General features: G+C 65.8%; 45 protein-coding genes and 1 tRNA gene (1 of these 46 running past the window's edge). 19 read left to right on the top strand and 27 right to left on the bottom strand.

Annotated features, from left to right (window positions below; translation table 11 throughout):
• Together DLM85_RS10650 and DLM85_RS10645 are read left to right on the top strand one after the other, a co-directional pair.
• Positions 1–782, top strand: partial view of a TonB family protein gene (locus DLM85_RS10650; protein WP_111478106.1) — the 3' portion only. It extends 373 nt beyond the left edge of the window; 782 of the gene's 1155 nt are visible here — the last part of the coding sequence; its start codon lies beyond the left edge, outside the window; its stop codon occupies positions 780–782.
• A gap of 32 nt (positions 783–814) precedes the next feature.
• Positions 815–1564: an energy transducer TonB gene (locus DLM85_RS10645; RefSeq protein WP_111478105.1), complete on the top strand. Its 750-nt coding sequence runs from the start codon at positions 815–817 to the stop codon at positions 1562–1564.
• Positions 1565–1590: 26 nt separating this feature from the next.
• Here the strand turns inward: DLM85_RS10645 and DLM85_RS10640 are convergent, their stop codons facing one another.
• Complete coding sequence (locus DLM85_RS10640; RefSeq protein WP_111478104.1) at positions 1591–2355, bottom strand: alpha/beta fold hydrolase; 765 nt, start codon at positions 2353–2355, stop codon at positions 1591–1593.
• A 394-nt stretch (positions 2356–2749) separates the two neighbouring features.
• Here DLM85_RS10640 and DLM85_RS25750 point away from each other — a divergent pair, with 394 nt between their 5' ends.
• The 7 genes from DLM85_RS25750 to DLM85_RS10605 all read left to right on the top strand — a co-directional run bounded on the left by DLM85_RS25750 (position 2750) and on the right by DLM85_RS10605 (position 10743).
• On the top strand, positions 2750–4582 hold the full coding sequence (locus DLM85_RS25750) for a hypothetical protein (protein WP_111478103.1): 1833 nt from the start codon (positions 2750–2752) through the stop codon (positions 4580–4582).
• Between the two features lie 118 nt (positions 4583–4700).
• Complete coding sequence (locus DLM85_RS10630) at positions 4701–5078, top strand: ADP-ribosylation/crystallin J1 (protein ID WP_111478102.1); 378 nt, start codon at positions 4701–4703, stop codon at positions 5076–5078.
• Between the two features lie 141 nt (positions 5079–5219).
• Positions 5220–7070, top strand: a complete 1851-nt coding sequence (locus DLM85_RS10625; RefSeq protein ID WP_111478101.1) for an ABC transporter ATP-binding protein — start codon at positions 5220–5222, stop codon at positions 7068–7070.
• A 192-nt stretch (positions 7071–7262) separates the two neighbouring features.
• Positions 7263–7712, top strand: coding sequence for a hypothetical protein (locus tag DLM85_RS10620; RefSeq protein WP_133257010.1), 450 nt, complete (start codon positions 7263–7265; stop codon positions 7710–7712).
• A 9-nt stretch (positions 7713–7721) separates the two neighbouring features.
• On the top strand, positions 7722–8312 hold the full coding sequence (gene lpcA / locus DLM85_RS10615) for a D-sedoheptulose 7-phosphate isomerase (protein WP_111478099.1): 591 nt from the start codon (positions 7722–7724) through the stop codon (positions 8310–8312).
• 231 nt (positions 8313–8543) lie between these two features.
• A complete protein-coding gene (locus DLM85_RS10610) occupies positions 8544–10082 on the top strand; it encodes a YifB family Mg chelatase-like AAA ATPase (protein WP_111478098.1) in 1539 nt (512 codons plus the stop codon).
• Positions 10083–10122: 40 nt separating this feature from the next.
• Entirely contained in the window at positions 10123–10743 is a 621-nt protein-coding gene (locus DLM85_RS10605; RefSeq protein WP_133257009.1) for a hypothetical protein, read from the top strand.
• A gap of 4 nt (positions 10744–10747) precedes the next feature.
• Here DLM85_RS10605 and DLM85_RS10600 read toward each other — a convergent pair whose 3' ends face one another.
• A complete protein-coding gene (locus tag DLM85_RS10600; RefSeq protein WP_111478096.1) occupies positions 10748–13063 on the bottom strand; it encodes a mechanosensitive ion channel family protein in 2316 nt (771 codons plus the stop codon).
• Positions 13064–13314: 251 nt separating this feature from the next.
• Complete coding sequence (locus tag DLM85_RS10595; RefSeq protein ID WP_207891011.1) at positions 13315–13599, bottom strand: acyl carrier protein; 285 nt, start codon at positions 13597–13599, stop codon at positions 13315–13317.
• 169 nt (positions 13600–13768) lie between these two features.
• Between DLM85_RS10595 and DLM85_RS10590 the strand changes: the two genes are divergently transcribed.
• Positions 13769–14083 carry a hypothetical protein gene (locus tag DLM85_RS10590; RefSeq protein WP_111478094.1) on the top strand — a complete coding sequence of 105 codons (315 nt, stop codon included), beginning with the start codon at positions 13769–13771 and terminating at the stop codon, positions 14081–14083.
• Between the two features lie 73 nt (positions 14084–14156).
• Here DLM85_RS10590 and DLM85_RS10585 read toward each other — a convergent pair whose 3' ends face one another.
• The 3 genes from DLM85_RS10585 to DLM85_RS10575 form a co-directional block, all read right to left on the bottom strand.
• Positions 14157–14906: a LytR/AlgR family response regulator transcription factor gene (locus DLM85_RS10585; protein ID WP_111478093.1), complete on the bottom strand. Its 750-nt coding sequence runs from the start codon at positions 14904–14906 to the stop codon at positions 14157–14159.
• Positions 14884–15942 (bottom strand): sensor histidine kinase, encoded by a 1059-nt coding sequence (locus DLM85_RS10580; protein ID WP_165822104.1) that lies wholly within the window; start codon positions 15940–15942, stop codon positions 14884–14886. Before DLM85_RS10580 ends, DLM85_RS10585 begins: the two co-directional genes overlap by 23 nt.
• Positions 15943–16121: 179 nt before the next feature.
• Positions 16122–16607: a hypothetical protein gene (locus tag DLM85_RS10575; protein WP_111478091.1), complete on the bottom strand. Its 486-nt coding sequence runs from the start codon at positions 16605–16607 to the stop codon at positions 16122–16124.
• A gap of 418 nt (positions 16608–17025) precedes the next feature.
• Here DLM85_RS10575 and DLM85_RS10570 point away from each other — a divergent pair, with 418 nt between their 5' ends.
• Positions 17026–18837, top strand: a complete 1812-nt coding sequence (locus tag DLM85_RS10570; protein ID WP_207891010.1) for a tetratricopeptide repeat protein — start codon at positions 17026–17028, stop codon at positions 18835–18837.
• A 155-nt stretch (positions 18838–18992) separates the two neighbouring features.
• On the opposite strand, the gene DLM85_RS10565 is transcribed toward DLM85_RS10570, so the two are convergent.
• From DLM85_RS10565 to DLM85_RS10550, 4 genes are all read right to left on the bottom strand, one after another.
• Positions 18993–21440 (bottom strand): hypothetical protein, encoded by a 2448-nt coding sequence (locus DLM85_RS10565; RefSeq protein ID WP_111478089.1) that lies wholly within the window; start codon positions 21438–21440, stop codon positions 18993–18995.
• Positions 21441–21504: 64 nt separating this feature from the next.
• A complete protein-coding gene (locus tag DLM85_RS10560; protein WP_243635925.1) occupies positions 21505–24324 on the bottom strand; it encodes a TonB-dependent receptor in 2820 nt (939 codons plus the stop codon).
• Complete coding sequence (locus tag DLM85_RS10555; protein WP_111478088.1) at positions 24321–25085, bottom strand: hypothetical protein; 765 nt, start codon at positions 25083–25085, stop codon at positions 24321–24323. Before DLM85_RS10555 ends, DLM85_RS10560 begins: the two co-directional genes overlap by 4 nt.
• A gap of 419 nt (positions 25086–25504) precedes the next feature.
• Positions 25505–25577, bottom strand: a tRNA-Lys gene (locus DLM85_RS10550).
• A 247-nt stretch (positions 25578–25824) separates the two neighbouring features.
• On the opposite strand from DLM85_RS10550, the gene DLM85_RS10545 reads away from it, so the two are divergent.
• Positions 25825–26880, top strand: coding sequence for a quinone-dependent dihydroorotate dehydrogenase (locus tag DLM85_RS10545; RefSeq protein WP_111478087.1), 1056 nt, complete (start codon positions 25825–25827; stop codon positions 26878–26880).
• A 57-nt stretch (positions 26881–26937) separates the two neighbouring features.
• The gene (locus DLM85_RS10540; protein ID WP_111478086.1) at positions 26938–27057 is read left to right on the top strand and encodes a 30S ribosomal protein THX; all 120 of its coding nucleotides are present in this window, start codon (positions 26938–26940) and stop codon (positions 27055–27057) included.
• Positions 27058–27155: 98 nt separating this feature from the next.
• Here the strand turns inward: DLM85_RS10540 and DLM85_RS10535 are convergent, their stop codons facing one another.
• Positions 27156–27842 (bottom strand): DUF2306 domain-containing protein, encoded by a 687-nt coding sequence (locus DLM85_RS10535; protein ID WP_111478085.1) that lies wholly within the window; start codon positions 27840–27842, stop codon positions 27156–27158.
• Positions 27843–28016: 174 nt separating this feature from the next.
• Positions 28017–29138 carry an acyloxyacyl hydrolase gene (locus tag DLM85_RS10530; RefSeq protein WP_111478084.1) on the bottom strand — a complete coding sequence of 374 codons (1122 nt, stop codon included), beginning with the start codon at positions 29136–29138 and terminating at the stop codon, positions 28017–28019.
• 237 nt (positions 29139–29375) lie between these two features.
• Here DLM85_RS10530 and DLM85_RS10520 point away from each other — a divergent pair, with 237 nt between their 5' ends.
• The 3 genes from DLM85_RS10520 (at position 29376) to DLM85_RS10510 (ending at position 31810) form a co-directional block, all read left to right on the top strand.
• Positions 29376–30140 carry a porin family protein gene (locus DLM85_RS10520; protein ID WP_111478082.1) on the top strand — a complete coding sequence of 255 codons (765 nt, stop codon included), beginning with the start codon at positions 29376–29378 and terminating at the stop codon, positions 30138–30140.
• A 368-nt stretch (positions 30141–30508) separates the two neighbouring features.
• A complete protein-coding gene (locus DLM85_RS10515; RefSeq protein WP_111478081.1) occupies positions 30509–31186 on the top strand; it encodes a porin family protein in 678 nt (225 codons plus the stop codon).
• A 48-nt stretch (positions 31187–31234) separates the two neighbouring features.
• The gene (locus DLM85_RS10510) at positions 31235–31810 is read left to right on the top strand and encodes a porin family protein (protein WP_111478080.1); all 576 of its coding nucleotides are present in this window, start codon (positions 31235–31237) and stop codon (positions 31808–31810) included.
• Between the two features lie 83 nt (positions 31811–31893).
• Here the strand turns inward: DLM85_RS10510 and DLM85_RS10505 are convergent, their stop codons facing one another.
• The 7 genes from DLM85_RS10505 to DLM85_RS10475 all read right to left on the bottom strand — a co-directional run bounded on the left by DLM85_RS10505 (position 31894) and on the right by DLM85_RS10475 (position 43921).
• Positions 31894–33264, bottom strand: a complete 1371-nt coding sequence (locus tag DLM85_RS10505) for a dipeptidase (protein WP_111478079.1) — start codon at positions 33262–33264, stop codon at positions 31894–31896.
• 147 nt (positions 33265–33411) lie between these two features.
• Positions 33412–34278 (bottom strand): energy transducer TonB, encoded by an 867-nt coding sequence (locus DLM85_RS10500; protein ID WP_165822102.1) that lies wholly within the window; start codon positions 34276–34278, stop codon positions 33412–33414.
• Positions 34279–34362: 84 nt separating this feature from the next.
• Complete coding sequence (locus tag DLM85_RS10495; protein ID WP_111478077.1) at positions 34363–36243, bottom strand: PAS domain-containing sensor histidine kinase; 1881 nt, start codon at positions 36241–36243, stop codon at positions 34363–34365.
• A gap of 185 nt (positions 36244–36428) precedes the next feature.
• The gene (locus DLM85_RS10490; RefSeq protein WP_111478076.1) at positions 36429–36878 is read right to left on the bottom strand and encodes a BLUF domain-containing protein; all 450 of its coding nucleotides are present in this window, start codon (positions 36876–36878) and stop codon (positions 36429–36431) included.
• A 93-nt stretch (positions 36879–36971) separates the two neighbouring features.
• A complete protein-coding gene (locus DLM85_RS10485; protein WP_111478075.1) occupies positions 36972–37514 on the bottom strand; it encodes a hypothetical protein in 543 nt (180 codons plus the stop codon).
• Positions 37515–37549: 35 nt separating this feature from the next.
• Entirely contained in the window at positions 37550–38191 is a 642-nt protein-coding gene (plsY, locus tag DLM85_RS10480; RefSeq protein ID WP_111478074.1) for a glycerol-3-phosphate 1-O-acyltransferase PlsY, read from the bottom strand.
• A 132-nt stretch (positions 38192–38323) separates the two neighbouring features.
• Positions 38324–43921: a hypothetical protein gene (locus DLM85_RS10475; RefSeq protein ID WP_133257008.1), complete on the bottom strand. Its 5598-nt coding sequence runs from the start codon at positions 43919–43921 to the stop codon at positions 38324–38326.
• 336 nt (positions 43922–44257) lie between these two features.
• Between DLM85_RS10475 and DLM85_RS10470 the strand changes: the two genes are divergently transcribed.
• Positions 44258–45253: a Kelch repeat-containing protein gene (locus DLM85_RS10470; RefSeq protein ID WP_111478072.1), complete on the top strand. Its 996-nt coding sequence runs from the start codon at positions 44258–44260 to the stop codon at positions 45251–45253.
• Positions 45237–46577, top strand: coding sequence for a DUF4270 family protein (locus DLM85_RS10465; RefSeq protein WP_165822101.1), 1341 nt, complete (start codon positions 45237–45239; stop codon positions 46575–46577). Before DLM85_RS10470 ends, DLM85_RS10465 begins: the two co-directional genes overlap by 17 nt.
• A 119-nt stretch (positions 46578–46696) precedes the next feature.
• Here DLM85_RS10465 and DLM85_RS10460 read toward each other — a convergent pair whose 3' ends face one another.
• The 8 genes from DLM85_RS10460 to uvrA all read right to left on the bottom strand — a co-directional run bounded on the left by DLM85_RS10460 (position 46697) and on the right by uvrA (position 55893).
• Entirely contained in the window at positions 46697–48292 is a 1596-nt protein-coding gene (locus DLM85_RS10460; protein ID WP_165822100.1) for a T9SS type A sorting domain-containing protein, read from the bottom strand.
• A 279-nt stretch (positions 48293–48571) separates the two neighbouring features.
• The gene (gene prmA, locus DLM85_RS10455; protein WP_111478069.1) at positions 48572–49414 is read right to left on the bottom strand and encodes a 50S ribosomal protein L11 methyltransferase; all 843 of its coding nucleotides are present in this window, start codon (positions 49412–49414) and stop codon (positions 48572–48574) included.
• 158 nt (positions 49415–49572) lie between these two features.
• On the bottom strand, positions 49573–49950 hold the full coding sequence (locus DLM85_RS10450) for a 7(1) septoil knot domain-containing protein (RefSeq protein WP_243635924.1): 378 nt from the start codon (positions 49948–49950) through the stop codon (positions 49573–49575).
• 239 nt (positions 49951–50189) lie between these two features.
• Positions 50190–50954, bottom strand: coding sequence for a triose-phosphate isomerase (tpiA, locus tag DLM85_RS10445; RefSeq protein WP_111478068.1), 765 nt, complete (start codon positions 50952–50954; stop codon positions 50190–50192).
• A gap of 65 nt (positions 50955–51019) precedes the next feature.
• On the bottom strand, positions 51020–51820 hold the full coding sequence (locus DLM85_RS10440) for a hypothetical protein (RefSeq protein WP_111478067.1): 801 nt from the start codon (positions 51818–51820) through the stop codon (positions 51020–51022).
• 68 nt (positions 51821–51888) lie between these two features.
• Complete coding sequence (locus DLM85_RS10435) at positions 51889–52302, bottom strand: DUF2251 domain-containing protein (protein ID WP_111478066.1); 414 nt, start codon at positions 52300–52302, stop codon at positions 51889–51891.
• Positions 52303–52390: 88 nt separating this feature from the next.
• The gene (locus DLM85_RS10430) at positions 52391–52876 is read right to left on the bottom strand and encodes a hypothetical protein (RefSeq protein ID WP_111478065.1); all 486 of its coding nucleotides are present in this window, start codon (positions 52874–52876) and stop codon (positions 52391–52393) included.
• A gap of 119 nt (positions 52877–52995) precedes the next feature.
• Complete coding sequence (gene uvrA / locus DLM85_RS10425; RefSeq protein ID WP_111478064.1) at positions 52996–55893, bottom strand: excinuclease ABC subunit UvrA; 2898 nt, start codon at positions 55891–55893, stop codon at positions 52996–52998.
• A gap of 415 nt (positions 55894–56308) precedes the next feature.
• Here uvrA and DLM85_RS25060 point away from each other — a divergent pair, with 415 nt between their 5' ends.
• Complete coding sequence (locus tag DLM85_RS25060) at positions 56309–57430, top strand: hypothetical protein (RefSeq protein ID WP_207891009.1); 1122 nt, start codon at positions 56309–56311, stop codon at positions 57428–57430.
• Positions 57431–57671: the final 241 nt, after the last annotated feature.

Genomic DNA, 57671 nt, shown 5'->3' with positions numbered 1-57671 from the left:
TCGTGTTCAGCCTGCCGCCGGTGCAGCCGGCCCTGAGCGGCTCGCGTCCGGCCGCCGAAGGCCAGCCGGCCCGGCCGGTGGGCGGGCAGGCGGCCCTGGAAGCCTACCTGAAAAGCCACCTGACTTACCCGGAGGCCGCCCGCCAGGCGCAGGCCTCCGCGCTGGTTTTCGTGAAGATGGAAATCGACTCGCTGGGCCGGGTGGGCAAAACCTACGTGCTCACCGACATGCACCAGACGCCCCCGCGCGGCGGCGACAAGAAGGCCCTGCGCCTGGCCCACGAGCAGATGACGGCCGCCGCCCTGGCCACGCTGAGCCAGAGCCCGGCCCAGGGCCTGGCCTGGCAGCCGGCCCGCCGGCGCGAGCGGGCCATCAAGAGCAGCGCGGTGATACCGGTGCTGTTTCAGGGCCAGACGGGCACCGTGGGCGTCACGCCGGGCCTGCGCCTGTTTCCCACGGCCATGCCGGCCGTGGAGGGCGGGGTGGCGTCGCTGAGCCGGTTTCTGGGGCAGAACATTCGCTACCCGGTGGCCGCCCTGCAGGGGCGCACGGAGGGCAAGCTGATGGTGCTCTTCGAAGTGAGCGAGGCCGGGCGGGTGGAAAATCCGGTCGTTATTCAGTCTGTGTCGCCCGAAATCGATGCGGAGGCGCTGCGGGTGGTGGCCAAGCTGCCGCCCATGTACCCGGCGCTGGAAGAAGGCCAGCCCGTGCGCAGCTACCTGATTGTGCCGGTCTCGTTCAAAATCAAGACCACTACGACTATCAACCGCGTGGGGCGCTAGTCCCGGGCGCCTCTTCCTTCTTCAGATACGCCATGCATTTACGCATGCTAGTGGCCGCGCTGGCCCTGGGCGCCGGCACGGCGCAGGCCCAGACCGCCCCGGCCGGCGACACCGTGCGCGTGGGCGGCAAGGTGTATACCTACGCGGAGCAGCAGCCCCAGCCGCCCGGCGGCATGCAGGGGCTGATGAAGTTTCTGGGCAGCCACCTGCAGTACCCGCCCGAAGCCCTGCAGCAGCGCATCGAGGGCCGGGTGTTCGTCACGTTTGTCGTCAACCCGGAGGGGCGCATCGAGCAGGCCCGGGTGAGCAAGGGCGCCCACCCGCTGCTGGATGCGGAAGCGCTGCGCGTGCTGCCGCTGATGCCCGCCTGGACGCCCGGCCGGCAGCTGGGACGGCCGGTCAACGTGGCCTACACCGTGCCGGTCACGTTTCGGCTGCCGCCGGCCGCGCCGGCAGCAGCCGAGCCCGTCAAGTACCCCTACGACGTGATGGCCGAGCCGCCGGGCGGCATGGAGGGGCTGATGCGCCGCCTGGCCGGCACGCTGCGCTACCCGCCCAAGGCCCGGTCGAGCGGTATTCAGGGGCGGGTGTTCGTGCAGTTCCTGATTGATTCCGCGGGGCAGGTGCAGGAGCCGGTGGTCGTGAAGGGGGTGCATCCGCTGCTGGACGAAGAAGCGGTGCGGGTTATCCGAACCATGCCCCGCTGGACGCCGGCCCGCTACCAGGGCCGGGCCGTTCCGCTATCCTTCACGCTGCCCGTCACGTTTGGGCTGCCCCGGTAAGCGGGCGCCATCCGGCCAGAGGCCGCTTATTCCTCGCGGCCGAACACGCGGCCGGCAAAGTCGAGCACGGCGCGGCGCGTCACCTCGGGCTGCTCGAAGAAGCCGACGTGGCCCACGTTGTCGAGGATGAGCACGTGGCTTTCGGTGGGCAGGGTGAGCTGGGGCAGCAGGCTTTCGACGGTGACGGCCACGTCGTCTTTGCCGATGATGAACTGCACCGGGAAGCGGGCTTTGCGCAGCACCTCGGTGCGGTCGGGGCGCTGCTTCATGGCCTTGAGGGCGCCGATGATGCTGTCCTGGGGAGTGGCTTTGCCGATTTCTTCGAGGAAGCAGCGCTCATCGACCAGCTTTTCGCGGTTGGCGGGGGCGAAGAGCGGGCGCACGAAGGAGTCCATGAACTTCTCCACGCCGTGGCGCTCGATGAAGTCGATGTTTTTGTCGCGGTTGGCTTTGCGCTCCTCGGTGTCGGGCAGGGCGGTGCTGTGAAACAGGCTCAGGCCGGCCACCATGCTGGGGTAGCGTTCGGCAAAGGCCAGGGCCACGTAGCCGCCCATGCTGTGGCACACGAACGCGGCCCGCTCGACGCCGCGCTGGCGCAGGTACTCGGCCAGGTAGCGGGCCTGGGCCTCCATCGAGAAGTCGCGGATGTCGTGCACGTTGGTGCCGAAGCCGAGCAGGTTGGGCGTGACGAGGCGGTAGTCGTCGGGGAAGTCGCGGGTGAAAGTGGTCCAGACTTCGCGGCTTTCGGCGAAACCGTGCAGCAGTACGATGGTCGGTTGGGCGGTGCTCATGGCAGCGGGCGTGAGGGTGCGGGGTGAAGGCAAATCTACGCGGCGGACGCGGCTTGGTGGCAGCCGGGCGCGTTTGGATGCGGGTCGGGCACGCGGGGGAGCGTGTTGAAGGCGCTGGGTGGCGTGTCGGTGGTGCTGGAAACGTGTCGGGCGTGCTGGGTGGCGTGTCGGTGATGCTGGGAAGCGTTTCGGGGACGCTGGAAACGTTTCGGGCATGGTGGGAAGCGCTTCGGGCATGCTGGAAACGTTTCGGGGACGCTGGGTGGCGTTTCGGGCGTGCTGGAAACGTGTCGGGCATGGGCGGAAGCGTTTCGGGCACGGTTGGGGGCGTTTCGGGCGGGAAGTGTAGCTTCGCCGGGGCGGCTTGCGTATGCAGGCCGCTTACCCTTCCCCTATGAACCGACTTATTCCCCGGCTGGGCTTCGGCCTGTTGCTGACCGCTGCCGCCTCGCCCCTGCTGGCGCAGGTGACGGATACCACCCGCACGACTACCATTCAGCCCGCTACGCCGCCGGTGGCCGCGCCCACTCCGGTCCCAGCGCCGGCGCCCGTCGTTACGGTGCCCCCGGCGCCGGTTTCGGCCCCGGCGCGCATCGACGTGACGGATGCGAAAGCGCCGCTGCAGGCGCCGGTGTACGTGCCGCTGGACCCGGACGTGTACCGGCTGATTGACCGCTACGCCATCAAGTACGGGCCGGACTCGGTGGGCGACATTCACACCTCCACGCGGCCCTACAACCGGGCGGCGGTGGGGCGGCTGGCCGCGCGCATGGCAGCCGCGGGTAAGGTGGAGGCATTCAACCAGACGTATCTGCAGCAGGATAACTGGACGCATTCGGCGGCAGGACCAGCCGAAAGTCAGCGGCCAATCCTGAAGCACTTCTACCGCATGCCCACCGACCTCTACAGCGTCAACACGCCCGACTTTCAGCTGCGCGTCAACCCGGTGCTGAACCTGCAGGTGGGCTCGGGCTCGGATGGCTTCCTCTACACCAACACCCGCGGGGTGCAGGTGGAGGGCACCATCGACCAGCGCCTGGGCTTCTACACTTACTTCACCGACACGCAGATGCGGGTGCCGGAGTACGTGAGCAACCGCATCCGGCGCGACAACGCGGTGCCGCACGAGGGCTATTGGAAGTACTTCAAGAACCAGCAGAATCAATTTGACTTCCTCACGGCCCGGGGCTACGTCACTTACGCCGCCACCAAGCACATCAACGTGCAGCTGGGCCACGACCGGAACGTCATCGGCAACGGCTACCGCTCGCTGATTCTGTCGGACTACGCGGCGCCGTACTTCTTCCTGAAGCTGAATACGCGGGTGTGGAAGCTCAACTACCAGAACATTTTCGCGGAGCTGACGGCGGAGCGGCGCAACGTCGACACGGTGTTTCAGAAGAAGTACATGGCCCTGCACCACCTCAGCTACGACATCACGCCGGGGCTGAACGTGGGCCTGTTCGAGTCGACCATGTTCGGGCGCGGCAAGGGGCGCTTTGAGCTACAGTACCTGAACCCCATCATCTTCTACCGCAGTGTGGAGCAGGCCGTGGGCTCGAACGACAACGCCATCCTCGGGGCCGACTTCCGCTGGAACATCAAGCGCCGCGCCCAGCTCTACGGGCAGGTGGTGCTCGATGAGCTGGTGGTGAGCCAGGTGCGCTCGGGCCGGGGCTGGTGGGCCAACAAGCAGGCCTTTCAGGTGGGCGGCAAGTACCTGGACGTGTTCGGGCTGTCGAACCTGGATTTGCAGGTGGAATACAACTTCATCCGCCCCTACACCTACCAGCACCTCGACCTGTACCGCGCCTACGAGCACTACGGGCAGCCGCTGGCCCACCCCATCGGGGCCAACCTGTGGGAGCTGTTTGGGCAGCTCAGCTACCAGCCGCTGCCCCGCCTGACGCTGGTGGGCAAGGGCTTCTACTCGGTGTACGGCCTGGACGGCATCGACGCCACCACCCGGGAGCTGCTCAACTACGGCGGCAACGTGCTGCGCCCCTACACCCCGCGCCCCAACGACTACGGCAACACGGTGGCCCAGGGCCGGCGCGTAGAGCAGCTCTTCGCCGACTTCACCGCCACTTGGATGGCGCGGCCCAACCTCTGGCTCGACGCCAAGCTGGTGGCCCGCAGCGCCCTGGTCAACGGCACCCGCACGACGGGTGTGTACCCCTCGCTGGCCCTGCGCTGGAACGCGGCCCAGCGGGTGCATGAGTTCTAGACCACGGATTACTGCGGATTTTTCGGATTTCACGAATTTTGAGGACGATTGTCGTCCGGGTGGAGCCACGGCTGCAAGCCGTGGCCCCATTACTTTTACGCCTCCTTACCCGCTGATTATGCAGCATACCATCGATACCGTCACGCTGTACCGGCCCGTCAATCAGGCCGAGCTGGACTTGATTGCGCAGAGCGGGTGGCGGGCGTTTCCGCCGCGCCTGCCCGAGCAGCCGATTTTCTACCCCGTCACCAACGAGGCCTACGCGGCCCAGATAGCCCGCGACTGGAACGTGCCCTACTACGGCGTGGGCTACGTGCTGCGCTTCGCGGTGGAGGCCGCCTACGCCGCCCGCTTCCCGGTGCAGAACGTGGGCGGCCCCGCGCACGACGAGCTGTGGGTGCCGGCCGAGGAGCTGGCCGAGTTCAACCGGCACCTCGTCGGCCCGATTGAGCTGACGCAGACGTTCCGGCGGGCCGACGGAACTGTCGGCGGGTAGAAATGCGCGGCACCAATCAAGTAAACGCAGCGGGGCCACGACTGTAGCGTCGTGGCCCCGCTGCGTTGGAGGGCCGGCCACGAAATCCGCGGCATCCGCAAAATAATCCGCGAGAATCCGTGGTCTACCTTTGCCCTTTCGATGAAGACATACCTGCGCATCCTCAGCTTTGCCCGGCCCTACGCCGATTTTGTGCCCCTGTACTTCGTGTACACCATCCTGGGCATCTTTTTCGGCATTGCCAATTTCAGCCTGGTCATTCCGCTGCTCAACGTACTCTTCGGGGTGGAGGGCAACGAGCCCCTGCCGACGGTGGCCCCGGCCTTCGAGCTGAGCCTGGACTACGTGACGGGCACGTTCAACTACTATTTCGGGCAGGTGGTGGCTTCCAAGGGCCGCATGGGCGCACTGGGCTTCGTGTGCGGGGTCATCGTGGTGTCGGTGTTTTTCAGCAACCTGTTCCGCTACCTCAGCCTGCGCCTGGTGGCGCGGGTGCGGGCCCGGGTGATTCGGCAGCTGCGGGCGGCGCTCTACCAGAACGTGACGCGCCTGCCGCTGGGCTACTTCTCCTCCACCCGCAAGGGCGACATGATGTCGCGCTTCACCAGCGACGTGCAGGAAGTGGAAACCTCGGTCATCAACACCCTGCAATCGGTGGTGCGCGAGCCGCTGACCATCTTCTTCATGTTCGCCGTGCTCTTCAGCATGTCGGTCAGGCTCACGCTGTTCACCCTGATCCTGCTGCCGATTTCGGGCGGGCTGATTGCGGGCGTCTCGAAGCGCCTGCGCCAGCACGCCAAAACCAGCCAGTCGACGCTGGGCACCATGCTTTCGGTCATCGACGAGACGCTGGGCGGCATGCGCGTCATCAAGGCCTTCAACGCCGAGCCCTACATCACCGGCAAGTTTCACGAGCAGAACGACCAGTACACCAAAACCCAGCGCCGCATCGACAACACGCGGGACTTGGCCTCGCCCTTCTCCGAGTTTGCGGGCGTGATGGTGGTGGCCGGGCTGCTCTACTACGGCGGCTCGCTGGTGCTCAGTGGCACGGCCGGCCTGAGCCCGGCGTCCTTTATCACCTACATCATCCTGTTTTCGCAGATTCTGGTGCCGGCCAAGGCCCTCTCGTCCTCGTTCAGCAACATCCAGCGCGGCCTGGTGGCCGGCGAGCGGGTGCTGAGCATCGTCGATACCGAGCCCAGCATCCAAGACAAGCCCGGCGCCGAAACGCTGCCGAATTTCCGCCACGAAATCGAGTTTCGCGACGTGGCCTTCAGCTACGGTGGCGACGATGCCCGCAACGTGCTGGAAGGCATCAACCTGACCGTGACCAAGGGCAAAACCGTGGCGCTGGTGGGCCCCTCGGGCGGCGGCAAGAGCACCCTGGCCGACCTGGTGCCGCGCTTCTACGACGTGACCGAGGGCCAGATCCGCATCGACGGCCACGACCTGCGCGACTGCACGGTGCACTCGGTGCGCGAGCAGATGGGCATCGTCACGCAGGAGAGCATCCTCTTCAACGACACGATTTTCAACAACATCCGCTTCAACAAGCTCGACGCGACCGAGGCCGAGGTCATCGAAGCGGCCAAAATTGCCAACGCCCACGAGTTCATCGTGGCCGCGCCCGAGGGCTACCAGACGATGATTGGCGACCGGGGCGCGCGCCTTTCGGGCGGGCAGCGGCAGCGCCTGAGCATTGCCCGCGCCATCCTGCGCAACCCGCCCATTCTCATCCTCGACGAAGCCACCTCGGCCCTCGACACCGAAAGCGAAAAGCTGGTGCAGGAAGCCCTCACGCGCCTGATGGCCAACCGCACCTCCCTGGTCATTGCCCACCGCCTGAGCACCGTGCAGCACGCCGACGAAATCGTGGTGCTGCAGCACGGCCGCATCGTGGAGCGCGGCACCCACGACGAGCTGCTACTGCGCCCCGACGGCCTCTACGCCCGCCTGAGTCGGATGCAGAACAACCCGGCGCTGGCGTAGCCGCCTGGCGCACCGTTGCTGAGGGGTGAGCGGCTGACGGCCTGCGGGCTTGTGCCACGCAACGCGCAGCGGCGCTTCGCGCAACGACGCCTACCGGGTGCCACATCCGAACCCCAGCATGCGTAAAAGGGTATATTTCGCCGCCGCCGCGCGTTGACGGCGGCGTCCACACCCTCACTCCTCCCCTTCCCCATGCTAGCTCTCCGCCGTATTGCCACCGTCGCCGTGATGGTGTACCTGCTGCTCACCCTGCTGTTCGTCGTCACCGCCGGCGCCCGCGACGCCATGATGGCCCTGACCGGCAACCAGGACCCGGCCTCGTTCTGGTACGTGATGACGCTCATCGGGGCGGCGCTGCTGCTGCTGCTGCTGCTCACCGAAAACGCCTACAACGTGGCCATGCGCCGCGACATCAGCCGCCACGAGATGAAAGTCAACGAGCTGAAGGCCAAACTCTACGACCACCAGCTGGAGCAGCGCGACCGGGACGTGCGCACCGCCACCACCGCCGTGCCCCGGCCCGAGCCGGCTCCCGGCGCCATTCCGCGCGGCGGCATCACGCCGCCCGCCCCCACGCCCTACTCCGGCGACGACCACCCCACTGACACGACCGTGCGCCCCTCAGACCGCCCGCTGATGTAACTTTGCCGCGTGGCAGACAACACCCTTTCCGACCTTATCCGGGCCGAGCTGACCGAAGCCCGCAGCGTGCTGGAGCGGTTCCTGACGGAGCCCCGGCACATTCAGTCCATCGAACGGGCCGCGCGCCTGGTGGCCGACAGCCTTAAGCAGGGCGGCAAAGTGCTGACCTGCGGCAACGGCGGCTCGCTCTGCGACGCGCAGCACTTCGCCGAGGAGCTGAGCGGCCGCTACCGCCAGGACCGCCCCGCCCTCGCCGCCATTGCCCTGACGGAAGCCTCGCACATGAGCTGCGTGGCCAACGACTACGGCTTCGAGTTCGTGTTCAGCCGCTTCGTGCAAGCCCTGGGCCGCCCCGGCGACGTGCTGCTGGCCATCAGCACCAGCGGCAACTCGCCCAACATCCTGCGCGCCGCCGAAGCCGCCAAGCAGGGCGGCATGCAGGTCATTGCCCTCACCGGCAAAGACGGCGGGCAGCTGGCCGCCCTGGCCGACGTGGAAATCCGGGCGCCGCACCACGGCTACGCCGACCGGATTCAGGAAATCCACATCAAGGCTATTCACATCATGATCATGCTCATCGAGCAGCTGATGGCGGCGTAGCGCGCACTTGCAGTTCGCGTATCCAGCACGTTTGTCGCAGAACGGGTTCAATGATGCCGTTCAACGTGTCTCGTCTGACGAGTCGTTCAGGATACGCGAACTACAAGTACGCGCTACGCCGCACGCGGCGCGGACAACACGAACAACGCGGCCCCACAACTTGCGGAAAGTTGTGGGGCCGCGCCGTTCATTCTCCTATCTTCGCCGCCCCTACTCTTGCACTTTACCTCTATGGTTACCAAAACCTACGGCTCGGCCGTGCAGGGCGTCAATGCCTATACCATTACTATTGAAGTCGTTGTATCCCAGGGTATGAACTTCTACGTGGTCGGGCTGCCCGACAACGCCATCAAGGAAAGCCAGCAGCGCATCGAGGCGGCCATGCGGGTGCGGGGCTACAACATGCCGCGCACCAAGGTGGTGGTGAACATGGCCCCGGCCGACATCCGCAAGGAAGGCTCGGCCTACGACCTGCCCATCGCGCTGGGCATTCTGCACGCTTCCCAGCAAATCAGTACCGAGCGGCTGGGCGAGTACATCATCATGGGCGAATTGGCCCTCGACGGCGAGCTGCGGCCCATCAAAGGCGTGCTGCCCATTGCCATTCAGGCCCGCAAGGAAGGCTTCAAGGGCTTCATCCTGCCCCGGCAAAACGCCCAGGAAGCGGCCATTGTCAACAACCTCGACGTGATTCCCGTGGGCACCATGCAGGAGGCCATCGACTTCGTGGAGGGCCGCCTGGAGATTCAGCCGCTGACGGTGGACACCCGCGACGTGTTTATGCACACGGCCAACCAGTACGCCGCCGACTTTGCCGACGTGCAGGGCCAGGAAAACATCAAGCGGGCCCTGGAAATAGCCGCGGCCGGCGGCCACAACGTCATCATGATCGGGCCGCCCGGCGCGGGCAAGACCATGCTGGCCAAGCGTCTGCCGAGCATCTTGCCGGCCCTGACCATGCTGGAAGCGCTGGAAGCCACCAAGATTCACTCGGTGGCGGGCAAGCTCGGCACCAATGCCTCCTTGCTGAACACGCGGCCCTTCCGCGCCCCGCACCACACCATTTCCGATGTGGCCCTGGTGGGCGGCGGCGGCAACCCGCAGCCCGGTGAAATCTCACTGGCCCACAACGGCGTGCTGTTTCTCGACGAGCTGCCCGAGTTCAAGCGCACTGTGCTGGAGGTGATGCGCCAGCCGCTGGAGGAGCGCCGCGTGACTATTTCGCGGGCCAAGGTCAGCATCGACTTTCCGGCCAACTTCATGCTCATTGCCAGCATGAACCCCTGCCCCTGCGGCTACTACAACCACCCCGACAAGGAGTGCGTGTGCGGCCCCGGCGTGGTGCAGAAGTACCTCAACAAAGTCTCGGGCCCGCTGCTGGACCGCATCGACCTGCACGTGGAAGTGACGCCGGTGACCTTCGACCAGATGACCGAAACGCGCCGCTCGGAGAGCAGCGGCACCATTCAGGAGCGGGTGGAGCGGGCCCGGCAGCGGCAGGCCGAGCGGTTCCGGGACTTCCCCGACATCCACTCCAACGCCATGATGCCCTCGCAGATGGTCAAGGACATCTGCCAGATCAATCCGGCGGGCCGCACCCTGCTCAAGACGGCCATGGAGCGCCTGGGCCTCTCGGCCCGCGCCTACGACCGGATTCTGAAAGTGGCCCGCACCATTGCCGACCTGGCCGGCACCGAGGAAATCCGCATCGAGCACCTGGCCGAAGCCATTCAGTACCGCTCCCTGGACCGGGAAGGCTGGGCGGGGTAAGCCCCCGAACCGGCACCTTTTACCCTTTCTGACTTATCACATGCCGAATCGTATCCTTGGCGGCGGGAGCTTGTGGCTGCTTATGGGCGGCCCGGCCCTTAGCAGTGCGCAGAGCCTGCCTGCTCCGGCCGCGCCGCCCGTGGTGGAGGTAGAGCGGGGTCTTACAGCCGTTTCCATCAACTACTTGGGTGGCAGTATTAGTCAGGAACGGCGCCTGGGCAGCAGCATCACGCTTACGTACGGGGCCGGGGCGCACTACTCCTTTTACTCCACGTCGCTACCGATTGGCGGCACGCGGTTTATCAACGTGGTGGACCCGTATTTCGGCCGTGACTACCGCACCAGTGGCCTGACGCCTTACGTGTTCGGGGAGCTGCGGCTCTACCACACGCTGTTTCGCCGCGCCCAGGCCGGCCGCAATACGGCCCACAACGCCGCCAACTATGTAGCCCTGTTTGGCGAAGCGCCGCTTGCCAAACGGCCGCTCATCAACGTGCCCAACCTGGCGCTGGCCTCGCCGGTCGGGCTGAAATACGGGCTGCGGCGCAACCTCGCCCGGCACCTGTACGCCGAAGGCAGCGTGGGGCTAGCCGCCAAAATCAGCCACCGCCAACGCACCCTGCTGCCCCGGCTGGATGGCGGCCTGAGCTGGAGCTGGTAACCGGCTAATTCAGCTTGATGCCTTCCTGGTTGAAGCGGCGGTTGATGCCGGCCAGGATTTCGCTTTTCAGCGCCTGCTCCTGGCGGATGTTGTTGATCCAGAACAGCACCTTCAGCTCGTAGACCTGGCCGGTGACGCCGCTGAGCAGGATTTCGGGGGCCACTTTGTGCAGGGTGCTGGCGTTGCTCAGGATTTCGTCGGTGATGAGCTGCTTGGCCCGCTCCAGGTCGGTGCCGGGGGCCAGCTTCAGGTTCAGCTCGGTGCGGATGTGGTTGTTGCTCAGCGTCCAGTTGATGACGTGGCCGGAGAGCAGGTCGCCGTTGGGCACGATGATTTCGGAGCCGGATTGCGAAATGAGCTTGCTGGCGCGAATGCCGATGTCCTTCACGCGGCCGGTTTTGCCCGTCACCTCGATGTAGTCGCCCACCTGGAAGGGCCGCTCGAAGATGAGGATGATGCCCGAGACGAGGTTGTTGATGATGTTCTGCAGGCCCAGGCCCACGCCCACACCCAGGGCTCCGACGACGATGGTAATCTTATCGAGCGGCAGGCCCGAGGCCATGACGGCCAGCAAGAAGCCCACGGCCAGCAGCACCAGCCGGATGGCCACCAGCCAGGAGCCGCGCCGGTCTTCGGGGCCGGCGGTGAAGTCCTCATCGGTTTCGCCGAAAAAGTAGCCCACGTAGCGCTGCAGCAGCACCGAGAGGTAGATGATGAGGAAAAACAGCACGAAGTTGGCCCAGCTGAACGTGATGCTGCCCAGGTGGTGCGGCTGGGTCAGCAGCTCGTCGAGGAAGCGGTAGATGGGCCGAAACACGTTCAGGTTGGTGAGGAAGTTCATCAGCCACAGCCCGCACACCAGCACCGACAGCACCGTGCGCAGCCCCTGCTCGATTTTCTGGAAGTGAAAGCGCACGGCCAGCCCGCCGGCCAGGCGGCTGCGCTGCATTTGCAGGCGGAAGGCCTCGGTGAGCAGGCGCACGAAGGCCGAGAGGGAAATAATCTGCGTGACGCCCAGGATGCCGGCGCTGCTGCACACTTTGGCCAAACTCAGGCGCCCGGTGAGGTTGCAAAGCGCGGCCAGCACGTTCAGGGCCACGAACAGCCAGAGCACCGGCGGCACGAAGGCGGCCAGGCGCGGCCCACGCTTCAGTTCGCGCAGCAGCCCCAGCCCCACCAGCACGGCCGCCAGGTTCAGCCCCAGCATCACCCAGCGCAGGCCGGGGCCCGGCGCGCTGCTGGCGTACACGAAGGTCAGCCCGAAAAACAGGGCCACGATGGCCAGCCAGTAGCCAAACTGCCGGCGGGGCCACGAGCGGCCGAACAGCACGCTGAGCGACACCACCAGCAGCAGCTCCAGCAGGTCGGTGTAGGCGGCGGGCGGGTTCAGGTCGAAGAACGGGGCCACGCTGAATACCACCACCAGCGTGGCGGCCACCGGCACCGGGCGCAGGTAGCGGAAGGGCCTCTCGTCGGGCGCCGCCGCGGCGGGGCCGACGGCCCGGAAGTTGCGGAACACCCAGGTGAAGAAGGTGGCGCCGATGAGCACCATCCAGACGGCGAAGGGCCAGTTCTGGCCGAAGTAGTAGCGCAGCAGGCGCCGCTGGCTGGCGTAGGACTCGCGCACGAGCTGCCCGGCCTGGGCCTGCTGCACCTCGTCGGTGGTGGTGGCGCGCCAGAGGGCGGGCGTTTCGGGGGCCAGGGTGCGGCGGTTGAAGCGCCGCGACTGTTCGCGCACTTCGTCCTGCAGCTCCAGGGCCTGGATGTAACTATCGGACACGCGCGTCTGCAGCTGCGTCACGCGCTGCTGGTTGCGGGCCAGCAGCCCGGCGGCGCGCTGCTGCTTGCGCTGCAGGCGGGCGGTGCTCCGGCCCAGGGCCGTGGTGGTATCGGCCTGCACCGGGATGCCGTGCCGGTTCAGCGAATCGAGCTGGGTTTGCATCCGCTTGAGCCGCTGACCTTGGGTGCTCAGCTCGGTACGCCAGGCGCCCAGCTCGGCCTGCATTTCGGTGAGCAGCACCTGAAACATGCGTACCTGCTTGAGGTTGATGACGCTGCTGTACTGGGTCAGGTTCTGCCGAATGGTCTTGAGGTTGGCCTCCACGTCGGGCAGGTCCTCGGCTAGGTCCTCGGTATCGGCCCCGCGGCGGGCCCCGCCGCTGATGCGCCCGAGCACGATGTAGGCCTGCTCCACGCGCTGGGCTTCGTCCTGCTCGGTGGCGGTGGTAGCAGCGGCGGCCGGGGTGGTTTTGGTGGAATCCTGCGCCTCAGCGGGGGTGGCGAGTAGCAGCGGAAGCAGCCAGGCCAGAAGCCGCCACAAACCGGAGAAGCCGGGCCGCCCATGAGGGCGGAAGAGCAAAATATTCGAAGCGCGGGTCTGGGGCATCGGCGGGCCAGCCGGCGCCCCCGCAGTCGGAGACGAGGCAGCGCGCGGCGCGTGGGTTTATTCGGAAGAAAAGGCGGCAACAGCCCGGCAATATCGGGCGGCGGCCCTGCGCCGGCAAGCCGGAGCCTGGGGTTTAGCAGTCCGGCAGCGTAATCCGCTAGCTACCGTTGACCACCCCGGGGTGCTTAGCCGAAGAAGCCGAGGCTGAGGTTCCACCACGCGGCGGCGGTGCTCACCACGTGGCGCTCCAGGGTTTGGTACACGTCGCCGAGGGTGCGCCAGCCGCCGATTTCAGCGTCGGGCAGCTCCACTTCAAAGCGCTGCTCCAGGCGAATGACCAGCTCCACCACGTCGAGCGAGTCGAGGCCTAGGTCATCCTGCAGGTGCAGGGCGGGCGAGGCGTCGGCGGAAAGCTGGGGCAGCATGGCTTGCAGCTGCTGGTACACGGTCAGGTGCAGGGTGTCGTTCATAGAGCAGAATTGGGGCCCCGGCGACCGGGGCGGTGGCAGGTAAGGCGGCCCGCACATCGGCAGGCACCATCGAAAGTAGATCAGACGGTCAGCGGCCCGAAATACTTTCTACCAACGCCCCAGAAAACCGGGCGAAGCCTTGGTTTCCCCTCTTCATTCTGCCTGAGCCATGCCCGCTACTCCGCCTGCCCTGCCCTATCTGGAAGTCATCAACAGCTTCGCCATTCGTCGCACGCAGCAGTTTTTTATGATCGGCCGGCTGCCCGGCACGGCCGAGCCGGGCATGTTTGCCCCTATCCAGCTGAACCGCAGCCTTGATCTGACGGTGCGCATCACGGCCATCGAGGAAGTGGAGTTTCCCACGGAGAATCAGCCCTACACGCTGCTCGAAACGCGCGGCGACAACCCCGACTACCTGAACCTCATGCTCGGGCTCAACCTCGGGCTGGAAACTGTCCAGATCAGCGTTGAGGGCGAAGACTGAGCGGCCCACCAACAAAGCCGCCCGCCGTTCCGGGCGGAACAACGGGCGGGCAGAAAGTAGTGGCGCGGCTAACTCAGTGCATGTTGCGCTGCTCGATGAGCTGGTGGAAGGCCTCGGCGTAGGCGTCGCCGATGGGAATGACCACTTCGCCCATGTAGATGCGGTTTTTGCGGATGGAGTCAATCCAGCTCAGCGCCACGATGTAGGAGCGGTGTACGCGCACAAACTCGGTGGCCGGCAGCCGCTCCTCGAAAGCGCGCAGGGAGTTGAGCGTCAGCAGCGGCTTGCCCGCGCCGGTGTGGATTTTGACGTAGTCCTTGAGCCCCTCCAGGTAGCGAATGTCGCGCAGCGTCACGCGCTGGGTGTGGTAGTCGGCCTTCACGAAGATGTATTCCTCGGCCGGCGCGGCGGGGGCCGGCGTCGGCGGCACCGGAGTCGGCAGAGCCGCTGCAGCCGCTGCAGCCGCTGGCTGCAGGCGCTCCTGCACCTTGGTGGCGGCTTTCAGAAACCGGTCGAAGGGAATGGGCTTGATCAGGTAGTCCACCGCGTCGAGGTCGAAGCCTTCGACGGCGTACTGCTTGTAGGCGGTGGTGAAGACCACGGCGGCGTTGGGCCGCAGCGTGCGCACGAACTCCACGCCGGTCAGGTCGGGCATCTGCACGTCGAGGAAGAGTACGTCGACCGGCTCGCGCTGCAGCACCTGCATGGCCTCGATGGCGCTGCGGCAGGTGCCCACCAGCTCCAGAAACGGGATACGCTCGACGTAGCCGGCCAGCAGGCGCAGGGCCAGCGGCTCGTCATCAACTAACAGGCAACGAAGCATGCTGCAGGGCAAGGGTTAGGGTTACGATGTATTGGTCGCCGCTCTGGTCGATGTCCAGGTGGTGGCGGTGCGGGTAGAGCAGCCGCAGGCGCTGGGTCACGTTCTGCACGCCGATGCCCGAGTCGCGGGCGGCGGTGAGCGGGGCGGCCACCGGGAAGCGGCGGTTCTGCACCCGGAACAGCAGCTCGTCGCCCACCACGCGCAGCGCGATGCTGATGGCGGAGGGGTGCTGGTAGCTCACGCCGTGCTTGAAGGCGTTTTCGACGAAGGGAATCAGCAGCATGGGCTCGATGAGCTTGCCGCCGAGCTGGCCCTCCTGGCTGAACTCGATTTCCACGTCGTCGGCCAGGCGCAAGCGCTGCAGGTCCACGTAGTTGCGCAGGTACTCCACTTCCTGCTCCAGCGGCACGCGCGGGTCGTTGGCCTCGTAGAGCATGTAGCGCATCAGCTGGCTGAGCTTGAGAATGGCTTCGGGCGTATCGGCGGAGCCGAGCTGGGCCAGGGAGTAGATGTTGTTCAGGGTGTTGAACAGAAAGTGCGGGCTGACCTGCGACTTCAAGAAGGCCAGCTCAGCCGTGAGCTTGTCGCTGTGCATCTGCCGGCGCACCTGCTCGTTGGCAAACCACTCGCTGGTGATGCGCAGCCCGCTGCTCACCATCCACACCAGCACCGTCACCAGCACGATGATGGCCTGAAACTGCTGGCGGTCGGCCAGGGTGGTGCCGGGCCGCGGCGGGGGCATGGTGCCGATGCCCAGCCAGTGCAGGCTCATCGGAATGTGCAGCACCAGCATCAGCACCAGCACGGTGAGCAGATAGAGCAGCACCCGGCGCCGGGCCAGCAGCTGCGGAATCAGCACCCAGTAGTTCAGGTAGAAGAGCACAGCCATGCGGGCAATGGGCGTGGCCGTGCGCCAGAAGCTGAAGTGCGGAGGCTGCTGCTGCAGAATTGCCCAGGGCAAAAACGGCAGCGACACCCAGAACACGAGGTGAACGAGAATGTGCAGCAGGCGCTGCCGGGTGAAGAATCGGGCCATAGCAAGCAAAAACCGGCGGCCCCGTAGCGCCGCCGGTTCTGGGTAACAGGCAATACGCGGCTTCGCGTCCGCGGTGGACAAAAAAAAGCTGTTGAGAGAGCGAAGCCGCGCCCGATCATCCCGTCCGGCCAGGAGCATTCACTCTCCCTCACCTGCCCCCGGCCAGACGGGTGTCGGGGTTAGTTGGCGGCGCCGGTAGCGTCTTTGGGCGGCCGGCTGCCTTTGTCGCCTTTCCCGTCCCGGGGCCCGCCGTGCTGGGGCTTCTGGGCCTGGTACTGCTTGTACTGGGCGGGCGTGAGTACCGTTTTCAGCTTGGCGTCGGTGTCGGCATCGAGGCGGCGCAGCTGCCCCATGCCTTTTTCCCGGTCGGCGTCGGTGCCGGGGCCCTCGCCGCGCTGGGCCTGCATCTGCTCGTGCTGGCTTTTGAAGATGGCGGCCACTTCGCCCTGCTGCCTGGCGTTGAGCTTGAGCTTTTTGGCCAGGTCGTCAGCCTGCTGCTCGGGGCTGTGGCCCTGGCCTTTTCCCTGGCCCCGGCCGGGCGGCGGGCCCTGCGGGCGGGTGGCGGGCTCCTGGGCCCGGGCGGGCAGCGCCTTGCCGATAGCAGTAAAGTGAAGAACTCCGACGAGGGCCGCGCCAAGGGCGCCGCGTAACCAGCTGGTTTGCATGCTCAGAAAAGGGTTTCGATAAAGGTCCGCGACCAGTCTGGCCGCCTTGACGAAAGCAAAGGTGAGCCGCGCACCTGGCCTTCGAAATTCGTTTCGCTCACCCCAAGGCTTTTCTCGACCAACGCCCGCATTCTATCTATTGCGCTGCCGGGCCTGCCGCCCTGCCGTGGCTCGACCAAAGAATAAGGGCCCACCGCTTGCCCCAAGCAGCCCGATTGGTTTGCTTGCACTGATTTTGACGACTTCCGGGCTGATCCTATCATTATTCCAGCTATAGGCTAGAATTTTTCCGAGTCAACCCGTCGATTTTCAGTAAATTGCGCAAATGTTGTCGAGCCAGGTTCCCCGCCGTGCCCTCTTCCAACAGGTTGGTTTTCGCCACCGCAGGGTGGTTGGCAGACTGGCCTGCGGGGCGGTGTTGCCCCTGCTGTTGAGCTTCGGCAGCCCCTTGCACGCCCAAAGCGCCAGCACCCGCGCCGACAGCCTGCTGCACCTGCTGGCCCAAAGCCGCCCCGACACCAACCGCGTGGAGCTGCTGATTCAGCTGGCCTGGGACCGGACCGACGACAACCCCGTGGAGGCCATTCGCTACGGCCGGCGCAGCCTGCGCCTGGCCCGGCAGCTCAACTTCCCCCGCGGCGAGTGCCGCAGCCTGCTGATGCTGGGCTGGGCCTTTTTGCGCGCCGGCGACTACCCCACCGCCGTGCACACCCAGCTGCAGGCGCGGCAGGTGGCCGAGCGCGCGGGCTTCGTGGGCGGCCTCATCCACGCCGACAACGCCACCGGCTACGCCTACGCCGAGCAGGGCAATTACCAGGTGGCCCTGCGCTACTACCTGCGGGCCAAGAAGCTGGCCGAGCAAAAGCGGGATTACGTGCTGCTGACGCCGGTGCTCGGCAACATCGGACAGGCCTACCAGTTCCTGGGCCAGATCGACTCGGCCCTTTACCACACCCGCCGGGGCTACGACTTCGACCGCCGCTTCCACGACTGGCACAGCGAAATCGGCGACCTGGCCCTGCTCGGCAGCATGGAGGCCCAGCGCGGCGACTCCGCCGCCGCCCGTCGCTACTACCAGCTGTGCATCCGGCGCGCCGAGGGCATGCCCGTATCGTACGCGCTGTGCCGGGCCTACCTGGGCCTGGCCCGGCTGGCCGAAGCCGCCCACCAGCCCGACCGTGCCCTGGCCTACGCCCGGCAGGCGCTGCGGGCCGGCCAGCGCGGCTACTACCCCAAGGGCGTCTTCGAGGCCAGCAACTACCTGGCGCAGGTGTATGCCGCCCGCGGCGACGCCGCTTCCGCCTACCGCTACCTGGCCAACGCCGTGGTGACGCGCGACAGTCTGTTCAGCCAGCGCAAGCTGGCGCAGGTGCAGGCCCTGTCCTTCAGCGAGCAGCTGCGCCAGCAGGAACGCACCGAGCAGCGCCTCAAGACCGATGCCAGCCGGCGCCAGAACCTGCTGCTGGGCGCCCTGGGCCTCACCGCGTTGGCCGGCGGCCTGCTGTACCTGCTGCTGAACCGCCGCCGGCTGCAGCGCGAAGTGGAGTTTGCGCGGGAGCGGGAGCGGCTGGAGCGCCAGCGCCACGCGGCCGTGCTCAAAGCCGAGGAAAACGAGCGGCGCCGCATCGGCTCCGACCTGCACGACGGGCTGGGCCAGTTGCTCACCGCCGCCAAGCTCAACCTGCACGCCCTCAACCAGCAGCTGCACCGCGAGCTGGACGGCCAGCTCAACGGCCACCAGGCCTTTATCGACAACGCGGTGGAAGTGGTGGACGAGTCGTTCCGGGAGGTGCGCAGCATCTCGCACAACCTGCTGCCCAACGCCCTCATCAAGCGCGGGCTGCCCCAGGCCGTGCGCGGATTCTTGAACCGGCTGCCCGCCGATGGCCTGCAGGTGGAGGTGGAAACCCACGGCCTGGAGGAGCGCCTCGACCCCACCGTGGAGAGCATGCTGTTCCGCATGATTCAGGAGCTGGTGCAGAACGTGGTCAAGCACGCCCGCGCCACCCACCTGACGCTGCAGCTGGTGCGCGACGAGCAGCAGCTGACCATCGTGGTGGCCGACGACGGCCGGGGCTTCGACGCGCAGGCGCTGGGGCAGGACGCGGGCATCGGGCTGCGCAACGTGCAGACGCGCCTGGTGTACCTCGGCGGCCGCGCCCACTTCGATTCCGCCCCCGGCCGCGGCACCACCATCAGCCTCGAAATTCCGCTGACGCCCCCGGCGTAAGCAGGTCAGCCCCCCTCAAAGCTGAACCAACAGCTTGCTCAGGCCGACGCCCGGCGTCCTGGCGCTGCGCAGCCGGGGCACCGGGCGTCGGTGTAAATGACGATGTGCGGGGGAAACCGTTGTGATGAAAAGCAGGCGCTACGGCCCTTAGCGGGCTATTTCCCCTGCGCCAGGCCCTGCGGCCGCACGTCGAAGGTGACGCTGCTGCTGCCGGCCAGGCCCGTGCCCGACAGGCCCTGCACCACCACCTGGTACTGCCCGGGCTCGTCGGAGGTGAAGAACTCCAGCTTCCGGCCCGCGGCCGTGGTCGTCACGGCGGGGTTCCAGTACAGCAGGTTGCGCAGGTCGAGCAGGCGGCTGGCTTTCTGCTCGGGCAGGGTGTAGTTGGGCGAGTAAAACTCCCGCTCCCACTGCAGTCCTTCGTAGTCCTCCACCAGGGCTCCGGCGCCCACGGCCACGCCGCCCAAGTCGCCCTTGTAGCTGGTGTAGCTTACCACGCCGCTGTAGGTCAGCGGGCCGTGGATGTAGAGGTTGGTCATCACCTCCAGCCGGCGCACTTTCAGCGGGTCGATTTTCAGCACCCGGTCGATATTGAACATGGGCACGCCGTCGAAAATGACCAGCGGGTTTTCGGTGAACAGGCGCCGGTTGGGCTTGTCCGACACCAGGAAGCTGTGCTCCTGCTTGTGCAGGCGCACCTGCACGCCCGGCACGTACTCGCGCATGACCTCCTCCATCACCCCGAAGCGGGTGTAGTCGTCGAGGTAATAGTTTTCGTCGGCTTTGCCGTAGAACGAGACGCTGTCGGTGAGGGGCAGGGCGAAGGGGCGCAGCTTGCGGCCGAAGTAGGCGGCCTGGCTTTGCACTTCCACGTGGCGCTGCGTTAGGGCCTCGCGGTACTGCTCGGGCAGCAGGGGCACGGCCGGCACCGGCCGCTCGGCAAACTGGGCCGCAAACGGGCTCAGGAGCTGCAGGCGGGCGGTGCTGTCCTGGCGCGCGTCGGCCTGCAGCACCAGCTTCTGCGGCCCGTACACCTCGCGCAGCTCGAAGCGCACCCGGCCGTCGGGGCGGCTCATGGCGTTGTAGAGGCGCACGCGCGTGCCCGGCACCGTGGCAAAGGCCGCCACGCCGCCCAGCGGCTGGCCCGTGGTCTTGTGCACCACCCGGGCTTCCACGAAGGGCCCGTTCAGCTCGGGCAGGTACTGCGCGGGCGCGCCGGTGCCGGCCAGCACCTTGTCCCAGGCGAAGCGCCGCCAGCCCTGGGTCAGCATCAGGTTGTCGGTGGCTTCCTCGGTCTGGCTGTCGGGCAGGCGCAGGTAGTAGGCGGGGTCTTCCACCACGCCGCGCAGCTCCGAGGTCAGCCACAGGCTGCTGGCAATGTCGGCGGCAGGCGCGGCGGGCAGCTTGTCGAGGCGGTACACGGCCACCGACACGTCGGCCGGGGCGGGGCGGCCGGCCCCATCGGCGGTGCTCAGCGTCAGGGTGACTTTTTCGCGGGGGCCGTAGCGGTTGTTGTCGAGCTGGGGCTGCACGGCCAGCTGGGCGGCGGGGCGGCGGAAGACCAGCCGCTCGCACACGGGCTGCTGCCGGGCATTGAACACGGTGAAGTGCAGCACGCCCTCGGGCAGGCTGGCCCGCTCCAGCACAAACTGCGTGCGGCCACCGCTCAGCGTAGCCGTTTTGGCGGCGAAGATGCGCTGGCGGGCGTGGCCGAGCAGCTGCACCTCCTCGGGCGCGTCACCGGGGGTCGTCACCGTCACCAGCAGCTTATCGGCGCCGGGCGCCTCCACCCGCATCACGTAGCCCTGCTCGCGCACCACCGGGGCCTGGCGCGTGGCCGTCTGCTCGCCGGGCAGGCGCGTGACAGCGGTGTAGGGCGCCCCGGCGGCGCTGGGCTGCACGTCGAAGTGGCCCATGCCGTACTTGAGGGTGCTGAAGCGCGCCGCCACCTGCCCCTGCCGGTCCAGCCACACGCCTTCGGCGGCCACGCCGCGGCCGGTCTTGTCGGTCACTTTCACCGCCACCCGGCTGGTGAGGCCGGCCACCAAGTTGCCGCCTTCGGGGAAGAACTGCACGTCGTAGCCCGCCGCCGAATCGGCCGCCGGCCGGGCCGCCGCGGCGAAGGTGTTGATGATGGTAATTGGGGCGTGGAAGTAGCCGTCCGGCCCGAAGTTCTTCATCAGGCTGGTGTAGGCGCGCACCGTGTAGCTGCCGGTGGGCAAGGAGGCCGGCAGCTGCAGCGAGCCGTGCCCGGCGGCGTCCTTCAGCCCGATTTTGCCCTGCAGCACGGGCTTCTGCGCGGCATCGAGCACTTCCACGTAGGCCACCTTGCTCAGCGGCAAGGGCCGCTGCCGGGTGCCTTCCACGGCGTACGCCTTGAACCACAGCACGTCGCCGCCCACGTAGAGGCTGCGGTCGAGGTGCAGAAACAGCTTTTCGTAGGGGTCGTTCTGGTTATAGGCCTGCAGGGCTTCGCGCGGCGAAGCAGGCTTGCTTTGCGCCAGCACCGCGGGCGCGCCGGGGCGTAGCAGCAGCAGGCCGTGCAGCCCCAAGGTCAGGAGCGCGGCGCGGCGGAAAAAGCTAGTACCGAATTCGTTGCTCATCAGTAGGAATAGTTAGGGCCGTGTACTGCCGCAACGCGGGGCGCGGCGGTACACGGCCGCGGCATCAGAGCTTGAAGTTGTAGGTAACCGTGGGAATGGGCTGGCCGAAGATGGAGAGCTTGTAGCCCCGGATCTGCCCGTTTTCCGTCTTGAAGTAGATGGAATAGGGGTTCTTGCGGCCGGTCAGGTTGTACACGCCCACCGTCCAGTAGCCGTGGGCCAGTTTCTTGATCTTGTGGTTGCCCTCGATGTTCAGGGCCAGGTCGGCGCGGAAGTAGTCGGGCACGCGGTAGGCGTTGCGGTCGGAGTAGAGCACGCGGTAGGCGTTGCCCACGTAGTACTTGGCCAGCGGCAGCGTGATGGGGCGCCCGGTGCTGTAGGTCAGGTTCAGCGAGGAGCTCAGGCGGCGGTTGAAGCGGTAGTTGCCGATCAGCGTCACGTCGTGGGGCTTGTCGAAGTTGCTGGGGTAGAACTTCCCGCCGTTGATCATTTCCGAGGTCGTGCCGCCGTTTACCTGCACCAGGGAGCGGGAGTAGGTGTAGCTCACCCAGCCGTTGAGCTTGCCGGTGGTCTTGCGCAGCATCACCTCCACCCCGTAGGCCTTGCCCTCGGCATTCACCACGTCGGTTTCGATGTGGTGGTTCAGAATCAGCGTGGCCCCGCTCTTGTAGTCCACGAAGTCGTGCATCTTCTTGTAGTAGGTTTCCACCGACGCTTCAATGGTGTTGTTCTTGAAGTTGTGGTAGAACCCCAGGGCCACCTGGTCGCCCACCTGCGGGCGGATGTGGTAGTCGCTGAGCTTCCACACGTCGGTGGGCGACATCGAGGCCGTGTTCGAGAGCATGTGGATGTACTGCCGCATGCGGTTGTAGCTCACCTTCACCGACGAAGTGGCCGACAGCGCGTAGCGCGCCGAGAGGCGCCACTCCGGGCCGTGGTAGGTGGCAATGTTCTTGCCCGCCGCGTAGCGCACGGTGTCGGTCACGGTACCTTCGTTGCGCGGGCCGCCGGGCACGTAGCGGCGCACGTCGCCGGGCCCGAGGGCGTTGTAGAGCGAGTAGCGCAGCCCCAACGACACGGAGAGGCGGTGGTTCACGTCGATGCGGTCGGAGGCGTAAAGGGCGCTTTCCTGGGCCTGCTCGCGGTGCAGCACGTCGGGCACTACCAGCGACTTATCCCCGCGCGGCTGCAGGCTGCCCGGCGCCACGTTGTAGCGCAGGGTGCTCAGGCCGAACTCGACGGTGTGCTTGGGATTCAGGAAGTAGCTGAAGTCCAGCTGCCCGTTGGCCTGGTTCAGGCTGTAGGCCAGCTGCGAGGCGCTGACGGGGTTGCGCTGGCTCGTCACCTCGTACTCGTAGTGGCTGAAGGCGCCGGTTACCACGCTGTAGAGCTTCGGGCCGTACACGTGCTTCCACTTCAGGCTCGCGTTCTGGTTCAGGTACTGGTAGGTCGTGTCGGAGCCCAGGCGGAACTTGTCGCGGCTGAGGTAGCCGGTGGCGTACACCGAGTTCTTGCCGTTGATTTCGTAGCTCAGGTTGGCGTTCAGGTCGTAGAACGAGGCCGAGCTTTCGCGGAAGCCGCGGTCGGGCAGCCGGTGCAGAATCCAGTCGGAGTACGAGGAGCGCCCGCCGATGATAAACGAGGCCTTGTCCTTCAAAATGGGGCCTTCCACCGTCAGGCGGCTGGTGAGCGGCCCGATGCCGCCGGCCACGCCGAACTTCTTCTTGTTGCCCTCGCGGGTAGTAATGTCGAGCACCGAGGAAAGGCGCCCGCCGAACTTGGCCGGCACGGCGCTCTTGTACAGCTCCACGCCCTGCAGCACGTCGGGGTTGAAGGCGGAGAAGAAGCCGAACAGGTGCGAGGGGTTGTACACCGTCGCGTCGTTGAGCAGGATCAGGTTCTGGTCGGATGCCCCGCCGCGCACGTTCAGGCCGGTGCTGCCCTCCCCCACCGACTTCACGCCCGGCAACGTCAGCACCACGCGCAGAATGTCGGCCTCGCCGAAGGCCGTGGGCACCTGCCGGATGGTCTTGATGTCGAGCTTTTCCAGCCCCATCTGCATGCCCGACACGTTCTTGTCCTTCTCGGCTTCGATGATGACCTCGCGCAGCGGCGTAATGTCCTCTTCCACCTCGATTTCCAGCTTTCCGTCGCCATACAGCGCAATCTGCCGGCGCGTGTTCTTGATGCCGATGCTGCGCACCAGCAGCGAGTGGCGGCCCACCGGCAGCGTCAGCGAGAAGTAGCCGAACTGGTCGGTGGCCGTGCCCACGCCGGCCGCCTCGGCCGCCACCGTGGCCCCGGCCACCGGCGCGCCCGTGCCGATATCGCGCACGTAGCCGCCCACCGTGGCCTTGCCCTCTCCCCGGGCCGCGCTGCCGCGCCCGATGTCGTAGAGGCGCGTGGCCGACTGCTTGCGGACGCGCGGCGCGTTCAGGCCTTCCAGCGGGTCGTCGGCGGCCTGCTGGGCCACGCGGGCGCTGCTGTCGGCGGCGGCGAAGTAGCGCTCCGGCAGCGCCAGCTCAATGGGCTTGCCGGTGGTGATGTACACGCGGTTGCTGGCGTCGATGGCGAAGTACAGCCCGCCGCGCCGAAACACCTGCCGGAGCACCACGGGCACCGTCTGCCGCTCCACGCGCAGGTTCACGCAGATGCTGTCGACGGTAACCGGCTCGAAGTAGAAGCGGTAGCTGCTCTGGGTTTCCAGGGCCCGCACCAGCGTCTCGAAGGGGGCGTTGACGAAGGTGCCGCTCACCCGCGTCGAGTCGGGCTGGGGTTGCTGGGCCTGGGCCGGGCGCACGAGGCCCAGCAGCAGCGCGGGGCCGGCCAGCAGCCAGGGCGCCACCCGCGGGCGGCGCGTCATCAGTACACGGTCGGGCTTCATGGGCGGGTGGCTTTTACCAGGCTGTCGTAATAGGCCACGAGCGTCGTGAGCGAGGCCGCGCGCTGTTCCTTGTTGAATTTCAGGTGCTGGCTGCGCACAAAGTCCTTCAGCTCTTTTTTGCGCTCGGGCAGGGTTGCCACCACCGCCGCGGCGCTGCCGACGGGCACATAGCCCTGGGGCGTCTGCAGAAAAAACGCCGCGCCCTCGTGAAACTCGTAGCGCAGCTCGGCCCCGCCCTTGCGCTCCAGCTTCTTGGTGTAGCGCCCCAGCAGCCGCACCGGCGTGGCGGCGTCGGCGAAGAGCACCTCGTAGAAGCCGGCGCTCATGTCGCGGTGCCCGCGGCCGGGCAGCCACACGAAGCGGCGGGTGCCCAGCCGGAAATTATCCACATGTTCGCTGATGAGCTTGATGCGCAGCGGCCCGCCCAGGTTGGCCAGCACCAGCGCGTCCTGCTCCAGGTCGTAGAGCAGCGAGAGGTCCTGAAAGTCGTAGCCGTCGTAGAGCACGCTGCCCGTCTGCGGCTCCGTCGAGCCCAGAAACGGGTGCCCGATGGCGCGCGGCGGCGTGTTCGGCACGTAGGCGACGCCGTTGTAGAGAAACGACTCCTGCTTGCGAGCATCAAGGTAGCGGGCGTGCAGGTGGCTGACGGTGGCGGCCAGCGTAACGGAATCGGCCTCGGTCTGCGCCAAGCCCGGGCAGGCGGGCAGCAGCGCGATGCCGCCCAGCAGCAAGCCCCGGCCCCACGAGTAATCAGTAAGCATCAGGTAGAAATTGTGAGCGAAAGGCTCGGTACTGGATTTCGCGGCCGAAACAGGCTAACGCGCGGACACGGTGGGGATGAAGTCGAGCAGGAGAGCGAACAGGTGGGTTGTGGGCAAGGCGTAGCGGCAACGAGCGGCGAGAACTGCCGCCATTACCGGGGCATAACTAGGGCGTACAGCAAGTGAATTATTGGCAATGTAGCGACAGTTGCCAGTATTTGCCGCTCACATCTATATGTAAGGCGGCTGAGCCGCGGCGCCGCCGGCCGCGGGCGGCACCTACTGCTCGTCGCGGGTGGGCCTGCCCCGGCCGCCATCGTTCCTGTTCCGCCGCTCGGGCTGCGCGGGCCCGGTGCGGCACCTGCCCCCCCCGGCCGCAACAAAAAACCCCACCTGCGCAGTGCAGGCGGGGTTTTCAGTGATTCCGCTGGGATTCGAACCCAGGACCCGTACATTAAAAGTGTACTGCTCTACCAGCTGAGCTACAGAATCAGGCTCCTTGCGGGAAAGCGCGGCTTTCATCGAAAGGGACGGCAAAAGTAACAGTCGAGACGGCATATTCAAACTCCGGGTTACTCATTGACAAGTACCGGGCGGCCTCGGAGCAGCTACCGCCTTTATTTACAGCGAAATAAATTCACACAAAAAATACCCGCGCAAACGCCCACGGGGCGCGGGCGGCTGCGGTACTCCCGGATTTAGTCAGGAGCTTTGCGGCCCGGACCAGCCACGGCCTGCCATGTACCAAGCCCTCCTTCGCCCACTGCTGTTTCAGCTCAGCGCCGAGCAAGCCCACCGCTTCACGTTCGGCGCTCTGGCCGCCGCCGGCCGGCTGCCGGGCCTGCCGGCGCTGCTGCGGCAGCAGTTCAGCTACCGGCATCCGGCGCTGGAGCGGGAGGTGTTCGGACTGCGCTTCCGCAACCCCATCGGCCTGGCCGCCGGCTTCGACAAGGACGCGCGACTGGTGGACGAGCTGGCCGCGCTGGGCTTCGGGCACATCGAAATCGGGACGGTGACGCCGCGGGCGCAGCCGGGCAACCCCGCCCCGCGCCTGTTTCGCCTGCCCGCCGACCGGGCGCTGATCAACCGCATGGGCTTCAACAATGCCGGGGCGGCGGCGGCGGCCGAGCAGCTGCGGCGGCGCACGGCCGACGTGGTCATCGGCGGCAACATCGGCAAGAACAAGGACACGCCCAACGACCAAGCGGCCCAGGACTACGTGGCGTGCGTGCAGGCCCTGCACGAATTCGTCGACTACTTCGTGGTGAACGTGTCGTCGCCGAACACGCCGGGGCTGCGGCAGCTGCAGGAGCGGGAGCCGCTGCTACAGCTGCTGCGCGCGGTGCAGCGCGCAAACCACGCCCGGCGCACCGCCCGCCCGCTGCTGCTCAAGATTGCGCCCGACCTCACGAACGAGCAGCTCGACGACATTATCGGCATCGTGCGGGAGGCAGGCCTGAGCGGCGTGGTGGCCACCAACACCACCGTTGCCCGCGACGGCCTGCGCACGCCCGCCGGCGCGGTGGAGCAGCTGGGCGCGGGCGGCCTGAGCGGGGCGCCGCTGCGGGCGCGGGCCACAGAGGTTATCCGCTACCTGCACCAGCAGTCGGGCGGCAGCTTCCCCATTATCGGGGTCGGGGGCATCTTCACGCCCGATGACGTGCAGGAAAAGCTGGCGGCCGGGGCGGCGCTGGTGCAGCTCTACACGGGCTTTATCTACGAAGGGCCCGGCGTGGTGCAGCGCATATGCCGCCAACTAGTGGCCGCGGGCTGCGTACAGGAGTCCGGACGCTGAACGCAACGTTGTTGTGGCCCTTGGCGTCCGCATTCAGTCACTATAACACCGTGCATCATGGGTAAGGGAGATAAGAAAACGCGCCTCGGCAAGCTCACCAAGGGAACCTTCGGCAAAAGCCGCCCCCACAACATAGCCAAGAAAACCGTCGCCCCGCCGGCGGCTCCGCAGCCCTAACCACCGGGCAATTCTTGCAACAGCGTCGCCGCCCCGATTCCGGGGCGGCGACGCTGTTTTAGGTCAGTTAAGCCCAATGGCCGGCCTCCGGGGCGCGCTCAGGCCAGCTCGGGCTGAATGCGCGGGACCCCGCCCGCAGGACGACCTTGGGCGAACTGCCGGCGGTAGCGGCGCACCCAGTACAGCATCAGCGGCACCCCGACGATGGTGGGCCAGAGGAAGCGCGCGGCCACCGGCAGGAAGGTGAACGAGGTGGCCGAAAAGGCCGACACGGCGGCGACGTACGAGAGAATGAAGCCGCGCATGTGGTCGAAAAACCAGCGGGTGGCGTCTACTGCGGCGGGGCGGCGCAGCTTCTGCAGCTCGGCCACGGCCAGGCGGGTGCCGCCCAGCCCGAACACGCCCGCCACGAGGTTGCGGGTGACGACGGCGTAAGCAATGGTGCCTGCAAACACCAGCAGCGCCGCCCCCGCACCCAGCCAGTCGTACGCGGCCGGCGGCTGACCGCGGCCGAGGCGCTTCTGGTACAGGGCCCGGTAGCCGAGCAGAGAGAGGTAGAGCGAGAAAATGCCCGTCAGCAGCAGGAAGGTGAGGCCCTTGAGCGTGGCGGCCACCAGGGCCGTGACGCCGGCCGTGAGCATGGCCCAGAAAAACACCCGGCCCCAGCGGCGGTGCGCCGGCCCGCCCTTGCGCGTGGCCAGGGCCACGGGCGCCACGAAGAAGCCCAGCATGCCGCTGCCGATGTGCAGCCAGCGGTTGAGTTCGAGAAAGGATTCGGTAGTCATGGCGGCGCGGGCAGGGAGGTGAACGGCCGAAAGATGCGCCGGCGCCCCGGCCCCGGCAAAGGGCACTTCCCCAAGCGTCGGCGCGGGCCGACGAAGCGCCGGATAAGCCCGCCGCAGCGCAGCGCCCGCGGCGGGGTCGTTCGGGCCGGTGCGGGCCGCGCCGCCGGGCCCTCGCTACAGCTTCACGCCCACTTTCCACTCCAGCACGTCGGCCGCGCCGCGGTGCACCTTCAGGTCGATGGCGCCGAAGACGTGCTCGGTGAAGTGGTATTTCAGGCCCACACGCTCGTAGTAGAACTTGTTGGACTTGTAGGGATTGTAGAGGTAGAAGCCCAGATGCGTGTCGAAGGCAAGGCGGCCGAACAGCAGCTCGTGGCCGATAAACACGCCGGCTTTCTTCACGTCGGGCAGCCGGTCGCCGGCGCGGGCCGTGTCGCGCTGCTCGGCCAGCAGGCTGCGGTCGTAAAAGCCCTCCGCGCCCACCAGCAGGTTGCTCTTGCGGTTGACGCGCCGCCCCACTGCCACCGTCACCGAATTCACCCAGTAGGTTTTGGGGTCCGACTCGTTGCGCTGCTTCAGGCCGGCGCTGGCGCTCAGGTTCCAGAAGTTGCGCCCGAGGTCGGCGGGCTGGTCGGCCGCCGGGTCGAGGGGCGCGGGCGTGAAGTGGCGTTGCTGGTGGTAGTTCAGGCCCAGCAGCAGCGTCGGGATGTTGATGCCCAGGTTGGGCTTGGCGGTGGCGCCGTTGGAGTAGTGGTTCAGGGCCACGCCCAGCAGCAGGCCCAGCCGGGGCGTGAGGGCCACGTCGTATTCCAGCCGGGCCTGAATGGTGGCGTTCAGACGCGAGCTGACGAAGGTGTTCTTGTGGTTGGCCTGCTGATCGAAGGGAAACGGGAAGTAGCCCACGCCGGTGCCCAGGCGGAAGCTCAGGTCCTGCCGCTGGGTGCGCCAGAACGCCTTGCTCAGATACACCGAGGCGGCGAAGGAGTGGCGCAGCACGGGGCTGTGGTAGTCGTAGTATACCAGGGCGAGGCCGGCCTTGGGGTAGCGGTACCAGGCGTGCCAGGGCGCGCGGCCCGTCAGCTGCCGCTGCAGGTTCAGCTCCAGGCCGGTGGGGTGGGCCGTGACGAGGTGCTTGACGCGCGGCGAGTGCGCGATGATGAAGCCGCCCTGCGCGTAGAGCCCCAGCACCAGCGGCTCGGGAGTGGCGGCGGGCGGCGGGCCATCCTGCGCCCGTAGTCCGGCAGCGGCCCCCAGCCCCAGGGCCAACGCAAGAAACAAACGGGTGCTGAGCAACATAGATGAAAGAAGGCAGACGGCGGCAAAAGTACGTAGCCGGGCTGCAAGGGCCGCATTTTGCCCGGCTGCCCCCCGGTTTTTTACACCGCGTCACGATTGATTAACAGCGCCGACGCAACACCGCCCCCCTTGGTGGCCGTATCAGGCACAGAATTGCGCGGCCCACCCATTCCCCGAACTGTGTAGAGCACTGGTCGCCGCGCCCCATCCCCACCCCACATTATTCCGAACTTTCTCATGAAAAAGGCAGCCCTTTTTACCCTTGCCTCGCTGGCCACCGCCTCCCTCGCCCATGCCCAGGACCCGGGCGGCTTCCGCATCGGCGTGAAGCTCGGCGGCACCTACTCCAACCTCTCCGGTGACAACGTGCAGAACATCACCGGCGCCAACTACAGCTCCAAGCTGGGCGACTACAAGCTGGGCTACAACGCCGGCCTGGCCTTCCAGCTGCCCCTGAGCGACGACGGCTTTTTCGCCATTGCCCCGGAAGTGCTTTACAACCGCAAGGGCTACGAGATTGAAACGCAGTCGAAGGACAATGCGGCCCTGACCGCCTTTCCGGGCGCGACCAAGGTCGAGCAGGAGCAGCAGCGCGTACTCCACTACATCGACGTGCCGGTGCTGGCCCGCATCAACGCCGGCGGGCTGTTTTTCGAAGCTGGCCCGCAGGTGTCGTACCTGTTCGGCTCCAAGACCAAGTCGCAGACCACGATTAAGTACGCCGACGGCTCCAAAAACAAAACCGACGACCCCAACCAGGGCTTCCTCGACTACACTGGCCTCTCGCAGAAAGACGCCGACAAATCGGACCTGGCGCAGTTCGACATCGGCGCGGTGGCCGGCGTGGGCTACCAGGCAGAGGGCGGGCTGAGCATCGGCCTGCGCTACGCCCGCGGCTTCAACTCGCTGATTGACACCAAGGACACCGACAACGAGCCCAAGGCCTTCAACAACGCCTTCACCCTGCAGCTGGGCTACCTGCTGCCGCTCGGCAACCGCTAATTCCGCCCCACCTACCGCCTATTGCCAGGGCCGCTTCCGTTTCGGAGGCGGCCCTTTTTTGGTGGTGCGGCGGGCGCTGCGCCATACGCGCGGCCCGTGTCGCAGCGACTTGGAATGGCCTGCCGCAACTCGGCAAAAGGCGAAAAGCGCCGGCGTCTGCTGCCACGACGCCCCGGAAAACGCCCGCTCCCCGGCGGCCAACCGCCACCGAGCTACCTGATTCCGAACCAGTAAGAGCGGGCAACGCCGGCCGCAGCCGGGCGTTGTATTTTCCGAAGGTCAACATCTGCCCGAATTCCGCGTTGTAGGAGCGTCGACGGCTATTTCGGGCCGGCGGATTGTTCACTTTTTTGCTTTTTTCCACGGCTATGAAAAACGCTTTTCTCGCCGCCGCCCTTCTCACGGGCGCTGCCCTGGCCACTGCTCCGGCGGCGCACGCCCAGGGAGTCCGCGTCGGCTTCAAGGCCGGCGCCAACTACTCCAACATTGCCGGCGACGTCGCCGACGAGGACCGGTTTGAAAACAAGTTCGGCTTTCACGGCGGGCTGCTGCTCAACGCCGATTTGACCGGCGACGGGTTTTTCTCCATTCAGCCCGAGCTGCTGTACTCGCAGAAAGGCTTCAAGAACAGCGACTTCGAGTTCAACTTCGGCTCGTCCAAGTACAAGCGCACCGGCAGCGTGAACTACAACTACCTGGACCTGCCCATTCTGGCCAAAATAAACGCCGACGGCTTGTTTTTCGAGCTGGGGCCGCAGTTTAGCTACCTGCTCAACATTAAAGACAAGACGAAAGTCGAATCCAGCATTCCGGGTATTCCCAGCTACGACGTGACGGCCGCCCAGAAATTGGACGACGTCAACCGCTTCGAGCTGGGCTACGCCGCGGGCCTGGGCTACCAGGCCGACAGCGGCCCGATGATCGGGTTGCGCTACAACGGCGCCTTCACCGACTTTGCCAAGGACGCCTACCAGAACGGCAGCTTCAAAAATGCCCGCAACTCGGCCTTTCAGCTGTACGTGGGCTACCTGCTAGGCGGCAAGTAAGCCGCGCGGTGGCGCTTCGGCGCAGTCTTTTCTCCTTTATTCCGACGCATGAAAAAGTTTCTGTTGGCGCTGCCATTGCTCGGCGCAATGGCGCACGGCGCCGCGGCCCAGGACGTTAAGTTCGGCCTCAAAATCGGCCCCACGCTCTCCAATTACTACGGCGAGGACAAGGGCAACTCCAAGCTTCTGCTGGGCATCAATGGCGGCGTGACGGCCAATATTGCCTTCAGCGACATGTTTTCGGTGCAGCCCGAGGTGCTCTACTCCACCAAGGGCCACACCTACACCGTCAGCAACGGCGGGCACGACCGGGTCAGCTACATCGACGTGCCGCTGCTGCTGCGCCTCGACGCCGACGGGCCGTTCTTCGAGCTGGGCCCGCAGGTGGGCTTCCTGACGCGCGCCGTGTCGAAGCCCGACGGCGCCCCGGCCTTCGACCTGAGCTACCAGAAAGTAGACGTGGGGGCGGTGCTGGGCCTCGGCTACCAGGCCGACAACGGCCTGAGCCTGGGGCTGCGCTACAACCCCAGCTTCGTCAAGCTGCTGCCCGAAGCCAGCCCGGCTAACCGCATCTACAACTCGGCCTTTCAGCTGCAGCTGGGCTACCGCTTCAACGACCTGTAAGCCCGGCCCGCCCGCAAACGCAACGCCCGGCCTCTCCACTGCGGAAAGGCCGGGCGTTGCGTTTTCTGCCGACGCGGTCGGGCTTAGGCCGGCTGCTGCATCAGCTTGGCGTAGTGCTGGTAGAACAGCGGAATCGTCTCGATGCCCTTCATGAAGTTGAACACCCCGTAGTGCTCGTTGGGCGAGTGAATGGCGTCGGAATCGAGCCCGAAGCCAAGCAGCACCGAGTCGACGCCCAGCTCCGACTTGAACATGGCCACGATGGGAATGGAGCCGCCGCCGCGCGTGGGAATGGGCTTCTTGCCGAAGGTGTCTTCCAGGGCCTGGGCGGCGGCTTTGTAGGCCACCGAGTCGGTGGGCGTTACCACCGGCTCGCCGCCGTGGTGGGGCTTCACCACCACCGTCACACCCTCGGGGGCAATGCTGGTGAAGTGCTGCTGGAACAGCTGGCTGATTTCCTCCGAGGTCTGGTGGGGCACCAGGCGCATCGAGATTTTGGCGTAGGCCTTGGAGGCAATAACCGTTTTGGCGCCCTCGCCGGTGTAGCCGCCCCAGATGCCGTTCACGTCGAGCGTGGGGCGGATGCTGGTGCGCTCAATGGTGGTGTAGCCCTGCTCGCCGTAGGTGGCGGGCAGGCCGATGCTCTGCTTGTACTCTTCCTCGCTGTAGGGAGCTTTGTTCAGCTCGGTGCGCTCCTCCGGGGTCAGCACGTCCACGTTGTCGTAGAAGCCGGGGATGGTGATGTGGCCGTTCTCGTCGTGCAGCGAGGCAATCATCTTGCACAGCGCGTTGATGGGGTTGTGCACGGCGCCGCCGTAGAGGCCGGAGTGCAGGTCGCGGTTGGGGCCGGTCACCTCCACCTCGTGGTAGCTCAGCCCGCGCAGGCCCACCTCGATGCTGGGCGTGTCGTTGGCGATGATGCCGGTGTCGGAGAGCAGCACTACGTCGGCGCGCAGCTTCTCGCGGTTGGCGTTGACGAAGATGCCCAGGTTGTTGGAGCCCACTTCCTCTTCGCCCTCAATCATCACCTTCACGTTGCAGGGCAGGCCGCCGTTCTGGTTGAGCACCTCGAAAGCCTTCACGTGCATGTACACCTGGCCTTTGTCGTCGCAGGCGCCGCGGGCGTAGATCTTGCCGTCCTTGATGACCGGGTCGAAGGGCCCGCTGGTCCACAGCTCGTAGGGGTCGGCGGGCTGCACGTCGTAGTGGCCGTACACGAGCACGGTGGGCAGCGCGGGGTCGATGAGCTTCTCGCCGTAGACGATGGGGTTGCCGGCCGTCGGGCAGAGCTCCACGTTGTCGAGGCCCACTTCTTCGAGGCGCATCTTCAGGTACTCGGCCGCTTTGAGCACGTCGCCGTGAAACTTGGGGTCGGCGGAAACCGACGGGATGCGCAGCCACTCCAGCAGCTCGCTCAGGAAACGGTCCTGGTTTTCGGTCAGGAAAGAAGTCATCGGGATTGGGAAAATGTGGTCGGGTTGACGGAGCGTAAAGGTAGCAGACGGGCCGGGATGCACCGAACGCCCAGCCGCACCACCCAAAGCGCCGGCCGCCGCGCCTGCAGCCGTTTCCCGAGAATGAAGCCGAAGGTAAAGCCGCTGCTAAAGCTGAGCCGGTGGGGGCGGAAAGTCAATGACCAAGGTGCAGCGCACGGCCACGAACCGGCCATCGGGCAGCCGCCCCGGCGAAAACGGCGGCAGCTGCTGCAGCACGCGGGTGGCTTCGTAGCCGAAGCCGCGGCCCGGCGACTCGAGAATTTGGACCCCGCACACGCTGCCGTCGGGGTGGACCACGTAGCTCAGGCGCACCGCGGCGGCCCCACCGCGGTCGAGGTACTGCAGCGGGTAGTGCAGCTCGTCGCGAATGGCGCGGCGCAGCACACTGTCGCCGCCCGGAAAGGTGGGCATCTGCGCGACGCGGTCGTACACCTGCTCCGTCCACGGACACGCTCTGCTGGTGGGCCGGTCGGTGCTGCGGGCCGCTTCGTATTGGTTTTGGGCCGCTTGCTGCCGGCCGATTTGCTGCCCGGCGGTGTGGCCACGGTGCAGCGCGGGCTTGAGCAGCAGGGCCAGAGCCAGCACCCAGCTCAGGCCGAGGCCGAGGCTGGCGCTGGGCCGCCGGGTGCGCCACAGCAGCACGCACAGGCCCAGCAGGGGTAGCCCCAGCCCGCCGTACAACCGTAGCACCTGCCCGGCGCCGGTTTCGCTGACGACAAAGGAGGCGAGGTACAGCACAGCGGCGTGTACCGGCAGGCTCAGCGCCCCGGTCGATAGCAGGCGCTGCGGCAGCACCACGGGCTCCGCGGGGCCCGCCGGCGCACCATCGGGCGGCGCCGTTTCGGGCTTTACTAGCAGCACCAGCAGCGCCCCGGCACTCAGCGCAACGCCCAGGGCCAGCAGCATTTTGCCGAAGAAGCGCAGCACGTCGGCCGGCGAGGGCCAGATGTCACCGAGAGCGTAGGCGCCCAACGGGCGCAAAGCCAGCAGCAAGCCGATGGCAATTGCTGGCCCGAATCGTTTTACCTGCCGCATAGTCGAACTGCGCTACCTGGCTCAGGCGGGGTCTTCGGCGGCCTCGTTTTTCCAATAGATGGTAAACGTGGTGCCCTCCCCTACCGTGCTGGCCACGTCGAGGCGCCCGCCGCGGCTGCTCACGATGCGCTGCACCAGGTACAGCCCCACGCCCGAGCCACCGATGTGCGGGTGCTGGCGGGTAAAGGGCTGAAACACGGCGGCCGGCTCATCGGGCAGCACCATGCCCAGGCCGTTGTCGCGCACCTGCAGCCCGGGGTGCCCCTCTTGGGTACGGAAGCTGCGCACCTGCACGTGCGGGGTGCGGTCGGGGTGGGCAAACTTCAGGGCGTTGCTGATCAGGTTATGGAGCACCGAGCGGAGGTTGGCGCGGCCGTAGGTGAGCAGCGGGGCTTCGTCGGTGTCCAGCTCGATTTCGGCCCCGCTCTGCTGCACCTGCACGCGCAGGCCCAGCAGCACTTCTTCGGCCACGTGGCGCACGTCCAGCTCTTCGGGCGGGGCGGAGAGGCCGCGCTGGTCGCGCACGGTGGCGGCCAGCTCCTGCAGGGTGAGGTCCAGCTGGGTCAGCGCCTCGTCCACCATCACCAGCATCTGGCTTTTCTCGGGGTCGTGGAAGGAAGCGGTGCGGCGCAGCTCGTCGAAGAGGCCGCGCAGGTTGAGCACGGGCTGCTTCAGGTCGTGCGAGGCGGTGTAGACGAACGTGTCCAGGTCGCGGTTGGCCTGGGCCAGCTCGTCGTACTGGGTCTGCAGCACCTGGCGCAGACGGTGCTGGTCGTCCACGTCGGTGCAGGCCCCGAACCAGCGCAGCGCCTGCCCGTCGGTGAGCTGCCGGGCCCGGATGATGTGCCAGCGGTAGCGGCCGTCGTGGCGGCGCATGCGAAACACGCCCTCGTAGTCCTCGCCGGTGGCCACGCTGTGCACCCACAGGCGGGCGGCACCGGCCTGCTCGTCGGGGTGCAGCAGGTTGATCCAGCCGGTGGGGCCCAGCTCAGTGGTGGTCAGACCGGAATAGTCGCCGGTGTACTGGTTGTAATACTCCACGAAGCCTTCGGCCGAGGCCGTCCAGATGAGCTCGGGGATGCTGTCGGCGAGGAAACGGAGTTCGGCCTCGCCGCGGCGCAGGGCTTCGGACAGCTCGCGCTGGTCGTGTATTTCGGTGAGGGCGCCGTGCCAGTGCGTGGGCTGGGTGGCGGCGGTGTGCAGCTCGGGCAGGGCGCGGCTGAGCATCCAGCGGTACTGCCCGTCGTGGCGGCGCAGGCGGTATTCGTAGCTCCAGCCGGTGCCCGAGTTGCGGGCCGCTTCCGACTGGTAGAGCACGCGCAGCCGGTCGTCGGGGTGAATGAGCAGCGGCCCGATGGCGTTCAGGTCGGAGGTGCGCGGCTGCCCGGTGAAGAAGTACCACTGCGGGCTCACGTACTCGTAGCGGCCCGCCGCGTCGATGGTGAAGGTGATTTGCGGAGCCGTTTCGGACAGCACCCGCAGGCGCGCGTCGAGGCGGCGCGTCTCAATGGCCAGCTCGTGGGTGCGCTGCCGGGCCTGCTCCTGCACCGTCACGTCGACCACGAAGAGCAGCAGCCCGCTGACCGCGCCGTCGGCGGCGCAGATGGGCTCCAGGGTGATGTCGTAGTAGACGCCTTCGTCGCGGGCGGCGGGGTCGTTGCAGAGCGGGCAGGCCTTGGCCACGTGGCCCTGCCCGGTGCGGTACACTTGCTGCATCACGCCGAGCAAGTCGGCCGGCCAGGGGCCGGGTACTTCGGCCACCGCGCGGCCCAGCAGCTCGCCGGCGTCGAGCAGTCGGCGGAAGGCCTCGTTAACGAAGCTGTAGCGCAGTTCGGGCCCCTCCAAGGTGGCGACGCCGGCCGGCAAACGCCGCAGAATGTCCTGAAGGTGCTGTTCCTGCATAGGCAATAGGAGAAGCCGCGCCGCGAAGGCTGGTATAATCGGCGTCCAAGTTAATCAGCTTTCGGCGCAAACTGATGGTATGATAAAACCAGAAATATACCCAAATCGGAATGTTACCGTGGTATTAATCGGCGCTCGGCTTCCGATTTACAGGTTCGAAAACCGTGTTTACAGACAGTTCCCGCTCACCGCTGCGCCTGCGGCGCGGGCGTAGCGGCATCGGGCCCGAAGACGGCCAGGCGCACCAGCTCCACCAGCGTGGCATCGGCAATACTGAGCGTTTCGGGGGGCGGCGGCACGCGGTGGGGCAGCAAGAAGCCCTGCAGGGTTTCGAAGCCGGCCGACTTGATGGGGTGAAAGGCCATGTGCCAGTCGGCGAAGCTGCGGTGGCTGATGGGCCGGTCGATGAGCTTCTGCACGTGGGAGTGGCGGCCGTCCTGGGCAATTTTATCGAACAGCATGTCGGCCACGGCATCTTCACCCTCAAACAGCTGCGCGATGTTGCCGTGGCTGTAGAAAAGGATGCCGGTGATACCGTTGCGGGCGTTGTCGCGGCGGCACTGGGCCAGCAGCTCCTGCAGATCCTGGTCGGAAAGCGGCCGCACGGCCCGACTCAGGTACACGATGTGCTTCATAGGTGTCTCGGGGGAGGTAGCTCGACTGTTAGGTACGGCAAAGCACGGGACAGATGTTGCGCCCTGGTTGGCGGGCGGTCGGGTGGCCGGGCATCACTCCGACAGCGGTTCCCAGTCAGCTTTGGTGAAAAAGACGTTGCCGAAACGGGGCGACTGGGAAACCAGATAAAAGCCCCCGGGCCGGCGGTAAACGGTGGGATTGGTGGTCAGAATGTGGTGGCTGGGGTGCTCCATCTGCACCACCAGTCGCGCGGAGCTGTACGGCTTGACGGTGGCGATACGGCCGGCATAGGTCCGAATAGTGGAATCTTGCGCGGTGACATAGAAGGTCAGCTGGTCACCGCGGCTGATGTCGAACCGAAACGTGTTGTACTGCCAGTCGGCTTGCCGGCCGGGGAATTTGCTTCGGTCGATGACGTAGGAGCCGTAGTAGTCGGCTTTGGTCAGCAATGGTTTCTCGGTGAAGGGCCGTAGGAGCTGGCCCGCCACGAATAGCAGCACGCCGAGCCCAATCAAGCCCACCCACACCCCCGCCAACACCTTCAGGTACACCAGCCGCCGCGTGAGCACAGCCAGCAGCACTAGCCCGAGGGTGGTGGGCACCAGCACCAGGCCCAAGAACAGCGTGGCAAACATCCGGCGGCGTTCGGCTGATAATTCCTGCAGCCGGACTACTTGGCCCAGGGCAGCGGCACCCGGCTTTCGGTGCCGGCCCGCAGCCGCCCGATGTTGGCGCGGTGGGTGTAAATCAGCAGGGCGGCCAGGATGAAGCCGACGCCAATCAGAAACGGCTGCGGCGGGGCAAACCAGGGCGTGAGCTGCAATAGGGCGAAGGCCACGCCGGCCGTCATGCTGCTCAAGGACACGTAGCGCGTGGTGAGCAATACCACCAGAAACACCAGCAGGCACACGCCCACGGTGGCCGGGGCCACGCCCAGCATCATGCCCAGGATGGTGGCCACGCCCTTGCCCCCGCGAAACTGCGCGAAGACCGGGTAGATGTGCCCCACCACGGCCAGCACCCCGCAGGCCAGGCGGTAAAACACCTCGTGCTCGGCCGGAATGGCGCCCACCTGCACCAGCCACATGGGCAGGAAGTAGGCGGCCACGAAGCCCTTCAGGGCATCGACCAGCAGCACGAAGGAGCCGGGCTTTTTGCCGAGCACCCGGAAGGTATTGGTGGCGCCCGCGTTGCCGGAGCCGTGCTCCCGCACGTCGATGCCGAAAAAGCGGCGGCCTACCCAGAGGGCGGTGGGAATGGAGCCGAGCAGGTAAGCCAGCCCGAGGGCCAGGGCGAGGTAAGCGTAGGTCATAAGCGGGAACATCGGGGCAGCCAAAGATAACGGGCCCCGGCAACGCTACGACGCAACGGCCGGAGTCGACGACGCGCGGCATAAAAAAGCAGCCCCGGCCGGGGCCGGGGCTGCTTGGGGAGGCACTGAAGCTTACTCGTCGCCGAAGGGGTCGTTTTCGTCCTTCTTCTTGGCTTTCTTCTCCTTTTCCTTTTTCGGCTCCTTGGCCGGCTCGGCGGGCTTCTCCTCGGCCGGCGCGGCTTCGTCTTTCTTCTTCTTGTCCTTTTTGCCCGCGTCGGCAGCCGGCTCGGCCGGCGTATCGGTCGGGGCGTCGGCCACCGGCTCGTCCTTTTTCTTTTTGTCCTTCTTCGACTCCTTGGCCGGTTCGGCGGCCGGCTCGGCCGGGGCGTCGGCGGCTACTTCCTCCTTCTTTTTCTTCTCCTTCTTCGCCGGCTCGGGCTCGGCCGTCGGGGTCTGGTCGGTGGCGAAGGGGTCGTTCGGGTCGGCGGCGGCTTCCTTCTTCTTTTTCTTGTCCTTCTTGCTGGGCTCGGCCGCCGCATCGGGCGTGGCGCCGCCGGCCGGGTCCGTGGCCCCGAACTGGTCGTCGGCCGCGTCGGCTTTCTTCTTCTTGTTCTTCTTGCCCGCGTCCGATTCCATGTTGTCGAAGTTGCCGGTCGGGCGGTTGCTCACGACCTGCTTCTGCGGCTTGGTTTCGCCGAGGTAGTCCTTGCGAAAGTGGTTCACGAAGAGCACTTTCTCCTGCTCGTCGCCGAGGAAGAAGCCGTAGTCGGTGGCCGTGTTGTAGTCGCCCTTGGCGGCGCGGCCCAGGATTTCGTCGAACTCGCCGTGCTGGGCCTTGGCCAGCAGCTTGTTTTCGGCAAACTTGAAGTAGTACCACGTTTCGGGGTCGGCCTCCAGGTACAGCTCCACGGCGTCGCCGGTGCTTTCCTTCTTGATTTCGACGTAGCCGTCAATCATGGCGTTGATGTCCTTCTTGCCCACGCTCACCAACCCGATCTTGCCCACCGAGTACCAAGCGTTGTACTTGTTGGACCACTTCAGGTTCACCTGGCTGAGCAGGATGTCGTGCAGGAATTTCGACGAAATCTTCTGCAGCGAGGGCGCCCCGCCGCCCTTGCGGTTGGCGTATTCGCTCACCAGCTTCGAGCCCGCAAACTCGCCCATCTTGTACAGCTCGTTCTGCGAGGTGCTCAGCGCCTCGGGCAGGCCTTTCGAGTACTTGGCCAGGTCTTCGCCCATGGCCTCGAAGGCCTTGTCGGGGAAGTTCAGGTCGAAGGCCATCATGGCATCCACGGCGTAGCGGCTGGAGTCCACGTTGGCCCGGCCCACGCCCGCGGCCGCCAGGGTGTAGTCCTTGTTGGTGCCGATCAGGCCCAGCTTGCCGCGGAAGTTGAGCACGCCGGTCGAGTCGTTCACCGTCAGCACCGAGCCGTCGTAGATTTCCGCGTCGAGCGGGTCGTGGCGGCTGATGGCGTAGATGCGCTTCTTCGGGTCGTAGGTCAGCGTGCCGTCCACCTCAAACAGGTTGCCGTCGGTGACGCTGCCCTTGGTGGCCACAAACAGCGGGTAGGGCCGGCCGGTGGCCTCGTTCTGGTACAGGCCCGTCACCATCGGCGTGCCGTCTTCCGCCTTCATTTCCTTCATCCGGATCTTGACGAACTGCGGGTCGATGCTGTCCTGCACCGGGAACCAGTCGGCCGAGGTCGGGGTCTTGGTGAATTCCAGGCGGGCCTGCCCGTCGAAGGCGAAGCCCTTGCTCTGCGAGTTCATCGTCACGCCGCCGCGGTACTGAATGCGCGGCGCGATGCGGAACTTGTCGGTGGCCTTGATGTCGGCCACGGCCAGCGTGGGCGGCGAGGGCGGCGTGTCGTCGTCGCCGTCCTTTTTCTTTTTGATGGCCGGCGCCTTCTTCTTGCCCTCGCCCTTGATCAGCCCCACCGAGGCGGAGTCGACGGTGAAGTTGGCAAACTTGATGGCGAAGGAGTCGGTGGGCGTCTTGTAGTTGTAGAGCGCGTTGCCGGTGAAGGCGGCGCGGCTCAGCACCTTGATTTCGCCCTTGTACAGGTTGTGGAACTTGCCCAGCGTGTCCATCACGATGCCCGCGTTCTGGAAGGCGCGCATTTCGGCGTTGGGCAGCACGTACACGCGGTTGGAGTCGGGCTCGATCCAGGCGTCGGCCGAGGCAATGTAGGGCACGCCGTCGGCCACGAGGCGGAACTTGTTCAGGTCGTATTTACCGGCCCCGGCCCGGAACTTCAGGCCCTTCTGCTCGGGCTTCATCGAGTAGAAGTAGGCGCGGGTCGAGTCCTGGCCGGCGGCCACGCGCAGCTGCACGGTCTTCTTCTTGAAGTCCCAGCGCCCCCCGCTCAGCGAGGTGCGGTACTGCGAGTACGGCAGCTCGATGCTCGACTTGGCCACGCCCTCGGCGCGGGCAAAGTCGGCGTAGTTGTTCTTGATGTCGTAGGTGAAGGCCACGTCGGGCGCGGTCAGGGCCGGCTTTTTCGGGTCGGCCGACTTCACGCTGACCGTGCCGTTGGCGCCCTTGTACTGGGTGGGCAGGAAGGTGAACGACTTGGAGCGGATAATCGACTGCGCGTTTTCCATGCGGCCCAGGCCGCCCAGGCCCTTGGGCGTGAGCACGGCCGTGCCCTTGTAGGCGTAGGTGCCGTCGTAAAACTTCATGGCCTCGCCGCCGGCCGCGGTGCTCAGGTACATCGAGTCGGCCTTCACGGCCCACTTCATCTGGTAGCCGGGCAGCAAGGACACTTTCGGGTACTCGGCCCCGTTCAGGGTGCCTTCCTTGATGCTGGCCGTCTTGCCCACCGTCACCACCGAGTCCTTGTAGAAGATGAACTGGTCGCTGTTGAGGGTGGCCGAGAGGTAGGTCATCTGCCCGTCGCCCTGAATGCCGCGGTTGCTCATCTTCACCTGGTTGAAGAGGCGCCCCTTGCCCCCGTACACCGGGAAGCCCTCCTTGGGCGCGTTGTAGACGAAGCCCAGCGAGCCGTCGTCCTGCATGGTGAGCTTGGTCTTGAAGTTCGGCAGGATGCCGCCCGACACGAACGTGCCCTTAAAGCCCACCGCCGAGCGGTTCGCGTTGTTGAGCGAGTCGAGCTTGAAGGGCGGAATGTCGAAATAGATGGTCGTGTCGTAGGCGCCGCCGAGCACCTCGGGCTTGTTGAAGAACACGTAGGCGCCGGTCGTCGCGTCGAAGGCCGGGTAGGCGCCCAGCTTCTTGCGGCCCGACTTGTTGTTCGGGGCGTTGATGTAGAGGCGGCCGGTGGCCTTGTTGCCCTTGTTGGTCAGGGCGAAGTCATTCTCCTTGCGCGCCTTCAGGGCCGAGCCCTTGGAGCCCTTGCCCTTCACGATGATGGAGTCAATCTTGAACATGTCGATGTAGAACCCATCGTAGTCAAACTTGAACTCCCGGCCCTTGAAGATGAAGGCCGAGGCCACCACCGTGCCGTTGAACTCGATGTTGCGGTTTTTCTGGATGCGCACGATGCTCGAATCCGGCTTCACAAACACCGTCACCGAGTCGTCGGAGAAGTTGAAGCGGTCCACGCCGCGCACCAGCAGGGTGTTGCTGTTCAGGTTCAGCGAGGCGTTTTTGCCGTTGGCGGCCAACGACTTGATGGCAATGTGGTCGTAGTCCTTTTTGCCGCGGGCCGAGCTGACGTAGTGCAGGGCCTTGGGCAGCAGCGTCACCTCGCCCGTCACCGGGTTGATGCTCACGTACCCGTCGCGGGCCAGGCCCGAAATGGCCGAGCGGGCGTTGGCTTCCTTGATCTGCAGCGCATCGACCAGATCCTGCACCATGAATTTCTTCACGTTGTTGTGCGTCTGGCTGTAGCCCACCACCATCTGCAAGGGGTGCAGGCGGTTGATGGAGTGAATCTGCTGGAAGCGGGTGTTGGTGAAGAATTCCTTGGACTCGAAGCCCGCCGTCACCTGGTTTTTGGCCGTCAGCGTCTGGAAGTCGATGTCGGGCGTCTTCAGGTTCCACGTCAGCTGCTCGGCCGACAGCTCCATCTGGTGGTAGGAGTCGGTGTAGGGCGTGGTTTTGTAGAGGCCTTCCTCGCGGGCCAGCAGCAGCACCTGCCGCGGCTTGGAGTACTTCAGCTTGGCCCCGGGGTGCGTCACCGAGTCGGACTTGCCCTCGAAGATGGTAATGGCGGCGCGGTTGGCCTGAATGAGCGTGTCGCCGAGCTGGTAGCTGCGCGAGGCGGCCCGGAAGCGCGGCTTGCCCTCGTAGCTCACCGTGATGCGCGACAGGGAGCCGTCGAGCGTGGCCGAGTACATCTTCGTGCCGTTCAGCGAGAAGCCGCCCTGGTAAGTGATGTTGTCGCCGATGTTCTTCACCTGCGCGTCGTTCGTGAGCGACACGAAGCGCGGGTAGCCGGTGTCGCCGCCGCCCTTGCGCTGCACGGCCTTGTAGGCCAGGGCGCCCTTCACCGGGGCCGTCAGCACGGCCGGGTAGCTCAGGGTCACGGGCTCGGCCTTGAACTCCGGCTTGTTCACGTCGAAGTCGTAGCTGCCCAGCTCGGCCGTGAGCGGGTTGTTGTTGATCTGCCAGCCGAAGGTGCCGCCCTTGCCCACGAACTTGCCGGTGAGCGTGGAGAGCGTGCCGCTGGTTTTCTGAATCACCACCGAGTCGTAGCTGGTGGCAATGACCAGGTCCGCGTCCTTCAGCTCGATAACCGGGCCGCGGGTGCTCGGCGCCATGTAGGTGTCCACGTAGGCGGGCGTGGCGTCGGCGGCCGGGGTGGGCTCGTCCTTCCACACCTCCACGGGCTTGGCGGGCTCGGCGGCTTTGGTGGCCGCGGGCTTCGCGGCCGGCTTGGCGGCGGTGGTTTTCTTGGCGGGAGCGGCTTTTTTCTTGGCCGGGGCGCCCCAGCCGTCGTCGGAGCTGCTGCCCCAGCCGCTGCTGCCCCAGTCGCCGGAATCCCAATCGTCCCAGCCGCTGCTCTTTTTCTTGGCGGGCGCGGGCTTGGGCTTCGGGGCGGCGGGCTTGGCCGCCGGTTTGGCGGCCGCCGGCTTAGGCGCGGCGGGCTTCGCCGGCTCGGGCTTGGGCGCGGCCGGCTTGGGCGCGTCCCAGCCGCCGCCCCCGGCCGCGGTGCCGGCAGGCATGGGCGAGTCCAGCTCGTTGTAGGCGAAGGTGATAGCCGAGCTGTTGGTCAGGCGCAGGCGGTTGTAGCGCGAGCTGTAGAGCTGGCGCGTCTTCAAGAACTGCGTGGTGCTGCTGATAAACTGCTGCAGCTCCTTCAGGTCCTGCGGGGCCAGGGCTTTTTCGGTCACGGCCAGCAGCTGGTCGGTCTGCGCGTCGGTGAGCGGCTGCGCGCCCTGCTTGCTGGCAATGAGCAGGCCCCAGAAGGCCTCCAGGTGCGGGCGCGGCTTCAGCCGCCGCTCCTGCATCTTGCGGGCCAGCTCGATGACCTTGGCCTGCTGCGAGGCGGTAAGCTTGTTGGACGCCCACAGCTGGCGCAGCTGCTCGACCTGGGCAATGGCGCCCGGGTTCTTGGTGGCCGTCATCACGGCCACGACCTCGCCGATGAACGTGGTCGGGTCGGAGCTAAAGGGGCCGCTGCCCGGACGAGGGGTGGCGGGGGCGGCCGATACGGGTGGAGTGGCGGCGGGGGCCGTCGGCGGCTTGGTCGTTTGGGCGCGGCCGTTACTTGCCGCTCCCCACGCCATCAGCGCGCTAAGCCCCCACACTGCGAATTGCTTCATACAAATGCCTTCAGACGGAGTTATCCGCCTACAATTTCCGAAAAAGTTGGCGGACTTCCCGCCCGAGTGATTGTCAACACTTTACCGGCTTGGTTGCATTCCATCCGGCCCCGGGATAATGCCGCCGCCGGGGCCGGAATCCGCCTTTCGGAACGGGCGGCAAAATGCGGGGATTGGTCGATGATTCGGCCCCAATAGCAGAAATCCGCCCCCCGGGCGCAACCGCCCCGCCTACTTTTGGCTCGATACAGCAGCAGGGCAGAACCCGGGGGCGCCACCCGACTGCCCGCTTTGGCGGCCGCTGCTGACATCTCCGCTTTACCCCCTTCTGCTTTCATGAAAAGATTCCTCCCGCACTGGCTGCTGGTGCTGGCTGTGCTATGCCTGGCCGGGTGCAACGACGACGATACGACCACCACCGAAGACATTCTGGGCGTGTGGTCCGGCCGCTCCCAATTCGAGGGCCTGGCCCGCAACGCGGCCGTAAGCTTCACCATCGGCGACAAGGCCTACGTGGGCTTGGGCACCGATGGCACAAGCAAGTTTGTGGATTTCTGGGAGTACAATCCCGCCACCAACACCTGGACCCAGAAAGCCGATTTCCCGGGCGTGGGCCGCTACTTGGCCGTGGGCTTCAGCGCCGGCGGCAAGGGCTACGTGGGCACCGGCTACGACGGGGCCAACAAGCTGCGCGACTTCTACGAGTACGACCCCGTGGCCAACCAGTGGACGCGCAAGGCCGACTTCGGTGGCTCGGCCCGCTACGGCGCCGTGGCCCTGAGCATTGCCGGCAAGGGCTACCTCGGCACCGGCTTCGACGGCAACGCCAAAAAGGACTTCTGGCAGTACGACCCGGCCACCGACCAGTGGACGCAGAAGCCCTCGTTCGGCGGCAACAAGCGGCAGGGCGCGGTGGCCTTCACCCTGAACAACCAGGGCTACCTGCTGCTCGGCTCCGACAACGGCTCCTACATGGCCGACGTGTGGTCGTACGACCCCACAAACGAGCTGTGGACCCAGCACCGGGAGCTGATCAACAGCACCGATTACGACTACGACTACAGCGCCCTGCCGCGGGCCAACGCCACGGCCTTCGTGGTGGGCACGCACGGCTTCGTGGCCCTGGGCATCAACGGCAGCACGCTCACCTCTTGCTACGAGTACGCCCCCGAAGCCGACACTTGGACGCAGAAAACCTCGTTCGGCGGCGTGGCCCGCACCTACCCCATCAGCTTCGGGCTGGGCGACCGGGGCTACGTGGGCCTCGGCCTGGCCAGCGCCCTGCGCCTCGATGACCTCTGGCAGATTGCGCCCAATGAGTCGCCCGACTAAGCGCCTGCGCCGCCCCGCCCGGGTCGGGCCCGGCGCGGCCCTGCTGCTGGGCCTGCTGCACCTGCTGGGGCTGCTGGCCGGCTGCGAAGCCAGCAGCCCGGACTTCGAAAACGCGCTGCCCGCCAGCGCCGGTACCCTCGGCACCGTCTTCACCGACACGCTGACGGTGCGCACCGCCACGGTCCTCACCGATTCGGTAGCCTCGTCCGTGTCGGGCTACCTGCTGCTGGGCCGCTACCACGACGGGCGCCTGGGCACCGTCACGGCCCGCAGCTACCTGCAGGTGGCCCCCAGCGGCGCGGCAGTGCCCGAAACCGAGGCCGTGTTCGACTCGGTGGTGCTGGTGCTGGCCACCGACGGCTACCGCTACGGCGACACCACCCGCACCCAGCACCTGCGGGTGCACCGGCTGCAAACCGACCTGCGCGGCACCGCCACCTACTACACCGCCGACGCCCGCCCCTACGACGCGGCCACGCTGGGCGACGTCGCGTTCCGGGCCCGCAAGCCGCTGCCCACCGTGCGCGTGCGCCTCGACCCGAGCCTGGGCCGGAGCCTGTTCGAGGCCACGCAGCAGGGCGCGCTGAGCACCACCGACGAGCTGCTGGCCCGGCTGCCCGGCCTGGTGCTCACGCCCGGCCCCAGCGACGACGCGGCGCTGCTGCGCTTCACGGTGGCCTCCTCGGTGCTGCAGCTCTACTACCACCTGCCCTGGGCGCCCGACACCTACGGCACGGTTGATTTCGCCGTATCCAGCGGGCCCAGGCACTTCTACCAGCTGGAAGCCGACCGGCGCAGCAGCCTGCTCAGCCCGCTCACGGGTATGCGCCAGGCGCTGCCCAGCGCCCGCACGGCCGAGGAAACCTACATCGAGGCCGGGCTGGGGCTGCAGACCAAGGTGGAGTTTCCGTACCTGCGGGAGCTGCAGCAGCTGGGCGGCAACCTCGTCGTCAACGCCGCGGTGCTGGACGCGGAAGTGACGACCGACAGCGAAAACCGCTTTCTGCCCCCGCCCGTGGCCCTCATCCCGCGCCTCACCGATGCCGGCAACCACGCCGGCGCGTACTTCCTCGATAGCGGCAGCAACATCATCACGGCCAGCTACCAACGGGGCGTCTCGCCGCGCACCGGGCTGGAGCGCGGCACCTACGCCGTGCCGCTCACCAACTACTGCGCGCAGGTACTGGCCGGTAGCCTCGCCAACCACGGCATCCTGCTCGGCCCCGGCTCCGGCGACGTGGCCGAGCGCGTGGTGCTCGGCAGCGGCCAGAGCACAGCCGCCCCGATGAAGCTGCGGCTGTATTTCACCCGCGTCGGCCTCTGAGGCGCATTTTCCACCTCGCCGAAACCCAACTCGGGCCGGGCGCCGCAAGCACGCTTGCAGGGCCCGGCCCGAGTTGGGTTGGCCGGTTGTATAGTCGAAAGGAAACGCCGCGCCGGAAGTCAGTTCAGCTCCACTAGCAGGGTTTGTACCTGCCCACTGCCCACGGCCCGCACGGTGTAGAGGCCCCGCGGCAGGCCGGCCACGTTCCAGACCAGCTCCGGCACGCCGGGGCCATCGGAGCCGAGGTGCTGGCGCACCACCCGGCCCTGCAGATTCACCAGCTGCACGCTGGTACCGGCCGCCGTGGGCAGGCGCACCGTCAGCAGGTCCTGGGCCGGGTTGGGGTACGCGCTCAGCGGCACGGCGTTGCCCGGGCCGATGGGCTGCACGAAGCGCAGGGACGCGAGAAAATGGCCGCTGCCGGCCGCCGATACGTTGTGGCTGCCGAAGGTAGCCGCGCCGGTGAAGGAACCGCCCGTAACCACCCGGCGCTGCAGCGGCGTCAGGCCCGGCGCCGTGGCCAGGCACTTGCCCCCATCGATGCCGCTGGCGGCCAGCTCCCAGTTGATGGCTCCGCCGGACTTCAGCCCAACGACGGCGCCGCCGCTGGCCGTACGCTTCAGCCACACTACCGGCGCCCCGTCGGACAAGGCCACGCCGCCGTTGGCTTCGGCCGCGCCCACCGACTGCAGCCACGCTACGGTGCCACTGGGGTCGAGGTGGGCCACAAATCCTTCGCGCCCGGCCGAGGCTGTTAGGCTGGCGGTGCCCAGGGCGTAGCTGCCGCTGAAGCCGCCCGTCAGGTAGCTGTGGCCCGCCGCATCCACGGCCAGAGCCGTGGCACCGCTTTGGTCGCCGCGGGCCCAGGCCACGCTGCCGGTAGTGCCATCGAGGCGGGCCAGCACCGTGCCGGAGGGCGGCCCGGGCAGGGTGCTGCCGCCGATGGTCAGCGGCCCGAAGTAGGTACCGAGCAGGTACACGCCGTGCAGGGCATCGGTGCCGATGTCAATACCCATAGCGCTGAGCGGGGCCGAGGCCAGGGTGTTCCAGCGGAACGCGCCCGTGCCGTTCAACGACAGCACGAACAGCTGCCGCGGCCCGGCCCCCACGCTGCCGCCGCTGCTGAGCCGGTAGCCGTAGCTGATGCCGGTCAGGTAGCTGTTGCCGGCCGCGTCGGTGGCCACGGCGTTGCAGGTGGTGGGCAGGTTGGTGCTGCCGCCCTGCACCGCCCACTGTATGCTGCCCGCCGCCGTCAGCTTCAGCACCACGAACTTGTCGGAAATGTACTGGTCGGCCGGCAGGTTGCTGCCCGGCACCGAGCCGGCAAACAGCCCGTTCATGCGCCCCACCACCACCGACTCGCCCGTGGCGGGATTCACGCTGATATCGGTGCCGCTGGCGAAGGTCCCGGCGCCGGCGCCGGGCAGCGGCTGGGCGGCCAGCGGCGTCACCCACTCGGCCCGGCCGCTGGGGTTGAACTTGGCCACCAGCAGGTCGCCGATGGCGCTGCTGCTGGTGAGCGAAAAGCGCCCAACGGTGATACTGCCGCTGAACTGCCCGGTGACGTAGGCATTGCCCTGGATATCGGTAGCGACGCTATTTACCACAAACGATTGGGCATTAGCCCATTGCCACTGGGGCGCCTGGGCCCGGGCCGGTAGCAGCCACAGCACATAGCACAGGGTAGTAAGGAGTAGTGGGAGTACTCGTTTCATTCGAATAAGCCGTGAAAATGACACTGTCTTCTTTTCCGCCAACCACCGGGCGCCCATCGGTGGGGCCGCCGCGCAATAGCCTCCATCTCTCTGGCCTTGCCCCGAATCACACACCCAAATTAGAGATATAGCAATAGGAAATGCGGTTTTAATTCAAAAAATGATTGATAGTTCAATCGTTCTTCCTTCCGTGCTACCATTCCCAAAAGCAAACCGCCCGGAATCATCCAGTTGATGACTCCGGGCGGGGCGGGCCTACGGCCGAGCTTCGGGCCGAGCTTATTCGGGCTTGGTGAAGATGGCCGACACCCAGTGGTTCTGCACGCGGTGCGACTGGTAGCGGAATCCCTCCCGCTCGGCGGCTTCCTGGATCAGGTGCAGGTCTTCCTCGTAGAAGCCCGAGAAGATGATGGGGCCGCCGGGCTGCAGGTAGCGGTAGTAGGCGGCCATGTCGTCGAGCAGCACGTTGCGGTTGATGTTGGCCAGGATCAGGTCGAAGGGCGCCTCGCCTTCCAGGGCGCTGATGTCGCCGAGGCGGGCTTCCACCTTGTCCTGCACGTGGTTTTCCTGGGCGTTGTCGGCGGCGTTTTCAGCCGTCCAGGGCTCCACGTCCACGGCCAGCACGTGGCTGGCGCCCAGGTACACGGCCATGATGGCCAGAATGCCGGTGCCGCAGCCCATGTCGAGCACGCGCTTGCCCTGGTGGTCCACGGTGAGCTGGTTTTCAATCATCAGCGCCGTGGTGTTGTGGTGGCCGGTGCCGAAGGACATGCGCGGCATAATCACGATGTCGTAGGGCAGATCGGGCCGGGCCGCGTGGAAGGGCGCCCGCACCGATACTTTCTCCCCGATGACCAGCGGCTCGAAGTTCTTTTCCCACTCCGTGTTCCAGTTCTGGCGCGTAATCACGCGGCTTTCGGCCACGGGCATGCCCTCGGGCCAGTGCGCGTACTTGTCGATGATGGCCTGGGTGGCGTCCTTGTCGAAGGCGTCCTCGGTGGTGTAGGCGCAGAAACCCTGCTCGTTTTCCTCGAAGGTGTCGAAGCTGAGCTGGCCGAGTTCGGCAATGAGGATATCGGCCAGGTCGGCCGGGGCGGTGACGCGCAGTTCGATAAAGTCCATGTCTGAATGTGCGGATGTGGGAAATGTGCTGATGTGCCAAGGCTTGCCACCAAGCACCCGTTCGGGGCCGCAAAGATGCGGCGGTTTTCGGGTGGGCGCACAAAAAAAGCCGCTCCGGCCGGGTGGCACGGAGCGGCTTTGAAGCGCGGTCAGCGGCCTCAGTCCTTGCGGCAGCCGGCGAAGGAGCGGACTTTGGTGTAGTAGATGCCGAAATCGGCGAAGGAGCGGTTGTCGGTGACGAGCACGGTGAAGTCGGCGAAGTCGCGGGCGTCGGTGATGTACCACAGCCCGGCTTTGTCGGCGAAGAGCTTGTTGGCTTCCTGAAACACCACGAGGTTGGCAAAAGCCTCCTGCTGCTCCACGTACACCGTGGCCGAGCAGAAGCCGCGGCGGCGCGGGTCACGCTCCAGGTAAACGGCGCCGTAGAGCTTGCAGGGGTCGGCGTAACCGCCGGTTTGGGCTACTTTGGGCGGCAGTGGCGCAGCTGCTGCGGGCTGCCACCAGAGCAAAGCCGATACGAGGGTAGTCAGGAGCATAAGCGGGAAGTCAACGTCGGGTATCGCCGAGACAAGGACCGGGCCGGAATGGTTCGGGCAGTGCGTTCAGGCCGGCAAGGCACGCCATTTGGTAAAAAAGCTTACCAAAAACCAGCGCCGGTGCAAAACTTTGCAAGAGCTAGTAAACGTGTTTCCTATTTAGAAAAGCTACTGGCGGCGTCCGGCGTTTCGGCCGCAAGCTAAGGGCCTTGACCACTGCTAGTCAAGGCCCTCGGCCATTAAAACGACTTGATAATCTCCGTGAAGTCGCGCGACTTCAGCGAGGCGCCGCCGATCAGGCCGCCGTCCACGTCGGGCTGGCTGAACAGCTCGCGCGCGTTCTGGGCATTGGCCGAGCCGCCGTAGAGGATGGTGGTGTTCTGGGCCGCCTCGGCGTCGTAGGCGCGGGCAATCTGCTCGCGGATGAAGGCGTGCACCTCCTGAGCCTGCTGGCTGGTGGCCGTCTTGCCCGTCCCGATGGCCCAGATGGGCTCGTAGGCTACCACGACCTGCGCAAACTCCTCGTTGGAGAGGTGAAACAGGCCGTTTTTCAGCTGCTTTTCGATGTACTGGAAAGTCTCATCGGCCTCGCGGGTTTCCAGCGACTCGCCCACGCAGAAGATGGGCTTCAGGCCGGCGCCGAGGGCGGCTTTCAGCTTCTGGCTCAGCAGCTCGTCGTCTTCGCCGAAGTACTGCCGACGCTCGGAGTGGCCCAGAATCACGTACTCGGTGCCAATGGAAGCCATCAGCTTGGCTGACACTTCGCCGGTGAAGGCGCCGCTTTCCTTCTGGTGGCAGTTCTGGGCACCCAGGTGCAGGCGGCCGCCCTGGGGCAGCAGCCGGCCCACCACGGGCAGCAGCGGGAAGGGCGGGCAAATCACGACTTCCACCGCCGAGCCGGTGGTTTCGTCCTGCACCATGGGCACGATTTCCGATACCAGAGCCTGCGCGTCCTGGAGGGTGGTGTTCATCTTCCAGTTGCCGGCGACGATGTTCTTGCGCATAAGGGGGAATTGGGAAAAGTAGGGGCTGCAAAGAAACGGATTTGCGCGGGCCCCGCGCCGACCCGCTACGCCGCGCGGCGCCGGCGCAGGCTGCGGCCGAACACCAGCAGCGCCGTCAGCGCCAGCAGCATGCTGCCGGCCAGGGCCAGCCAGCCCAGCTCCGGCAAGGTCAGGCGCCGCACCGCCCAGATGCCCAGCAGCCCCCAGGCCAGCACCAGCGGGTACACCGCGTCGCGAAAGGCAAAGGCCAGCAGCAGGCCCAGCCCCACCACCACGGCCAGCAGCACCACGGCCAGCAGAATGCTCACGTTGGGCGGGGCCGTCCAGCCCAGGCGCTGCAGCCCCAGGGTCACGTTGATGACGGTGGCCACCGAAATCCAGCCCAGAAACAACGACAGCGGCCAGCTCGACGGGCGCGGGGAGTAGCCCCCGAACACCAGGCGCCGCGCCCGCCCGTAGCCCAGCACCAGGGCGCCCAGCGTGAGCAGCATCAGCACCGTGCAGGTGCCCAGGGCCTCGTAGCTGAAGCCGACCACCCACAGCGCCGCTGCCACGCAGGCCACCATCAGCGGCACGGCCACGGCGTCGGGCAAGGGGTTGCGCCGCTGCGCGGGCAGCAGCTGCCACACGGCGTAGAGGGCCAGCGCCAGGAATATCAGCCCCCAGATGCTGAAGGCCCAGCCCGCGGGCGTGAGCAGCGTGGGGTACTGGGCCGATACGGCGCCCATATTCTGCCCGTTGGCTGGGTGCGTGTTCCACCAGTAGTTCAGCCCAATGCAGCCGAAGATGGCCCCTGCAGCCCCCCAGCGGCCGACGCGCCCGCCCGTGGCCGGCGCGTCGGGGTACGAGGTAACGGTCGTTTCCATTCCCTGTGGTGTAGTTCGAAAGGTGAGGCGCCGCGGCAGCCGGACCAGGCCCGCCGCCGCAGCGGGTGTCAGGCGGCAAAGTACTGATCCACCAGCTCATCCGTCAGCTCGCGGGGCGTGGCCTGCGGCTGGCGGGGCGGCGGGAAGCCGGTGCGGCAGAAGCCCACCTGCTGGCGGAAGTCGTAGAGGGCGTGGCAGTAGCCGTTGAGCACGAAGGCCGCCGCGTCTTCCGCCTCGTTCCAGATCAGGCTGGCCGCGACGGGCCGGTGCCGGTCGGCAACGTCCGGCACGTTGTAGATGTGCAGCGCGTCGAGCAGCTCCGGCCCGGGCTTGTTGCCGATGGCGTAGACGTAGCCAGTGGTGCCGTCGTCCTCGAACATCATTTCGTAGCCGCCGTGCGCGGCGACGCTGCTCAGCAGGTAGTTATCGGCACCCGGCGCGGGCTGCCCGATCAGAAACTGTGCTTCCGTGGTGGCACTCATGGCGTGGCAATGGCGGGCCGCATCGGCGCAGCCCCTTACCCCTACGGATAATGCGGCGCCGGGGCCGTCCGGCCGGGCTGGCGGCGGGCTAGCCGTAGGCGTCGGCGCAGTCGGGGGCGTCGCGGTGCAGGCGGGCCAGCTCGGCTTCCCATTCCTGCCACAGCTCGCGGCGGCGCGGGTCGTGCTCCAGCAGCCAGTCGAAGGCGGTGGCGTCGTCGGGGAAGAAGTGCAGCTCGAAGGTCATGGCCGTGGGCGGGTTGAATATCGGCGCCGTGGCCACCATGTGGTTGTGCAGATCGGGCGGCAGCACCAGGGCCAGGTGCTGCACCGAGGTGGCGGCCATGGCCGGAAACCAGCTTTCCATGATCCAGGCCTGCTCCACCGGGCCCATCGGCGGCAGCTGGTCGATGTTCATCAGCCAGTAGCGCACCGGGTGCCGGCAGCTGAACGCCACCAGCCGCGTGAGCGAGGGCACGAACTCGGCCAGCGGGCAGCCGCGCCGCCACGCCGCGCGCACCAGCGCCGCCGCCGCGTCGTATTGCATCAGGATGGTGGGAATATCGCGCAGCATCATAACCCTCAGCCCTTCGTCTTCCAGAAGATACCGTTTTTCGGCGGGTTTCAGCGGCGGGCACGGCACAAAAAAACGGGGCACCCGCTTGGGTGCCCCGCCAGGGTTGCGCGCCGCGTTTCCTACAGCTTCTCGGCCAGGAAGCGGGCCGTCTGGTTGGTATCCTTGTGCTGCACGAACTCCTCCGGCGTGCCTTCAAACAGCAGGTGCCCGCCGTTGATGCCGCCCTCGGGCCCGAGGTCAATCAGCCAGTCGGCGGCCTTCACGATGTCCATGTTGTGCTCGATAATGAGCACCGAGTTGCCCTGCTCCACCAGCGCGTTCAGGGCCGTGAGCAGCTTGTTGATGTCGTGGAAGTGCAGGCCGGTGCTCGGCTCGTCGAACACGAACAGGATTTTGTCGCTCTGCAGGGTGTTGCCCTTGGTCAGGAACGAGGCCAGCTTCACGCGCTGGGCCTCGCCGCCCGAAAGGGTGTTGGCCGACTGCCCCAGGCGGATGTAGCCCAGCCCCACGTCGTTGAGGGGCCGCAGGCGCTCGGCCACCTTGGGCTGCGAGGCGAAGAAGTCCAGCGAGTCTTCCACCGTCAGCTCCAGCACCTCGTCGATGCTCTTGTCCTGGTACTTCACGTCGAGGATGTCCTGCTTGAACTTGCGGCCGCCGCAGGCCTCGCAGGTCAGGTAGATATCGGCCATGAACTGCATCTCGATCTTGACCTGCCCCTCGCCCTGGCACACCTCGCAGCGGCCGCCCTCGATGTTGAAGGAGAAGTGCGAGGGTTTGAAGCCCCGGGCCTTGGCCAGCGGCTGGTCGGCAAAGAGGGTGCGGATGGCGTCGTAGGCCTTCACGTAGGTTACCGGGTTCGAGCGGCTGCTCTTGCCAATGGGGTTCTGGTCCACGAATTCCACGTGCGACACGGCCGTCAGGTCGCCGCCCAGCTTGTCGAACTTGCCGATGCTTTCGGAGGCCGTGCCGCCCAGCTGCCGGGCCAGCGCCGGGTACAGAATGCGCTTGACCAGCGTCGATTTGCCCGAGCCCGATACGCCCGTCACCACCGTCATCACGCCCAGCGGAAACTTCACCGTGAGGTTCTTCAGGTTGTTTTCGCGGGCCCCAACGACCTCCAGCGCGTTGCGCCAGGGCCGGCGCACCGTGGGCACCGGCACTTCCATCTTGCCGCTGAGGTATTTGCCGGTGTAGGTCTTGTCGTCCTGCAGGATTTCCTGGTAGGTGCCCTGAAACATCAGGTTGCCGCCGCCCGAGCCGGCTTCCGGCCCGATGTCGATAATCTGGTCGGCCACCTCCATCATCTTTTCCTCGTGCTCCACCACCACCACGGTGTTGCCCAGCTGCTGCAGGCTGCGCAGCACCCCAATGAGCTGCTCCGCGTCCTTGGGGTGCAGCCCGATGCTCGGCTCGTCGAGCACGTACATCGAGCCCACCAGCGCCGAGCCCAGCGAAGTCGCCAGCTGAATGCGCTGCGACTCCCCGCCCGACAGCGTGTTGGACAGCCGGTTCAGCGTTAGGTAGCCCAGCCCGACGCGCACCAGGTAGCTCAGGCGGTTGTGCACTTCCGTCACCAGCCGGTCCGATACGCCTTTCTCGTGCTCGGTGAGCGAGAGGTTGTCGAAGAAATTCAGCGCGTCCGAAATCGGCATGAGCACGATGTCGCTGATGCTGCGGCCGTTCACTTTCACGTACTGCGCGTCCTTGCGCAGGCGGGTGCCGCGGCAGTCGGGGCACACGGTGCGGCCCCGGTAGCGCGAGAGCAATACCCGGTACTGAATCTTGTGGGTCTGCTCCTGCACCCAGTCGAAGTAGTCGTTCAGGCCCTGGAAGTACTTGTTGCCCTCCCACAGCAGGCGCTGCTCGGCCTCGGTCAGCTCGTTGTAGGGCCGGTGAATGGGGAAGTCGAAGCGGATGCCGTTTTTCAGCAAGGGCTTCAGCCACTCGCTCTGCTTCTCGGTGCGCCAGGGCGCCACGGCCCCTTCGTACACGGTCAGCGTCTTGTCCGGTATCACCAGCTCCGGGTCGATGCCGAGCACCGAGCCGAACCCCTCGCAGCGCTGGCAGGCGCCGTAGGGGTTGTTGAAGGTGAAGAAATTCACGCTCGGCTCCTCGAACTCGATGCCGTCCAGCTCGAACCGGTCCGAAAACGTGCGGGTTTCAGTTGTCGGTTGCGCGTTGTCAGTTGTCGGTTCGTTCTGGCCAGTCGCACTGACAACTGACAACCCACTCCTGACCACCAAACAGGTGCCGTGGCCCTCGAAGAAAGCCGTCTGCACCGAGTCACTGAGGCGGAATTGCAGGTCTTCGTCGCCGGGCTGCACCACGGCGCGGTCAATCATGATCTGCACTTCCCCCTGCGGCTCGGGCTGCCCCTCGGCCAGCAGGTCCTCGATAAAGGCCATTTCGCCGTTGATAATCACGCGGGCGTAGCCTTTCTGCAGCAACAGGTCCAGCTCCTTGCGCAGCGGCCGGCCGTCCTCCGAGGGCAGCAGCGGGGCCAGCACCATCACGCGGGTGCCCTCGGCCAGGTTCATGAGGTAGTCCACCACGTCGGCCACCTGGTCCTTGCGCACTTCCCGGCCCGACACGGGCGAGTAGGTGCGCCCCACGCGGGCAAAGAACAGCTTGAGGTAGTCGTATATCTCGGTGCTGGTGCCCACCGTCGAGCGGTTGTTGCGCACCGTCACCTTCTGCTCGATGGCAATGGCCGGCGAAATGCCGCGGATGTAGTCCACGTCGGGCTTGTCCATGCGCCCGAGGAACTGCCGGGCGTAGCTGCTCAGGCTTTCCACGTACATGCGCTGCCCCTCGGCGTAGAGCGTGTCGAACGCCAGCGAGGACTTGCCCGAGCCGGAGAGGCCCGTGACGACGATGAACTTGTTGCGCGGGAAAGCCACGCTCAGGTTCTTGAGGTTGTGGACCCGCGCGTTCTTGATGATGATGTACTCGCGCGGATCGAGCTGATCAATCGGGTCGTCCGCCGGGGCGGCGACTTGCAGGTTCTCCTGGGCCATAGGTTCCTCTAACACCGTTTCCCACCGCTAAGGTTTCGGCTAACGTGATTAGCCGCGGGATGGGTCGGCGAAGGTACGCAGGGGCGGGGGCAGGTTGGGCAAGAGGGCAAAACTCCGTAGCAGTACTTATTGTGGATTATATTTATAAATAATAGACTTGCACAGCAGCAGCAGGGCTGTTGCTGCGTCGCTCTTTCCGGCACTGACCCGAATAACGCCCCACGTCCACGCAACTGACTTTATTCTTATGAACTCGAAATCAATCCTTTGCTTCCTACTCAGCGTGCTATCTATCGTTCACGTGTACGGGCAATCAACCGCCGTTTCGATTGTATCTACCAAGAAGAACGGTAACTGGAATGATCCTACGGTTTGGATTAGGGGCCAGGTCCCCTCTAGCCTTGACCATGTGGTCTTGCGACACGACGTAACAATCAGCCAGGCTGCTTCTTGCAAAACCCTGGACACAAATGGTCATAATATAACGGTAAATAATGGCGCCAATTTCAACCTAACAGGACCAGGCAAATTACCAGCTTTAACTAATAAAACATTCCTTTACAATAAAACAGCCACTAGCGCTGCTAATTTGGTAGCAGCTTTTACGCTCGCAAATCTTGGCCTAGAAGTATTTATGTACGGCACCTGGGCCGGCGACTCAATCAATAAGGTGACTTCCGTTTCTATTCGCAGGATAGCAAAACCCGATACAACATTAAATTTTATCCTAAATGATTTTCAGGAAGCCACGCATTATTACATCGATGTCGCAGGAATAAAGGATACATCGTTGTTTCGCCTGAATTACGACGCTATCGATTCAACTTTCGTTGTGTATCGGCTATACACAAACTGGCAAAACAAAGTTATGCTAAGGGATAAACACGCGGCCTATATCGGATTCGCATCCCCACGCATCTTTGCGCGTAATCAGGCCGCGTTGAGTGGAAATTGCCGCTCTTATGGCAATATAGCAAACAAAGCCCTGCTTAATACCGTCCAAAAAATGTTTGGCCTGTTAATTATGGCGGCCGCACTTTCGCCCGCCATGCCCCCGGTTGCGGCGGTCGTCTACGTGGCTACCGGCATGATCATAGCCATCCGAGGCCCGAGAAGCACCACTCACGATTTAGGACAGGTAGCAGCCCAAATTGCATCTGGTATTTCGCCCTGCGCGGAAGGGGCAGATGACCCGCCCCGATACGACGATTTAACGCCTAATCCATTACCTCCTATTTCTGGTATTAATCCACAAAATGGACTGTTATGGAATTGCCCATGCAGCTGGAACTGGACCGTAGAAAGAAGTCAACGTTCAGTTGATTTTATTAATTTTCCAGCGTACGACCAATTGCTCAGATCATCTACTCCAACGTGTCCTGGCGAAACCAGAGGGACTAGTGGAAGCGGCGTCTTATTTCAGCTAGGCAAAGGCGGCTCCAGGACCATAGGGGTGCGCATTAGTTATTTTCCGGGCTGCCCCAGCTCAAGCAACTACGTTGAGTATACTATTTATAAAACATTTACATGCCGTTAATTACGCTTGTGTACCACAGAAAGCAATCGAACCTATTCGTTGTAAAAAAAACGGTACTGCTTCAACAACACCCCAACCCCGCACCGCCCGGTTCTAACCAGGCGGTGCGGTCTTTTAGAGCCTGTTGGGGAATTAAGGTAGTCGGTTGAGGCACAGGGTGACGTTTGCCCAGAGAATCCAGGCGGCGTGGCTTTCGGGCGTGTACTCGTAGTCCATGACTACCCGTCGGAAGAAGTTGAGC

The organism is Hymenobacter edaphi, from assembly GCF_003258365.1.
Taxonomy (GTDB): domain Bacteria; phylum Bacteroidota; class Bacteroidia; order Cytophagales; family Hymenobacteraceae; genus Solirubrum; species Solirubrum edaphi.
This window is presented reverse-complemented; position numbering and strand designations above follow the sequence as displayed.

Excerpts from the sequence above, each read along its gene's own strand:
- DLM85_RS10440 (WP_111478067.1), bottom strand. The coding sequence starts at position 51,820 with ATGGAAACGACCGTTACCTCGTACCCCGACGCGCCGGCCACGGGCGGG.
- DLM85_RS10510 (WP_111478080.1), top strand. The coding sequence starts at position 31,235 with ATGAAAAAGTTTCTGTTGGCGCTGCCATTGCTCGGCGCAATGGCGCAC.
- DLM85_RS10610 (WP_111478098.1), top strand. The coding sequence starts at position 8,544 with ATGGTTACCAAAACCTACGGCTCGGCCGTGCAGGGCGTCAATGCCTAT.
- DLM85_RS10625 (WP_111478101.1), top strand. The coding sequence starts at position 5,220 with ATGAAGACATACCTGCGCATCCTCAGCTTTGCCCGGCCCTACGCCGAT.
- DLM85_RS10465 (WP_165822101.1), top strand. The coding sequence starts at position 45,237 with ATGAGTCGCCCGACTAAGCGCCTGCGCCGCCCCGCCCGGGTCGGGCCC.
- DLM85_RS10520 (WP_111478082.1), top strand. The coding sequence starts at position 29,376 with ATGAAAAAGGCAGCCCTTTTTACCCTTGCCTCGCTGGCCACCGCCTCC.
- DLM85_RS10560 (WP_243635925.1), bottom strand. The coding sequence starts at position 24,324 with ATGAAGCCCGACCGTGTACTGATGACGCGCCGCCCGCGGGTGGCGCCC.
- DLM85_RS10545 (WP_111478087.1), top strand. The coding sequence starts at position 25,825 with ATGTACCAAGCCCTCCTTCGCCCACTGCTGTTTCAGCTCAGCGCCGAG.
- DLM85_RS10460 (WP_165822100.1), bottom strand. The coding sequence starts at position 48,292 with ATGAAACGAGTACTCCCACTACTCCTTACTACCCTGTGCTATGTGCTG.
- DLM85_RS10530 (WP_111478084.1), bottom strand. The coding sequence starts at position 29,138 with ATGTTGCTCAGCACCCGTTTGTTTCTTGCGTTGGCCCTGGGGCTGGGG.
- DLM85_RS10605 (WP_133257009.1), top strand. The coding sequence starts at position 10,123 with ATGCCGAATCGTATCCTTGGCGGCGGGAGCTTGTGGCTGCTTATGGGC.
- DLM85_RS10640 (WP_111478104.1), bottom strand. The coding sequence starts at position 2,355 with ATGAGCACCGCCCAACCGACCATCGTACTGCTGCACGGTTTCGCCGAA.
- DLM85_RS10585 (WP_111478093.1), bottom strand. The coding sequence starts at position 14,906 with ATGCTTCGTTGCCTGTTAGTTGATGACGAGCCGCTGGCCCTGCGCCTG.
- DLM85_RS10555 (WP_111478088.1), bottom strand. The coding sequence starts at position 25,085 with ATGCTTACTGATTACTCGTGGGGCCGGGGCTTGCTGCTGGGCGGCATC.
- DLM85_RS10430 (WP_111478065.1), bottom strand. The coding sequence starts at position 52,876 with ATGATGCTGCGCGATATTCCCACCATCCTGATGCAATACGACGCGGCG.
- DLM85_RS10535 (WP_111478085.1), bottom strand. The coding sequence starts at position 27,842 with ATGACTACCGAATCCTTTCTCGAACTCAACCGCTGGCTGCACATCGGC.
- uvrA (WP_111478064.1), bottom strand. The coding sequence starts at position 55,893 with ATGGCCCAGGAGAACCTGCAAGTCGCCGCCCCGGCGGACGACCCGATT.
- prmA (WP_111478069.1), bottom strand. The coding sequence starts at position 49,414 with ATGGACTTTATCGAACTGCGCGTCACCGCCCCGGCCGACCTGGCCGAT.
- tpiA (WP_111478068.1), bottom strand. The coding sequence starts at position 50,954 with ATGCGCAAGAACATCGTCGCCGGCAACTGGAAGATGAACACCACCCTC.
- DLM85_RS10620 (WP_133257010.1), top strand. The coding sequence starts at position 7,263 with ATGCTAGCTCTCCGCCGTATTGCCACCGTCGCCGTGATGGTGTACCTG.
- DLM85_RS10575 (WP_111478091.1), bottom strand. The coding sequence starts at position 16,607 with ATGCAAACCAGCTGGTTACGCGGCGCCCTTGGCGCGGCCCTCGTCGGA.
- DLM85_RS10515 (WP_111478081.1), top strand. The coding sequence starts at position 30,509 with ATGAAAAACGCTTTTCTCGCCGCCGCCCTTCTCACGGGCGCTGCCCTG.
- DLM85_RS10435 (WP_111478066.1), bottom strand. The coding sequence starts at position 52,302 with ATGAGTGCCACCACGGAAGCACAGTTTCTGATCGGGCAGCCCGCGCCG.
- DLM85_RS10485 (WP_111478075.1), bottom strand. The coding sequence starts at position 37,514 with ATGTTTGCCACGCTGTTCTTGGGCCTGGTGCTGGTGCCCACCACCCTC.
- DLM85_RS10475 (WP_133257008.1), bottom strand. The coding sequence starts at position 43,921 with ATGAAGCAATTCGCAGTGTGGGGGCTTAGCGCGCTGATGGCGTGGGGA.
- DLM85_RS10565 (WP_111478089.1), bottom strand. The coding sequence starts at position 21,440 with ATGAGCAACGAATTCGGTACTAGCTTTTTCCGCCGCGCCGCGCTCCTG.
- plsY (WP_111478074.1), bottom strand. The coding sequence starts at position 38,191 with ATGACCTACGCTTACCTCGCCCTGGCCCTCGGGCTGGCTTACCTGCTC.
- DLM85_RS10505 (WP_111478079.1), bottom strand. The coding sequence starts at position 33,264 with ATGACTTCTTTCCTGACCGAAAACCAGGACCGTTTCCTGAGCGAGCTG.
- DLM85_RS10470 (WP_111478072.1), top strand. The coding sequence starts at position 44,258 with ATGAAAAGATTCCTCCCGCACTGGCTGCTGGTGCTGGCTGTGCTATGC.
- DLM85_RS10540 (WP_111478086.1), top strand. The coding sequence starts at position 26,938 with ATGGGTAAGGGAGATAAGAAAACGCGCCTCGGCAAGCTCACCAAGGGA.
- DLM85_RS10630 (WP_111478102.1), top strand. The coding sequence starts at position 4,701 with ATGCAGCATACCATCGATACCGTCACGCTGTACCGGCCCGTCAATCAG.
- DLM85_RS25750 (WP_111478103.1), top strand. The coding sequence starts at position 2,750 with ATGAACCGACTTATTCCCCGGCTGGGCTTCGGCCTGTTGCTGACCGCT.
- DLM85_RS10490 (WP_111478076.1), bottom strand. The coding sequence starts at position 36,878 with ATGAAGCACATCGTGTACCTGAGTCGGGCCGTGCGGCCGCTTTCCGAC.
- DLM85_RS10645 (WP_111478105.1), top strand. The coding sequence starts at position 815 with ATGCATTTACGCATGCTAGTGGCCGCGCTGGCCCTGGGCGCCGGCACG.
- DLM85_RS10495 (WP_111478077.1), bottom strand. The coding sequence starts at position 36,243 with ATGCAGGAACAGCACCTTCAGGACATTCTGCGGCGTTTGCCGGCCGGC.
- DLM85_RS10590 (WP_111478094.1), top strand. The coding sequence starts at position 13,769 with ATGCCCGCTACTCCGCCTGCCCTGCCCTATCTGGAAGTCATCAACAGC.
- DLM85_RS10450 (WP_243635924.1), bottom strand. The coding sequence starts at position 49,950 with ATGCTCCTGACTACCCTCGTATCGGCTTTGCTCTGGTGGCAGCCCGCA.
- DLM85_RS10595 (WP_207891011.1), bottom strand. The coding sequence starts at position 13,599 with ATGAACGACACCCTGCACCTGACCGTGTACCAGCAGCTGCAAGCCATG.
- DLM85_RS10580 (WP_165822104.1), bottom strand. The coding sequence starts at position 15,942 with ATGGCCCGATTCTTCACCCGGCAGCGCCTGCTGCACATTCTCGTTCAC.